We start from the raw sequence: 57,671 nt of genomic DNA on the forward strand, positions 1-57,671 counted from the left end.
GAAAATTCATGAGTGGAAATTCAGGTGCAAGTGAAGGGATTGGTGGAATGTTAGGAGGACTGTTCGGAGGAAAATAATTCCATAAGATTTTGTATCTTTCGAGGTAAGCTTTTGGCTTACCTTTTTTTGTTATGAAATATCCAATTTACTTAGATTATAACGCTACTAGCCCAGTTGATCCACGGGTTTTAGAAGCTATGCTTCCATATTTTACTGAACATTTTGGGAATGCGGCTTCTCGTTCGCATTTATTGGGTTGGACTGCCAAAGATGCTGTTGAAACTGCTCGTGAACAAATTGCTGAATTACTTCAAGCCAATGCTAAAGAAATCGTTTTTACAAGTGGAGCTACCGAAGCCAACAATTTGGCTTTGAAAGGAGTATTTGAAAGTACTTTCCCCCAAAAAAATCACATCATCACAGTATTAACTGAGCATAAAGCAGTATTGGATGTTTGTTTACATCTTGAAAAACTCGGTGCTGAAATTACTTATTTACAACCTGATGAATTTGGTAGTGTAACGATTGAACAAATAGAAAATGCGATTCGTCCTGAAACTTTTTTGATTTCAATCATGTATGCCAATAATGAAATTGGTACGATTCAAGAGATTGAGGCAATTGGTACTTTAGCCCAAAAACACAAAATACTTTTCCATTCAGATGCCACTCAGGCAGTTGGAAAAGTACAGATTAATGTAAAATCTGCTAAGATTGATTTATTGAGTATGTCAGGACATAAACTTTATGGTCCAAAAGGCATTGGTGCTTTGTACATCAATCGAAACTTAAAGAATCAAGATTTGGTTGCTCAAATGGATGGCGGAAAACATGAAAGAGGTTTCCGTTCGGGTACTTTAAATGTGCCTGCCATCGTTGGTTTGGGCAAAGCTTGTGAAATTGCCGATGCTGAATTGTTTACCGAAAAAACTGCTTTATCGAAACTAAGAGATTGTTTAGAACAAGGAATTTTATCGCAGATTAAAGGAACAAAAGTAAATGGCAATACGAGTAATCGTTTGCCAAACGTTACAAATATTTCTTTTGAAGGCGTTGATGGCGAATTATTACTTTCTTCGTTCCGTGATATTGCTGTTTCTAGTGGTTCAGCCTGTACTTCTGCTTCGGTGGAACCTTCTCATGTTTTAAAAGCAATTGGTGTTTCTGATAAATTAGCCTATTCTTCTATTCGTTTTAGTTTGGGAAGATTTACCAATCAGGAAGAAATTGATTTTACGATACAATATGTGAAAGAAGTTGTGGAGACATTGAGGGCTTAAATAGCTCTAGGCGATAGGCTGTATGCTTTAAGCTAAAATAGTTAGATACAAAAATAAATCCGATAGCTGTTGACTGAATGCTAATAGCTATATTCTCAATTAACAATGAAAGAAATAAAAACAATTCTTGAAGCGTATCAACAAATAGATTTTAATACCAATAAGGCTGCTTTAGCTACAGTGGTAAGAGTTGAAGGTTCGTCTTACCGAAGAACAGGAGCAAGGATGTTGGTTGCGGATACTGGTGAATTTGTAGGTGGAATTAGTGGAGGTTGTTTAGAAGGAGATGCCTTGAAGCGTGCAAGATTGGCGATGGCTCAAAACAAAGCGACGATTGTTACTTATGATACTTCAGACGATGACCCCTATCAAATAGGAGTAGGTTTGGGTTGTAATGGCATTATTGATGTTTTATTAAAACCTTTAGACAGCACGAATGCTGTGAATCCAGTTCAAATCCTAACGCAATGTGTAGATGCACGTAAAAAAAATATTTTATTCACCTTTACAAAATTAAAAGGGAATCAGCCTTTGGTTAATTTGGGTGATACTTTCTTGTTTAATTCTCCAGCATATTTTACTGAAAATTTCCCAATTCCAGAGCTTTTAAAATCGCTTAGTGCTGATGCCGAAACTTGTTTAAGCATTGGCAAATCGCAAAGTAATACTTATCAAACTGAAAATGGAGAGGTTCAGGTTTTTTTAGAAGTATTATTGCCAGCTGTTCATCTGATTGTTTACGGAGGAAATTATGATATTTATCCAATGGTGAAATTGGCGAAAGAGATAGGATGGAAGGTAAGTGTAGTTTGTAATCCTTTAAAAGTACAGAAAAAACTTTTTGATTGGGCAGATGCAGTGATTGAAAAAGAAAAAGGAACGGAAGTAAGTATTGATGAATACACCGTTGCCTTATTGATGGCACATGATTATAATACAGACTTTAATAATTTACAACATTTGTTAACAACCGAAATTCCTTATATCGGTTTACTTGGTCCTAAAAAACGGAGTGAAAAGATGTATAAAGCTTTGGCTGAAGAAGGAAAAGCCATCTCAGAAATTGATGCTGCTAGAATTGCTTCGCCAGTAGGTTTAGATATTGGTGCAAGTACTCCTGAGGAAATAGCCATTTCTATCATTGCTGAAATAAAAACAGTATTTTCAAAAAGAAGTGGAGAAAGATTGAAGTTTAGAGATAAACCGATTTATGAGTGAGAAACATGAAGTTCTCAAGAAAATTATTTCTTGAGAACTTTTACAGGTAGTAATTTCTATTGATAAAGTATTACTTACAAACCTTGTAAATACTTCAAAAACTCTTCTTTGGTGGTTTTTTCTAATTGTATTTCAATGGATTGGTCAACTGCTACATTAAAATCTTTAAAGAATGAAAAGAGATTTTCATCTTCACTGACGGCATAACAAACTAATTTAATGTGTTCTCCAACTGGAATTTCTTTTGCAGAACCATTATAAACTTCCATTACAGATTTAATTTTATCAAAATAAAGGAAGATAAATATTGAACCAATCGCTGGTGTTTTAGAAGTAAATTTCAATACGGTTTTCTCTACTGGTGAATTCATGAATTTATCTACATTAATCCAACCAATTTGTGTAGGGAAAATTTTATAATGCCCTTCCTCAAAATACATTTTTGTAACGATAGAATCTTTCTTGGTAGTGTCGGCAGGTTGCTGTTGTTCTTGTTGCATTACTGCTGGTTGCCAATCTACAGTTCCATTACTTTGCTCATTGCCATAAAATACTTTCATGGTAGGGTCAGCATAACCAGGCGTTGGAATATTGATTGAGAATGTGTTATTGTATGGATTTAAAACTAAAGGTTTTCCATCTTTACTTACCGAAATATTTACTTGTCCACCAGTTATGAGCATTTTACCATTTGATACCGTAGAAACCCTGTTTAATATCATATCAGCGGGTGTATATAATTCTTGAATCTCAATATCTACAGGATAGTCAACCCAATCGCCATTGGGAAGCATAAAATCATATTTATTCGCTTTAATCGTAGTTCCTTTTTTAGTGGTGAACGAAAAATCACCAGCGCTATTTACTTTCTTTTTTGTAGTTTCTACAGGAACAATAGAAGTCTTTTTTGCTTGTTCATCTACGGCAGGAAAAACTTCTACTTTAACCACAGGCGGAGGAATTACTTCATCTTTCTTGATGGCGTCGAATCTTTCTTTTGAACATCCTGAAAGAATTACCAAGAGGGTAGCAATGATAGTCGATAATTTAAAGGTATGTGTTTTCATTTTAGGTATTGTTTTAGAATAATCGTTTGTGTAAAAAATATTTGATGTTTATACGGATTAATAAATGGGGCAGCTTGCTTTTCTTTTACTCTTGATATAGGCAGGGCAAATAAGTAAACCTATTTCTCCATAACTTTCTTGCCAACGAATATTATATTTTATTTCTCCGAAAAGTCTAACACTATAATTTCCAACCGAAGTACCAATACCAACTTCTGGAAGAAAATTATTTTGTTTTGAGTTTTGTTGCTGGGTTTCTATATAGTTTATCCAACGGTTATATTCTACGCCACCTGTTAAATAAATAGTTGGCTTTTCTACTTCCATTCCCTTCTTAAAACCATTGCGTCTGACATTCCCTTTGAAGACAATGTAATTGATATTTAGACCTGCAAATAATTCATGAATTGTATTGAAAGGAGGAGCGTATTTAAACTGTGGCACTAACTGAACTCTTGGAATAACAGGAATCTGAGCCCTTAAACCAACACCTACGCTATTAAGTGGAAAATTATACATGCCAGAAACTCCAAGTGCAATTTTATCTTGAGAAAATGAGGTTGTCCTAAAGCAAAGCAGAAAGCATGTTAATACTGATAATTTGTAGTAAAACTTTGACGAAGCAATCATTATAGTGTATTTATGTTGTGTAAAGCCAAATCATTAGAAAATAAGGCGGTTATATGTTACAAAAATAAAGGTTTTTAGAGGAAATAAATATACGTTCACTTACAATTACATAAGTGCTTGAATCTTTAATATGAAAGAGCTAAAAGCCAAGTAAGCTATCCACCAATTATCCTCTTACGATGTTCAATACCCCAATCGGCAATTACATCTGTCACTTGTCTTAATGTTGCACCGTATTCTGTAATTTCATATTCAACAGTAATTGGTTGAGTATTTTGTACTGTCCTTGTAATCAGTTGATTCATCTCCAAATCTTTCAATTCTCTACTTAGTACTTTCCCCGAAATTCCATTGATTTCTTTTAATAAATCAGTATATCTTCTTTTCTGATAACACAAACAAGCGATAATAGATACCTTCCATTTTCCGCTTAATATATCCATCACATCGTGTATTGCCATAATAGTTTTGGCACATTCTTTCTTGGTGGTTTTTCCTGTAATTTCCATCATTTGTCATTTAGTTACTTTTTTGTCACGTTACTTTTGGTAACAAAGTTACAAATGTTCATGTTGTAGATTAAGTAATACAACATAAATTTTAAGGAAAAACCAAAATGGAATTATTAAAAGCTTTAGAGTGGCGTTATGCAACGAAGAAAATGAACGGGAATGTTGTTCCTCAAGAAAAAGTAGATTATATCATTGAAGCTGCAAGGTTAGCGCCATCTTCATCTGGATTACAACCTTACGAAATCTTTGTGATTAGTGATAAAGCACTGTTAGAAAAAATACAAGCAATTGCTTGGAATCAAAGTCAAGTTACTGATGCTTCACATCTATTGGTTTTTGCTGCTTGGGATGGTTACTCATTAGAGAAAATCGAAAAAGTATTTGCCAAAACTTTAGCAGAAAGAGGATTACCTGCTGATAGAATGGATGAGTATAAGCAAAGACTTTGGGGTATGTATGAGCCACTTGGTAAAGAATGGCACGCTACTCATGCAGCAAAACAAGCTTATATTGCATTTGGTTTGGCAATTGCAGCAGCGGCAGAGCAGAAAGTAGATACTACGCCAATGGAAGGATTTGTTCCTGCGGAATTAGATAAATTATTGGGTTTAGAAGCATTAGGGTTGAAAAGTGTAGTGATTTTACCATTAGGCTATCGTGACGAAGCTCAAGACTGGTTAGTAAATCTTAAAAAAGTAAGAACACCGAAAGAAGCTTTTGTGACTGAGATTAAATAAGTGATGGATTGATATTTAGCTTTGTCAACTTTCAAAAGTTGACAAAGCTTTTTTTTGCAATTTTTTAATCCCGAAGGGATGTCAGAATTATAGCGAAGAGCATAATATTATTCCCAAAACCCTGAAAGGGTGATACAGGGCTAACCCATTGTATCACCCTTTCAGGGTTTTTGTTTTTGCATTTTCCTATTCTATAATCCTTTCATCCCTTCGGGATTTTGATTTTACTTTTAGGATTGTTTCAATCAATAAAACATTTACACTTCAGAGTCTTTTCGTTTATTCTGGGAAATAGATTCATTTCCAATAGGATATTAAAGAAAGTATATAATCCCGAAGGGATGTAAGGATTATAGCCAAGAGAGTGATATTATTCCCAAAACCCTGAAAGGGTGATACAAGGCTAACCCATTGTATCACCCTTTCAGGGTTTTTGTTTTTACATTTTCCTATTCTATAATCCTTTCATCCCTTCGGGATTTTGATATTACTTTTAGGATTGTTTCAATTGATAAAACATTAACTCTTTAGAGTCTTTTCGTTTGGTTTGGAAATAGATTCATTTTCAATAGGTGGGTTTTAACCCAATCTTAATTAAAGAAAGAATCCAATCCCGAAGGGATGAAATATTTATAGCCATAAAAAAACACAAGAACTATTCGACCCTGTAGGGGTCATATAAATTGATGGTTTATTTGTTGAAAGTGTTTTATTTCTTCTCTGCTTTTTCCTTTAAAAACAATAACTACCCTCTGACAGACCTTACTTTTCTTGTCTTGATACAAGAAAAGTAACAAAAGAAAATCAAGAAATTCTAAACTCGCTTCGCTCAAACAGTAGAATTTCGTAAGATTGCTTTCGCATAATGGAATGAGTCATTTTTGAGAAATCTATTAATCCCGAAGGGATGTAAGGATTATAGCAAAGAGAGTGATATTATTATACCCAAAACCCTGAAAGGGTGATACAAGGCTAACCCATTGTATCACCCTTTCAGGGTTTTTGTTTTTGCATTTTTCCTATTCTATAATCCTTTCATCCCTTCGGGATTGTTGATTTTACTTTTAGGATTGTTTCAATCAATAAAACATTAACTCTTTAGAGTCTTTTCGTTTGGTTTGGGCAATAGATTCATTTTCAATTAAGGTATATAGTAGAATGACTTTACCCAATCTCTTTTTAAAAGCTTTATTTATTTAACACACTTAAACTTAAACCAATGGTTATAAAGAGTGATATAAGTACCCAAAACACCCCATCAAAATTATCTATTAGATATTTTTTAAAACTTTTCTTTGGGGCATCAATTGTTATTTCCCCTCTTTTTAATTGTTTGAAGATTCTGTAGAATACTTTAAAATCTAACGCCCCAACACTATTCAATTTAATTGTTTTACCTCCAGAAAGCTTTATTGTAGTGATAATATCGGTGTAAATATAGGTCTCTTTTAATGAGGAGCTTAAAGCATTTGAAGAAAACCTTTTACTTTCTTGACTGATACTTATAATATCTTTAAAATCATATTGTTGAGAAATTGGCAAGAATAAATAGTTGATTTCAAGATTATTAGCTGTTAATTTTAAGATTTTTATATTTAGAAAATAATATAGTGAACCTAAAGAAAAACCTAAGAAGATGAGAGGAAAAACGATAAATCCAATATTAATAGTATCGTTAAAAGCCGAAATTGTTAATATAAAGAGCATCGTAAAAAATATGAATCCCAATAAAGAGAGCGATATAATAAAAAGTTTAGGTTGAGTTTTAAAGATAGTTGTTGTCATTCCTGCGATTAAGATAAGGTAATAATATTAAGCAAAATTTGACTAAAAATTGAAAAAAGAATAGCGAATACCAAATCAAGGTGTCTTAAAATAGATTTACTAAATCCTGATTTTGCAAAGTCAGCCTACCATATACCCAATAAAATTTTCCTGAGCAAAGTTGTATTTTTTTAAAATTTCTTTATTAATTTTAATTACCTAACATTTAAAATCAACAGTCTGTTGTTCAGGCTGATACACCACTGATATAAGTTCAACAACTTATTAATTGCTTGTGCTAATGGGCAATTATAAGATATTTACTCAATAGTTTTTTCAAACCTAAACAATATAATCATGTCAACACTACAAGACACAGGCAATGCTGTTAACATTGCAAATTTCCAAAACCTTATTTCTTATTGTTCTAATTTTGGGGAGGCGTATAATCCTTCCAGAGATGCTTTGAAGCTTGGTCAATTGCAAGCTTTATTGGCGGAGGCTAAAAGTATCATGCTTGTTATTCATGATTTAACTACCGAACATGATGATGCGGTGAATCACCGAAAGAAATTGTTTGCTGATTTACGTCCTTTAAGTACCAAAGTTTGTGGGGCTTTTTCGATTTGTGGTGTGGAGGATGCCGTTGTTGAAGATGCAAAGGGGATTAATCGTAAAATTCAAGGTCAAAGAGCTTCGGCAAAGCCTGAGCCTGTTATGGTAGATGGTGTATTAACTACGCCCAAAACGAATTCTTCTTCGCAACAGAGTTTTGATTATATGATAGAGCATTTGAACGCATTAATTTCTTTGGTGTCTTTTCATTCAGCGTATAATCCTAACGAAACTGATTTAAAAGTGACTACATTAAAAGCTTTGGCGACTGATTTGAACAATGCCAACAATGCAGTGATTAATAGTCATACGCCTTTAGACATTGCACGTGGTAATAGAAATACTTTGTTGTATGCCCCTAAGACTGGTTTAGTGGATATTGCTTTGGATGTTAAGACTTATATCAAAGTGACTTTTGGAACAGGAAGTATGGAGTATGGAAAGGTTAAAGGGATTCTTTTTAAACGAATTGTATAACATACTATTAGCTTTATAAAAATAGCCAATGCCATGATACTTGTTACATGACATTGGCTATTTATATATATACCGTTTTGCATTTATACTATTTGCTCCTGCATTGACGGAATAAGCGACTGCTTTGATACTATTAGCTCCTGCATTGACGGGATGAGCGACTGCATTTATACTATTAGCTCCTGCACTGACGGGATAAGCGACTGCATTTATACTATTAGCTCCTGCACTGACGGGATAAGCGACTGCATTTATACTATTAACTCCTGCACTGACGGGATAAGCGACTGCATTTATAGTATTAGCTCCTGCATTGACGGGATGAGCGACTGCATTAATACTATTAGCTCCTGCACTGACGGGATAGACAACTGCATTGATGTTATCAGCCGTATAACCTCATCCCCCAGCCCCTTCTCCTGTAGAGAAGGGGAGCTGTTTGTTGGGTTTAGTAATTGATTGTCAAATACTTAATTTATTGTTTGTGAAACTATATCTTTTTAGAAAAAGATTAGATGCTAACGGATAAATATTAGACAAAAAAAGCCCCCTCTCGACAGGAGAGGGGGTTGGGGGTGAGGTTTTTAGCCTATTATATGAGCCATTACTCAAAATAATAATTACATATAATTTAAAACAAATAAAAAAAATCTATTCAACACGCTTCGTAACCACTGTAATCTTCGCATCAACAGGAATATTCTTAATCGTTTTTACAATTGGGATAATCTGTTTTTCTAGTTTTGCCCCAACATCGGTTGTATGAACCGCAATGTATGGTGCAATTACTAATGAAACGATAGACATTAGCTTTATCAAGATATTCATTGATGGTCCAGAAGTATCTTTGAATGGGTCGCCAACAGTATCACCCGTTACAGAAGCTTTATGTGGTTCTGATTTTTTGTAATACATTTCACCACCAATTAAAACACCTTTCTCGAATGACTTTTTAGCGTTATCCCAAGCACCACCAGCGTTCGACTGGAAAATACCCATCAAAACACCCGAAACAGTAACACCTGCTAATAAACCACCCAGTACTTCTGGTCCCATTGTGAAGCCAACGATAACTGGAGTGATTAATGCAATAGCACCCGGTAAAATCATTTGTCTGATAGATGCTTCGGTAGAAATAGCAACGCATTTTTCATATTCTGGTTCAGCCTTGTACTCCATAATACCCGGAATTTCACGGAACTGACGACGAACTTCATTCACCATTTCCATCGCTGCTTTTCCAACAGCCGAAATACATAAGGCACTAAAGATAAATGGAATCATACCACCGACAAACAAACCTGCTAATACATCTGCTTTATAAATATCAATGGCTTTAATGCCTGCAATACCCACAAAAGCGGCAAACAATGCCAATGAAGTAAGAGCCGCAGAGGCAATTGCAAAACCTTTACCCGTTGCCGCAGTAGTATTACCCACAGCATCTAAATTATCAGTACGTTCACGCACTTCTGGAGGCAATTGCGACATTTCGGCAATACCTCCCGCATTATCAGCAATAGGTCCAAAAGCATCAATAGCCAATTGCATAGCCGTTGTAGCCATCATCCCAGCGGCAGCAATTGATACTCCGTAAAGTCCTGCGAATTTATAAGAAAGAATAATCCCTGCTGCTAAGACTAAAATTGGCAATACTGTTGATTCCATCCCAACTGCTAAACCACCAATGATGTTGGTAGCGTGTCCAGTTCCAGATTTTTCGATGATAGACAAAACAGGACGTTTGCCCATAGCAGTATAATATTCAGTAATCATCGACATCAATGCACCAACTACTAAGCCAACCACAATAGCTAAGAATACACCATTAGCAGTAAATTCAAAGCCACGAAGATTTAAGTTTTCAGGTAAGATATTTTTTACCAAGAAATAGGAAGTAATAAACGTAATGATAATAGAAACCCAGTTACCCAAGTTTAAAGCATTTTGAACAGAAGAAGTTTCACTTTTAATCTTCACAAAGAAAGTAGAAACCAAAGAAGCCAGTAAACCAACGCCCGCAATAAGCATCGGTAATAAAACAGGAGAGAAGCCTCCGTAATTATCACTTACTTCAATTTCTTGTCCGAGTACCATTGTTGCTAAAATCGTTGCCACATACGAACCAAATAAATCGGCACCCATACCAGCCACGTCACCTACGTTATCACCCACGTTGTCGGCGATAGTAGCAGGGTTACGCACATCATCTTCTGGAATTCCAGCTTCTACTTTACCTACTAAATCTGCACCAACATCGGCTGCTTTGGTATAAATACCGCCACCTACTCTTGCAAAAAGTGCAATAGATTCAGCACCCAAAGAGAAACCTGCAAGAACTTCGATTGCAGTTTTCATTTCATCAGAAGTAAGTGCTTGACCCTGTGCGAAGATATTATAAAAGGCAATAAATAAACCTCCAAGCCCTAAAATAGCTAAACCAGCCACGCCCATACCCATAACAGAACCACCAGTAAAGGAAACATCAAGTGCTTTAGAAAGCGAAGTACGAGCTGCTTCAGCAGTACGAACGTTTGCTTTGGTAGCAATTTTCATTCCTATGTAACCAGCCGTTGCCGATAATAATGCACCAATTAAAAATGATACTGCAATTAATGGAGAAGAATGAATAGGGTGTTCTGGTGTGCCTGTATCTGAGCCCAACCAGAATAATAATAAGGCAGTTGGGATGGCAAAGTATGCTAATACTTTCCATTCAGCTTTTAGGAATGCAATGGCACCATCTGCTATGTATCCAGAGAGCTTTTGCATTTCGGCATTTCCTGCAGGTTGTTTAGAAACCCAACTAAAACGCCATGCAGTGTAGAGTAATCCTACTATTCCGAAGGCAGGTACTAAGTAAATAATGTCATTCATAATGGTAATTGAAGGGTTTTAGATTAAAATTAATGATTAAAATTCATAGCTACTGTTACAAATATACATTTTTAAGTTTCTTATAAAAAAACTATTTCAAGAAAAAATTGGACTATAAATATCAATGTAACAATTAAATAATGCTTAATTCTAATTAATTTCGGTCTTTGAAAGAATCTAAGATGCTTTTTTACGACCAATAATTAACATTGAACTAAAAACGGCATTTTTTGAACTTAATTCGTTAATACTTTATCTTCAATTCTTCTCAAATTTGTATCATAGAAATTTAATTATTAAAAACAATATGCAACCAACAACATTATTCGACAAAGTATGGGATGCCCACGTTGTTCGTAAAATCGAAGACGGCCCAGATGTATTCTTCATTGATCGTCATTTTATTCATGAAGTTACTAGTCCTGTTGCTTTCTTAGGCCTTGAAACAAGAGGTATCGGTGTTATGTATTCAAACCGTACTTTCGCTACTGCTGACCACAATACGCCAACGATTAACCAACATCTTCCAGTGGCGGATCCACTTTCGGCAAATCAGTTGAAAGCTTTGGAAACTAACTCTGCGAAATATGGTATTTCTCACTGGGGTTTGAATAATCCTAAAAATGGTATTGTACACGTAGTTGGTCCAGAAAATGGTATCACACTTCCGGGTATGACAATCGTTTGTGGTGACTCACATACTTCTACGCATGGTGCTTTTGGTGCAATTGCTTTCGGTATTGGTACTTCTGAAGTTGAAATGGTACTTTCTTCTCAGTGTATTATGCAACCTAAGCCAAAGAAAATGCGTGTAAACGTAAATGGTCCATTGGGCAAAGGTGTTACTCCGAAAGACGTTACTTTATATATAATTGCGAAATTAACTACAGCAGGTGCTACTGGTTATTTTGTAGAATATGCAGGTGATGTATTTGAAAATATGTCAATGGAAGGTCGTATGACGGTTTGTAACATGAGTATCGAAATGGGTGCTCGTGGTGGTATGATTGCTCCAGACCAAACTACTTTCAATTATCTTGAAGGTCGTGAACAAACACCAAAAGGCGAAGCTTGGGATAAAGCATTAGCTTATTGGAAAACATTGAAAACAGATGCAGATGCAGTATTCGATAAAGAATATACTTTTGATGCAGCTGATATTGAACCAATGATTACTTATGGTACAAATCCGGGTATGGGTATTGGTATCTCTAAAAATATTCCAACGGCTGAATCTGTAGAAGGCGGAAAAGCTACTTACGATAAATCATTAAACTACATGGGTTTTGGCGAGCAAGAAAGTATGCTTGGCAAGAAAGTAGATTATGTTTTCATCGGAAGTTGTACAAACGGACGTATCGAAGATTTCCGTGCTTTTGCTTCTATCGTAAAAGGACGCAAGAAAGCTGATAATGTTACTGCTTGGATTGTTCCAGGTTCGCACATTGTGGAGGCACAAATCCGTGAAGAAGGTATTTATGATATTCTTACGGAAGCAGGTTTCTTATTACGTCAGCCTGGTTGTTCAGCTTGTTTAGCGATGAATGATGATAAAATTCCTGCTGGTAAATATGCAGTAAGTACTTCAAACAGAAACTTTGAAGGACGTCAAGGACCGGGTTCTCGTACATTATTGGCAAGTCCATTAGTTGCTGCTGCTGCTGCGGTTACTGGGGTTGTTACAGATCCGAGAGAGTTGTTGTAGGATTTCGGTCGTCGGCTATCGGATTTCGGTTTTAATTTAAGTGTAAGTAACATAATAATAGATTTAAAATCAATTATTTTAGTATTACAAAAATTACTATCGAAACCTTCAATAAAAGCCAACGATTTATATCCTATGAGAGATTTTCGAAAATTGAGAGTTTGGGAACAAAGTCACCAATTGACCTTATTACTTTATTCCCAAACAAAAACATTTCCTAATGAAGAGAAATATGGACTTATTTCTCAAATCAGAAGAGCCGTCGCATCTATCCCAACTAATATTGCAGAGGGATGTGGTAAGATAGGAGATAAAGATTTTGCAAGGTATTTGAATATTTCATTTGGTTCTGCTTCAGAACTTGAATATTTAATGATTTTGTCAAAAGACTTAGATTATCTTTCAAGCGATATGTTTTTAACAATCTCAACAGAAATTATTGCTATCAAAAAACAATTATATCATTTGATTATAAAATTAAACGCTGGAAGCTAAAGCCATTTCGTATTAAGGTAAAATATTTTAAAAAGCCGAAGTCCGAAATCCGAAAGCTGAAAGCTCTAACACAATGGCATACGATAAATTCACGATATTACAATCAACGGCTGTACCAATGCCAATTGAGAACGTTGATACAGACCAAATTATCCCTGCACGTTTCTTAAAAGCTACTAAACGTGAAGGCTTTGGTGATAACTTATTCCGTGACTGGCGTTATAATACTGACGGTTCACCAAAACAAGATTTCGTATTAAACAACCCAACTTATACAGGAAAAATCCTTGTAGGTGGACATAATTTCGGAAGTGGTTCAAGCCGTGAACACGCTGCTTGGGCGATTTACGATTATGGTTTCCGCTGTGTAGTATCTAGCTTCTTTGCTGATATTTTCAAAGGAAATGCTATTAATGTGGGTATTCTTCCAGTACAAGTAAGCCCTGCATTTTTGGATAAAATCTTCTTGGCAATCGAAGCAAATCCTGCAGCTGAAGTAGAAGTAGATTTACCAGCACAAACAATTACTATTGTTGCAACTGGAGAACAAGAAAGCTTTGCAATCAATGGTTATAAGAAAAACAACCTATTAAATGGCTTTGATGATATTGATTATCTTCAAGCGATGAAAGAAGAAATAGGAGGTTTTGCTAGTAAAAGTATTTATTAAGAGCTTTAAGCTGTAAGCTATAAGCATTGAGCTATGAGCTATGAGCTTTGAGTTCTGAGTTATATGCGTTGAGTATAAACTTCAAGTGAAAATCTTGTAGTTTAAAACTCAAAGCTCGTAGCTCAAGGCTCATAACTCAAGGCTCAAGGCTCAAAGCTTATAGCTCATAGCTTGCCGCTTACAGCAAAGATATGCGACATATAGAAATAATGGATACGACACTCCGTGATGGTGAACAAACCAGTGGAGTGTCTTTTTCGGCTACTGAGAAATTAGCAATCGCTCAATTATTATTAAAAGAAGTAAAAGTTGATCGTTTGGAAGTAGCTTCTGCAAGAGTATCCGACGGTGAATTTCAGGCAGTTAAAAAAATTACTGCTTGGGCAAGCGAAAACGGATTGATTGATAAAATCGAAGTATTAACATTTGTTGATGGAGAAACTTCGGTGAATTGGATGATTGAAGCGGGTGCAAAAGTGATGAATCTCCTTACAAAAGGGTCAATGAATCATTTAACGCATCAACTTAAGAAAACGGCTGAACAACATTTTTCAGAAATCGCTGAAGTAATTGCGCTGGCTCGTTCTAAAGATATTCAATGTAATGTTTATTTAGAAGACTGGAGTAATGGTATGCGTAATTCGCCAGATTATGTATTTCAGTTTTTGGATTTCTTGAGTACGCAACCTATTAAGCGAGTATTGTTGCCTGATACTTTGGGCGTGTTAACTCCTCGTGAATGTTACGACTTTTTGTCTCAAATCGTGCAACGTTATCCAAATCAACATTTTGATTTTCATGCGCATAACGATTATGATTTAAGTATTGCTAACGTGATGGAAGGTGTACGTGCTGGCGTTCATGGTCTTCATTTAACAGTAAATGGTATGGGCGAAAGAGCAGGAAATGCACCTTTGGCAAGTACGATTGCTGTCTTGAAAGACTTTATGCCAGAAGTAGAAACCTCTGTTGTTGAAGCTTCGCTTTACTCTGTAAGTAAACTGGTTGAAACATTTTCTGGTTTTAGAATTCCAGCGAATAAACCTGTAGTTGGTGAAAACGTATTTACGCAAACCGCAGGAATCCATGCTGATGGAGATAATAAAAACAATTTATATTTTAACGATTTGATGCCAGAACGTTTTGGCAGAGAACGTAAATATGCTTTGGGTAAAACTTCGGGCAAAGCTAATATTGAGAAGAATCTTCAAAAATTAGGGATTAAATTATCGCAAGCGGATTTGAAGCGAGTAACCCAAAGAATTATTGAATTGGGCGACCGTAAAGAAGTCGTTACTCAGGAAGATTTACCATATATTATCTCTGATGTAATTGATACCAATATCGTTGAAGAGAAAGTAGAAGTAATCAATTATGTGTTGACGCATTCTAAAAATCTTCGTCCTTCGGCTACCATCAGGGTGAAAATTGAAGGACATATTTTTGAAGAAAATGCTCAAGGCGACGGTCAGTACGATGCTTTTATGAATGCTTTGAAAAAAGTATATCTTAAAAAAGAAGTATTGCTTCCGATGTTGACTGATTATGCTGTAAGGATTCCACCAGGAGGAAATACTGATGCCCTTTGTGAAACCATCATTACTTGGGAACACAAAGGAAATGAGTTTAAAACCAGAGGACTAGATTCAGATCAAACGGTTTCAGCAATTAAAGCAACACAAAAAATGCTAAACCTGATTTAGTGAGTTGTGAATTAGTGAATTAGTGAGTTTTTAAAATTAGTGATTTAGTGAATTGTGATTTAGTGATTACTCACTGAGTTATCTGATTTACAAAAAAACTAAAGTCTTAAAAGTCAAAAAAAATCAAGTCTTGATTCTTTTATTTTGAGTCTTAAAGTCCAGAATCCTCAAGTCTTGAATCTTGCTTCTTGTATCTTGAATCTATCTTAAAATCTAATAACAAAAAATCCTTGAGTCATAAAGTCCAGAATCCTAAAGTCTTGAATCTTGTGTCTTCTGTCTCAAAGTCTAAATAAAAAAAATAAATGAAATTAAATATTGCAGTTTTATCTGGTGACGGAATTGGACCAGAAGTAATTGAACAAGCATTAAAAGTTATTAATGCAATTGGTAAAAAATATAACCACGAAATCAACCTTACACACGCTTTAACAGGTGCTGTAGCAATTGATGCTACTGGAAATCCATATCCAGACGAAACACATGAAGTTTGTATGCAAGCTGATGCAGTATTGTTCGGCGCAATTGGTCACCCACGTTTTGATAATGACCCTTCAGCAAAAGTTCGTCCAGAACAAGGTTTATTAGCAATGCGTAAGAAATTGGGATTGTATGCCAATATTCGTCCTACTTTAGTATTCCCTTCATTATTACACAAATCTCCATTAAGAAGAGAATTAATCGAAAATGCAGACTTCGTTTGTATTCGTGAATTAACTGGCGGTATTTACTTCGGTGATAAAGGAAGAAACGAAACTCGTGACAAAGCTTGGGACGTATGCGAATATACAAAACCAGAAGTTGATAGAATCGTTCGTTTGGCTTATGAATATGCAATGAAGCGTCGTAAAAAAGTATGTATCGTTGACAAAGCGAACGTATTAGAAACTTCAAGACTTTGGAGAGAAGTAGCGCAAGGAATTGAAAAAGAATATCCAGAAGTAGAAACTGAATACTTATTCGTAGATGCAGCTGCCATGCGTATTATCCAATGGCCAGAAGGTTTTGATGTAATGGTTACTGAAAATATGTTCGGTGATATTTTAACAGACGAAGCTTCAGTAATTTCTGGTTCTATGGGCTTAATGCCTTCAGCTTCTATTGGTTTACATACTTCAGTATTTGAACCAATCCACGGAAGTTACCCACAAGCGGCTGGTAAAAACATTGCTAACCCACTTGGAACAGTACTTTCAGCAGCCATGATGTTTGAATATGCTTTCAAATTGATGGACGAAGCTAACGAAATTAAAGACATCGTTAATAAATCTTTAGCAGAAGGCGTTGTTACAGTTGATATTGCTGATGGCGGAAAAGCATTCTCTACTTCAGAAGTAGGTGACTGGTTGGCTGCACAGATTGCATAAAAATATTTTGCATAATTTATTGAAACAGAATCCGCTTTGAAAGAGCGGATTTTTGTTTTTAGAGGTTTTCTTACAAGAATATAAATTAAATAATATTGATTGTAATTTTAATAATTAAACCTTTTCGCACGTTCTATACTCTAAGAGTCATTAAATTTTAAACTCGACAAAATTATGGCTAAGGAAAAACTCATCCAACATCTTCTATGGCGAGCGGGCTTTAGCGAAAAGCCTGAAATCATTAACCAGTATAGCCGACAGTCAATCAAGAAAAATGTTAAGCAATTATTAAAAGACTCAGAGAAGTTTGAGCCGATTGATATTGTCGATAAAACGGATATTTATTCGGAGCTACAAGCGATGAGAAAAGATACTCTTCTGACGACAGAAGAGCGTAGAAAGCAATTGAATAAAATGATTAAAGAGGAGGAAGGTGCACTCAATATTGCTTGGATTGATAAAATGGTTCAGTCGAAAGCTGTTTTGCGTGAAAAAATGGCCCTTTTCTGGCATGGACATTTTGCTTGTAGAACTCGCAATCCTCTTTTTGCACAACATTACTTAAATACCATTCGTCAATACTCTTTGGGGAAATTTGGGGATTTATTGATGGCAGTTTCTAAAGAACCAGCCATGTTACAGTTCTTGAATAATCAGCAAAATAAAAAACGCAGTCCAAACGAAAACTTTGCTCGTGAAGTAATGGAATTATTTACGTTAGGACGTGGGAATTATACTGAACATGATGTAAAAGAAGCCGCAAGAGCTTTTACAGGTTGGGAATTTGATAGACGAGAAAATGGCTTCTTTTTTAATACTCGTCAACATGATTTTGAAACAAAGGAATTTCTTGGAAAAACGGGAAAATTTGATGGCGAAGACATCATTAAAATGATTTTAGCCCAAAAGGAAACCGCCAATTTTGTCGTTACTAAAATCTATAAAAACTTCGTCAACGAACAAATCGACGTTAAAATTATTCAGGAATTATCTGAGCATTTCTACAAAAGCAATTATGATATTGCTGATTTGATGGAGACAATTTTTACGAGTTCTTGGTTTTATGATACCAAAAATATTGGTTCACATATTAAATCTCCTGTTGAATTATTGGTCAGTTTACAAAGAAGTACTGGCTCTTATTTTGTGGAAAAACAATCTTTGTTATTTATTCAAAGAGTATTAGGGCAAGTAATTCTTTATCCGCCAAATGTGGCAGGTTGGGCTGGCGGAAAAAATTGGATTGATAGTTCAAGTTTACTTTTTAGGATGCAATTGCCTTATTTAGCTTTTAATAATACAATTGTTAGAACGGTAGCCAAATCCGATGGCGATGTCAATACGGATTTTCAAACCAAAAAAGGAAAGAAAAATACGCTTGAAACAAGCATGAATTGGGAAGTATTTTCAAAACAATTTACCCAAGAAAATCGTCAAGAATTGCTTGATGAATTAGAAGCATGTTTTCTGCAAGTATCTATTAGCCAAGATTTAAAGAAAGGATTTATTACCAAAACGGAAAAGGAAAGTCAGCCAGAAGCTATCAAAAAAATGGTTTTAGCTTTAATGACGCTCCCTGAATATCAATTGTGTTAAATATTTATCCAATTAACTCAAAATATGATGGTTAATCGTAGAGAATTTATCAAACGTTCGGCATTGGCAACCGCTGATGGCTTAATGATTCCGAATTTCTTAAAAGCCTTTGAACAGCAACATTTAGACATAAATAGTGTTTCTGATAAAATATTAGTCATTATTCAATTATCTGGTGGAAATGACGGACTCAATACTGTAATTCCTTTTAGAAATGATATTTATTATCGTGAACGTCCGACAATTGCTATCAACAGAGATAAAGTACTGAATTTGAATGATGAAATTGGCTTGAATCCAGCATTAGAAAAATTACGTTCTTGGTATGATAATGGCTTTATGCGTATCATCAATAACGTTGGTTATCCTAATCCAGATCGTTCTCATTTTCGTTCAATGGATATTTGGCAGACGGCTTCCAATGCCGACCAATATTTACAAACAGGTTGGTTAGGGCGATATTTGGATGCTAATTGTTCTGGAAATTGCGCTTCTTACAAAGCTTTAGAAATTGACGATACTTTGAGTTTAGCCATGAAAGGAGAGAAGCTAAAAGCACTTTCGGTATTAGAACCCGAAAAATTATATCGACAAGTTCATGGAGATTTTATTGCTAAAATAGCGAAATCTCAGCCAGCAGAGCATTCTGATAATGTTAGTTATCTCTATAAAACCTTGGCGGAAACAGCTTCTTCGGCAGAATATTTACATACAAAATCAAAGGTTTATCAATCAAAAGCGAGTTTTCCAAATGGTGAATTAGGACAAAGACTAAAAACCATTTCAGAATTAATACTTTCGGGAATGCCTACCAATGTGTATTATGTGAGTATTTCTGGTTTTGATACGCATGTAAATCAAGTTGGTCAGCAGGAACGTCTGTTACGTAATTATGCTGAAACAATGGATGTGTTTTTGAATGAACTGAAACAAAACAATAAGCTGGATGATGTTTTGCTGATGACTTTCTCTGAATTTGGAAGAAGAGTAAAACAAAATGCTAGCGGAGGAACTGATCACGGAACAGCCAATAATGTGTTCTTGATGGGAGGAAAATTAAAAACAGATAAAGTACTGAATGAAGCCCCTAATTTGACGGATTTGGATGAAGGAGATTTAAAATACTCTGTAGATTTCCGTAAAATTTACGCTACACTCTTGCGAAATTGGTTAGGAGTAAATGACGAACTAGTACTTGGTAAGCGTTTTGATAGCTTAAATTTTGTCTGAAAATATTATTTGGGGAGTTTTAAACTCCCCAAATAAATTATTTACTTACATTTCTATACGTAAACGAATGATAAATATGTCTTTTTGCAAATCTTGGTAATGAAGGAGCATTTACCAATTTTACATAAGTATTTTTAGGCACACCAAAGTACTCATACACCACATTGTCTTGAAAAATGATTTTCAACGTTTCATCTTTGTAATCAAAATCTTCGATGATAGACGTTGAAGTAATACGAGTATATTCCTCCAAATTAGCCGCTTGCGTTTCTGGAGCAATCGCCACCAAAAGATTATAAGCTTCGATGATTACTTTACTTTTAATAGCCGCCTGAGCTTGTAGCTCTTCATTGTCTTGAATTTTATCAGGATGCCATTCTTTGATTAAATTTCTATATGTTTTTTTTAATTCGGAAAGCTCAGTTGTTTTTGTTGCACCAAATAATGTTCTATAAGAATTGATTTTTTTCATGAATTTGTCAAAATGTGAATAACCGCATTAAACACCTGTTAATACTTTGCAAAATATTATTCTGTTACAAAATTAAGGATTAATATTCAATCTGTTGCTTTACTTGCCTATCAATCTGCGAGATAATCGAAAAATGAACTAGTCGTAACAGATAAAATGAACATACACTTTGGGGAATTTTGAGGAAAAAGTTCGAAATTCTATGTCTTTTACTCAACAAAAAACAAGTTTTAAAGAATGGAATGATATTTTGAGATTACTTATCGTAATCAATTATCATAAAATTATTCTTTAAAATTATGAACAAGAAATCAGGTTTATTCATCGTAGCTATTTTATTAGTTGCTAGCTTATCAAAAGCTCAAAATTTATCTTTCGGTCCTTCGGCTGGTGTAAATTTCTCTAATTTATCTTCCAACTCAAATACTTCTACTAAAACGGGTTTAGCCACAGGAGTATTTTTTAATTACAGTAGCAAGAATTGGTTTGGTGTAGGCGTACAAGTACTGTACAGCGAATTAGGAGCAAAGGTGAAAAGTACTTCAAACTCCATTAATCTAAACTATGTACAAGTACCTGTTTTGTTTACTTATTATTTCAATGGAAACAATGAAGTAGGCTCTTTCCGTCCAAAATTATTTGTAGGTCCTCATGTTGACTTTTTGTTGAATGCGAAAGACAAAGATGGTAATGATTTGAATCCTAACGGACAGTTTTATTCAAGTACTGATTTGGGCGTAACCGTAGGAGGTGGCTTTAATTATGCTTTAGCTGATAAAATTTGGTTGAACGTAGATGCTCGTTATGGCTTAGGTTTAACAGACGCTACTAAATCAACGACTAGTAATAGTATGAACAGAAATATTGGAATCAATGTAGGAGTAAGCTTCCCGATTGGAAGTATTTAATTTATAGTGATATAATACAAAATCCCATTTTACTTTTGATTGAGTAAAATGGGATTTTTTGTTTTCTGTAATTATGATTTTTTAGCCATTAAATCCATAGCCACGCCTATTATTATGGCTATGATTTCGAATGTACCAAAGCCTAATAAATAGGCAAAAAGTGCTTTGAAGTAATTTTTAAAGCCTCCACCAAAAAACTGTCCAATAGCCCAAGCAGCATATAATAAAATAGCTGTGTAAAAGACTGTATCAAAAATAGTATTACTTATAAATTTGGCAATAATAGGATGCAACGAAAACCATAACATACCTTCGCCCATGATAAAACATAGCAATACGCCAATTTCATAAATATTATAAGAATACTTTTTGAAAAAAATCTTTGTCCAGAGGGCTATAAAAATTAACATCAAAATATTGGCATATCCGTAATTGTTCTGTACCCAAAGCATTATATTATTTACTCCAGAAGCACCATACTGTTTTTTCAGTTGTTCTTCACTGAGTACATCAACTTCTAAATAGCTCGTAATCAAACTATAAACTACCGAGCAAAGAATCAAAAAAGTGACAGGCTTGGTACAAGCATTTCTATCAGTATTCAAAAAATGGTGAATCATTTTACCGGGACGAAGGAACAATTCACGAACAGTAAACAACAAACCTCGTTCATAGCCAATCAGGTTTAGAAACTCCTCTACAGCATATTTTTTATCGACTCTTTCTAATAAAATTTCTTGTTCATTGTTGGTATTATTAGCTTGATTAGCATGGTGTAAATGTTCATTCTTCATATTAACCTAGTGTTTTTTAGTTTGTGCGATTTACTTATCTATTTGATTTACTCAAAAATAGAGAAAAATAGGCAATAAAAAATCTCCCATCTTGCCATATTGGTTTGGTAAAATGGGAGATTGTATTTTATTTGTAAAAATTACTTTTCAGAATTGAGTTTTTGTTGAATGTTCTTTACAAAGTCTAAAGTGACTTTTGCCATTTTTGCAATTTTGTCTACTGATAGACCACTTTCTCGTAAAAGATTCTCAACTATTTCCTTTTTGGTATTGATGACAAGATAATCGTTTTCTGCATCAATATATTTGGCTATGTTCTGTATCATGTCGTCAAATTTTAGGTCTAATTTACGAAGTTTAGATAACACTCGCAATTGTCGTAAATACTTTTGAAAAGTTCTTTGTTCTGAAGTGGTTTCTTCAAGTCTATGAATTATTTCGTTTAAAGCATTTTCAGGTTTTTCTTCACCAAAATTACTTAAAACAGCTAAAATTATTTCTTCTGGATTATTTGAAACTAAAAAGCGTTTATAGTCAAATTCAGTAATATTAATCATTTTAAATTCAAAATAATTCCCATCTTCTGACAAAATAGATTGCATTTTAGGTTTGCCACTTCCAATAAAAATCACATATTGTCTTACAGGTAAATGATATTTATATTTGAGCAAACCCCAATAATCAATCATTCTATAAATCATTTTTGCATAATCATCTACTTGAAATTCAAGATGTAATATAAACCTCTGACCATTAGGGTCAGTTACAATCCTTAACGCATCTGCTTCTTTTTCTTTTGTTTGTTGAAGCTTTTCTTTTATCACTTCTGCTTTACTAACCTTAAAACCCAAAACACTATTCATCAAAGCAGGTATGATGCTCTCAATATTCTCCTTTACGATTTTATCGTACTGATTACCTTCTTGTTTTGTAGAATTCTTTTCCATATTCAAAACTAACAATATTTCAATAAATCGCAATAAAAATTTCCCATTCTACCTTATGGAAAAGGTAAAATGGGAGATTGGTGATTTTTAATAAATTAGCCGTTTACCAAATGCTGTTTTAGGCTAATTAATCTTCAAAACCATTTACATTTTCCTCAGAAGGCTTTATATTTTACACAATCAAAAAATATTTTTCCGCAGCGCTATTTTACTTTTCCGCAATTCAAAAATAATCTTCCGCAAAGCCATTTAAATTTTCCTCAGAAGGCTTTGCATTTTACACAATCCAAAAATATTTTTCCGCAGAGCTATTTTACTTTTCCTCAGAAGCTCGTTCAAGACTGTGTCTTGGACGTTTGTTTAGTTCAGTTTCAAACTGATGAATTAAAGTTTAGCAGGAGTGATGCTTTACTTGACTCTTGAGCTAGTTGGGGATTCTTTCTTTAATTAAGGTTAAAACCCTCCTAAAAGTAAAATCAAAATCCTGAAGGGATGTCAGGATTATAGAATAAGAAAAATGCAAAAACAAAAACCCTGAAAGGGTGATACAAGGCTAACCCATTATATCACCCTTTCAGGGTTTTTGGAATAATATTATGCTCTGAGCTATAATTCTGTCATCCCTTTGGGATTGGATTCTTTCTTTAATTAAGATTGGGTTAAAACCCAATCCTATTTCCCAGAACAAGCAAAAAGACTCCAAAGGATTAATGTTTTATCAATTGAAACCCTCCTAAAAGTAAAATCAAAATCCCGAAGGGATGTCAGGATTATAGATAAGGAAAATACAAAAGCAAAAAACATGAAGAGGTGATACAATATAGTTCGTATCAAACTGAATTAAAGTTTAGCATAAGTGACACTTTGCTTTATACTTACAATAGATAGAGATTAACTATAATCCTACAAGATTTTTAGTTTTTTCAATTATCTTTTCTATCCATGTTTTTTGGTGCTTATTCAACATTGCTTTAAATAGCTTTACATCATATTCGGAAATTCTATTTTGAATCCTATATAAATCTATTTGTTCATTTGTTAAATTATCATCCGTTAGTATGATTTGTAAAATTATGTCCTCAAAAATGTTTTGGTCGAAAGTTTCAGCTCGTGAAATAGTCCAAAGTAAATCGATATTGGGATTATCCTTATATAAATGTTTATATTGCTCCAATGCACTTTGAGTTACCTTGTATCCATTCTGTTGTTTTTGAAATAAACTCCAAAGTTGAGCAATTGCTTGCTTTTTGAATTTTTCATTTCTAAAATATGATAATACAGAAAAGATTCCAGTAATAAGTGCAATTATTAGTCTTAAGTCGAATGTTCCAGTTTTTGCATAGTTTTTTATTGTCTTCTTTAATATTCATGAAAGTGAATATTTATAGATAATTCCACGTTTAGTTTAAAATCTATTTAGCTACCTTTTTATATAACTGAAATAATAAAGACTATTTCTTAGATAGATTTCCGAAAAAAAAAGTGCTACAAAATCTCCTTCCAAAAAATTGAAAGAATTCCTAAAAGGAGATTTTATAACACTTTATATCTAAAAATCAGTCGGTGACTGATGGCTCATCGCTCAAGGCTCAAAGCTATTTCTTATTTCACTTCCTCAAAAGGAACATCTTCTGCTTGTGAAGAAGAACCTGAATCAGCAGTTTGTTGTCCTGCATCTCCAGTTGGTTGAGCGCCTTCTGGGCTACCTTGTGCATACATTTCTTGCGAAGCTGCTGCCCAAGCGTTGTTCAATTTTTCAAGTGCTGAGTCAATTGAAGCTGCATCACGAGAAGCGTGTGCTGTTCTTAATTCTTCTAAAGCACCTTCAATCGCTGATTTGTTACCTGCTGATAATTTCTCACCGTACTCTTTCAATTGTTTTTCTGTTTGGAAAATCAATGAATCAGCTTGGTTAATCTTTTCGATTTTTTCACGTTCAGCTTTATCTTCTGCTTCGTTAGCTTTCGCTTCTTGACGCATTTTTTCGATTTCAGCATCTGTCAAACCGCTTGAAGCTTCGATACGGATATTGCTTTCTTTTCCTGTTCCTTTATCTTTTGCAGATACGTGAAGGATACCGTTAGCATCAATATCAAAAGTAACTTCTACTTGAGGAACGCCACGTGGTGCTGGTGGAATACCGTCTAAGTGGAAACGTCCTAATGAACGGTTTTGAGTTGCTAATGGACGCTCACCTTGCAATACGTTCAATTCTACCGAAGGTTGGTTGTCTGAAGCAGTCGAGAATGTTTCAGATTTCTTCGTAGGAATTGTAGTGTTAGCTTCGATTAATTTAGTGAAAACGCCACCCATTGTTTCGATACCTAACGATAAAGGAATAACGTCTAATAATAATACGTCTTTCACTTCACCAGTTAAAACACCACCTTGAACAGCCGCACCAATTGCTACTGCTTCGTCAGGGTTAACACCTTTTGAAGGTTTTCTTCCGAAGAATTTCTCTACTTCTTCTACTACTCTTGGAATACGAGTTGAACCACCTACCAAGATTACTTCGTCAATATCTGAATTTGTAAAGCCCGAATTTTTCATCGCACGTTTACAAGGCTCAAGCATTCTTTGAATCAATGAATCTGCCAATTGCTCAAATTTAGCACGAGATAAAGTACGTACTAAGTGTTTAGGCATACCGTCCACAGGGAAGATATATGGCAAGTTGATTTCTGTAGAAGCACTTGACGATAATTCTACTTTTGCTTTTTCAGCAGCTTCTTTCAAACGTTGAAGAGCCATTGCATCTTTACGCAAATCAACACCTTCGTCGTTTTTAAATTCGTTTGCTAACCATTCGATGATTACTTGGTCGAAGTCGTCACCACCTAAGTGAGTATCACCGTCAGTAGATTTTACTTCAAATACGCCATCACCCAATTCTAACACTGAAATATCGAAAGTACCACCACCTAAGTCGAATACAGCGATTTTCATATCTTTACCGCCTTTGTCAAGACCGTAAGCTAAAGCTGCCGCAGTAGGTTCGTTGATGATACGTTTTACTTCTAAACCTGCAATTTGTCCAGCTTCTTTCGTAGCCTGACGTTCTGCATCATTAAAATATGCTGGAACAGTAATAACGGCTTCAGTAACAGTCTGTCCAAGATAATCTTCGGCAGTTTGTTTCATTTTCGTTAAAATCTGAGCCGAAATTTCTTGAGGCGTATAAAGACGGTCGCCGATGCGAACACGTGGAGTATCGTTTGAACCTTGCTCAACAGTATAAGCAATTGTTTTTAGTTCGCTTCCTACTTCTGTATAACGTTTACCCATGAAACGTTTGATAGAAGAAACTGTGTTTTTAGGATTAGTGATAGCCTGGCGTTTGGCAGCGTCACCTACTTTACGTTCACCGTTACCATTATCTAAGAATGCAACGATTGAAGGTGTAGTACGACGACCTTCTGAGTTAGCGATTACGACTGGCTCGTTACCTTCCATTACAGCTACGCAAGAGTTGGTTGTTCCTAAGTCAATACCGATAATTTTTCCCATTTTTAATTTTAATTAAGTATATGAATAAGATTTTTAATTTTACAATAAAGAGGCTTACAAGAATGTTTACCTATTTTTGTTCTTCTGTTTAAGCATTGATTCTTTAAAATCATTGCATCAACAGATAGAGATTTCCTTACTTTCAACAATCTTAATGCCAGTAGTTTTTTTAGCGATTTTTTGTGCCATAATGGCAGAGCTGCTTTTTTTATTGTCATACTAGCAGATAATATTTTTTAAAACTGACAAAATACCATTTAAAACAGCAATAATATTTAAGAGATTAAGCATGAAAATATACATCCATACCAAATTTGAAGCTAGCGAAGTTTTGGTCATTAAAGAACAATTAGCTTGGAAATACGAATTACTAATCGGAGAAGAAATTTTGCCAGAAAATAGAGAAGAACAATTTCTAAGTGCAGACATTTGTTTGGGAAATGTGCCTTTGGCTTGGGCTCAAAAAACTAGTAAATTACAATGGCTTCAATTGCATTCTGCTGGACTTGACCCTTACCAACAATTAGAAAATTATACTTTTAAAATCACGAATTTGAAAGGATTTTTCGGACAATCTGTAGCAGAAACAGCTGTGGCTGGGATTTTAGCAATGTATCGTGGTGTAGCATATTTATCCAAGCTTCAAACTGAAGCTAAATGGATTGGTACTCCTTTGCGCTCAAGTTTACATTTATTGAATAATGCCAAAGTACTGGTTTTGGGTGCTGGGGCTATCGGACAAAAAGTAAAGGATTTATTAGTCGGTTTTAATTGCGAAACCACCGTGTTGGATTCTAAAACAGTGGTGAATTTGGATGAGTACTTACCTACAACCGATATTTTGGTTGCTACTTTGCCAGAAACGCCAGAAACAATTGGTTTGCTGAACAAAACCAGATTACAAATGTTAAAACCGTCTGCCCTTTTTGTGAATGTTGGAAGAGGTTCGGCAGTGGATGAAGAAGCTTTGATTGAAATACTGAAAAATAACCAAATTTACGGAGCAGTTTTAGATGTAACAGCAAAAGAACCGATTCCAGTTGAACATCCACTTTGGCAAATGCCTAATGTTTTGCTAACACAACATACTTCTGGAGGCTGGGCTGAGGAAAATTTGGATAAGATTAAGTTTTTTACAGAAAACCTTGAAAGATTTGAGAAAGAAGAAGCTTTGATAAATATTGCAAATTTAGCACGTGGGTATTAATGAGAAATTAACAAGAGTCATCCCGAATTTAAAATCACAAAATTCGGGATGACTCTTGTTTTTATTTACTGTTTATCATGATTCTCATTGACCAATACTTTCTCTGTTACTAAAGTACTTTCTTGTGGTCTTATCGACAAAATAGGAATTTTAGCATGATTTAGTACTTGTTGAGCGAAAGGGCCAACAAAATAATCTTCGATGGAGTAATTGAAATCTGCTGTAATAATCATTAAATCGACTTCTAATTCATCCGATTTCTTCAGTGCCGTGTAAGCAAGTGAATCCGTATAAGAAAAAATAGAATAACCTTTGATGTTGTCTTCTATCAATTTTTCATTCAAAGTCTTCAATTCTTGGTCTAAATAATTTGTTTTTTTCGCACTGTCGTTATCCAATAAAGCCAGAATGACGAGTTCGGATTGATGTTTCGCAATAATTTTTTTAGCGAATTCATACTTGTGTAAAGCATTCGGAATTGTACGCACTGGGAAAAGTACTTTTTCAAAATTTCTCCATTTTTTACCAGTCGGAATTGTGAGTACTGGGCAAGATGATTTTTTACTTACCTCAAAGGCATTCGTTCCCATAAAAAATGATTTGAAACCAGAAATGCCATGCGTGCCCATCACTATCATATCAGCCGAAATTTGTTCAGCGATGTGGATGATTTCTCTGACTACTTCTCCAACAACACAATGGAAATAAACAGTTAATTGCTCTTTTTCTGCAATTGAGTCAGCCAATTTTGCCAATTTCCTTTTTTCTCGTTGAATAATACTTTCTCGACTTAAATCCAGCTCTAATCCATTTTCACTGATACTCAAATAAGTATCAGGGTCGATGATATGCAATAAATGAAGTGTTGATTGATAATTGTGACTCAAATTGACAACATAATCCAGCGCATTTAATGATGTTTTACTGTAGTCAATAGGAACTAAAATGTTGTTGATACTAAGATTTTCCATGACTTTAGAAATTTAAGGTGGTATTAATCACTCTGAGGATAATTTGATAATTAAATTATAACTAATTAATGGTTCTTGTGCATATTTTATTATATAATTCCAAGCATTGATGCAGGATAATGATTATCATGACTATCAACTGAACTAATATCGGTATTTTTTGAAGATTTCGAACGAATTGACAAAACGGGTACTCTTGCATAATGTAGGATTTGCTTTGCAAATGGTCCTATTACATAATCTTGAATCTGACGGTCGATTGTGGCAGTGATAATCAGTAAATCAGCCATGAAATCACTTGTTTTTTCAAGTACTTTTTCTGCTACAGAATTACAGTAATAATAGTAGGTCTGTGCTTCCATTTTATCTTCTTTGAGTTTTTTATTAAGTTGTGCCGTTTCTGAATTGAGCATTTCAAAGCTTTTTTTATCGGCATTATCTAATAAACCTATCACCACTAATTCGGCATTGTTTTCACGAACAATATTTCTGGCTAAATCATATTTTTCTAAAGCGCCTTCTACAGGACGAATTGGGTAAACCACTGTTTTGAAAGCTTCAAATTTTTGATGAGACGGGATGGTAAGTACTGGACAAAAAGCATTTTTCAGTACATTAAATGTATTTGAGCCAATCAAAAATTCACTAATACCTGATAAACCATGTTTTCCCATAATGATTAAATCTGCATAAAAATCAACAGCTGCTCTTACTATTTCTGAATGCACCAAGCCAGTTCTGATAAATGCTCTGCAATCAATAAATTCTTCGTGGGTTATTTTATCCGCTAATTTTCTAAGATTGGTATGATGAGTATCGAGGTGATCTTGCAAATTAGCATCATTAATCATCTTACCATCATCAATATCTAACAATGGATTAATATTGACAATGTGCAACAAAATTAATTGTGCTTGCTGACCTTTAGCTACTTCAATAGCGGTGTGAAGAGCATTCATAGAAGAATCGCTAAAGTCAATCGGAACAAGTATTTTCTGAACTGCTAATGTATCCATAATTGTATGAGTTTTAGGTTGGAAAATAATTAAACGATGAGGTAAAAACCGTTTTGACAATGCAAATTTGAAACTCGCAACTTAATGACAGCTTAATCTAAGATTAGAATTTGCTTAGAAAATAATTTTATTACAATTTCAAAATAAAGCAGATAGAATGTCCGTTTTTTATTTGATTAACCACTTAATAAGCATTAATTCATACTCTTTCATCTTTGAAAAAACGTTTCCTTTTAACATCAAAATTTTTCTAAAATCCTTCTGAATACATAGCATTATATGCAAAAGTATTATTTACAAGATGGTAGGATTGAAGAAAATAGCATTGCAGTATTCGATTTAAAACAACGTTTAATAAAGAAAGAGTATGAAAACTAACATGATTTTTGGTGGCATAGCCACTAGAAGAATCGCACAATTGCGTTGGATTCTTCCTACTTCATTATTAATGGCAATTATATTATCCATTAATATCAATGCTTTTAGCCAGACCAATCAACTTGAAACTGATAAAGGAATGCAAAATTCTGTAGCATCCTATGATTCAGATGTGCGTCAGGCAATTTTATTGGCTAGTCAGTACCCTCAAACGCTTTCTCAATTACAGCAAGAGAAAAATCAAACACAAGCTTCTTTTCAAGGACTCATCAGTGATTTCAGTCAGAAAAAGCAAGGCTGGTTTTATGAGCTTACTCGTTTTCCTGAATTAGCGCATACTTTAGCTACTTTGCCTTCTGGACAAAGCAGAGATGACATCAAAAAACTATTACCTAATAATGACGAAAACCTAGAAACTGCCGCTTGGCGTTTGTATCGTCATCATAAAGAGGATTTAATTGAAGCTGATAAATTAAATCTTCAAGCCCAAGAAAGTTTCAATAAAGCGATTCAAAATTTGGATAATCCAACCCAAGATGCTTTCAAAAAACTGTCTCAATATCCAGATGTATTGGCTTTATTGACAGATAATCTTGATTTGACGACTAAATTAGGGCAACAATATCTAGCTGACAAAGAAGGTTTGACAAGCCAATTGGCAAGTTTGCACGATAGTTTGATGATACAAAATCAAGCGCAAATGGCAGCTTATAAAAAAGAATTGGAAAACAATCCTCAAGCAAAGCAAGAGTTGAATCAAGCTGCGAAAGATTTTGCAAGAAGTAACGGCTATATTTTACCAAACGGACAAGTAGTTTATAATGGTAATTATGGCTATGCTAATCCATATTCTTATTGGTTTGGTTATCCATATTGGTATGGTTCAGCACTTTGGTATCCGGGTGCTTATTGGGGAAGTTTCGGTTTGTCTTATGGTTTTGGCGGGTTTGGGTTTAGTGCTTTTCCTGCCTATGGTTTTTCTAATTGGTTTTATAATGGAGGATATTACATGAACTATCCATATTTATATAACCATTTTGGAAATTATTATCGTAACGTAATCGTTCGCCAGCCACGATATGTGAATAATGGGATGGTTGCTGGCTCACGTAATTATTATGATGCTTATAGAAGCAATGGGAATTATAACCGTGGTAATCAAAACTACCGACAAAGTAATAATTCTTACAATAGTTTTCAGAACAGAAGCTATAGCGGAGGAAATAGAAGTAGTTTTGGAGGTGGTGGTGGAAGAAGTTTTAGTGGCGGTGGACGTCGTCGCTAAAAACAAAAAAGGTGTTGCTGAATTCGGCAACACCTTTTTTGTTGAAACACTATTGATTGATTTTTAAAACGATATGTTTAATGTTTTTTCGATTAGCCGTATAAGTAATATGTACCAATCCGTCTGTACTTTGAATAATGGCTGGATAACTAAACTCGCCTTCTTTTTCATCTTCTAAAGTATAAACATCTTGCCAATCTGTACCATTTTTTGAAATAGCTACATTTAATTTATAGCGACCATTAAACCAATCTGCTCCTTTTTTGAGTGGATTATACACTAATACTTGTAAACCATTTTTAAGAGTAGTCGCATCTGTTCCAGAATTGGGATTGGGCAAATTTGTAAGCGTTAATGGAGACCAAGTATTTCCATTGTCGCTCGACCAAGTTTGTACAATTGCATTTTGTCTTGAACGACAAAGTAACTGTAATTTATTACCTGAATACTGTAAAATACTGGGCTGAATTACACCAAAAGTATCGCAAGCAATGTTGATTTTTTGGAAGGTCTTAGCATTTTTATCTGATTTCTCAAGATGAATATTCCATAGTTTTTCGTCCAAACTTTCAGTACTCGAAGGATATAAAATTTCTCCGTTGGCTAACTGAAAAGGTTTGTTTTTGATAGGGCCCAATATTCCGTCAGGTAATTTTTCTGCTTTAGTCCAATGTTTGCCATTGTCGTCAGAAGTCATTTTCATTCCCCACCATTCTCTTGGATTTTTGCCTACTTTATAAAAAAGTAAAAGTTTACCTGCTTTGGTTTTGAACAAAACTGGATTCCAACAAGGATATCTCAGCGTATCGTTGATTACTCCGTCGGCTATTTGTTTGGCTTCGCTCCATTTGCCTTTTTCGTTGGTAGCAATCCAAATTCCAACATCTGGGCTACTTTCATACTTACCGCCAAACCATGAAGCCATGAATGTATTTTTAGATAATTCAACAATCGTGGAAGCATGGCAAGCAGGAGTAGGAGGAACAGCAAAGATATATTCAGCCTTCACCAATGTAGCTTTCGGTTGCGAAAACACACTGAACGAAAAACACAGGAAAAGTAATGTGATTGATTTCATTTAATTGTGAGTGAGTGAATGAGTAATTTTTTATCTGACTCCTGGACAATTTTATAAAAGACACAGAGGAACACTGAGAATACACAGAGTTTCACGGAGAAACATTGTAACAAAATCCTCTGTGAAACTCACTAAAAGCTCTGCTAAACTCTGTGTAATAAACTTATACACGAAACATTATTTTTAAAACCTAAAATCAATCGTAAAAAAACGACTGATTGTTTAAAAACCAGTCGTTTGCTATTTTTCAGGAAGCTAAAAGCTTTGAGCAATGAGTCGTGAGCAATTCTTATTGACAATTAAAAAGCTCAAGGCTCATTGCTGATAGCTCACAGCTTAATAAACCGCCACATTAGAAATCACAGGACAAGCCTTTGCATCTTTGATGTTGATTCTTACTTTGCTGGTTTCAACGCCATCTAATTTCAAGATTCTCTTATAGCCAATCGTTGTCGCAGAGGCAACTTCTTGCCAAGCGTTATTTTTCCAAACTTCTACGTTAAAGCTTTTTACTCTTTGTCCGAGTTTGATGTATTCTTGCAAGAGTACATATTTTACAGCTTTATTTCCTCCTAAATTAATTTCTAAACTACCAGATTTATGTTCGTCGTCGGTTGTCCAGTAGGTTTCTTTATTGCCATCAACCACGTTTTTTGCTGAAAACAGAGGAGCATTTCCACGTACTGCACTTGCTTTTACAGAAGCTTTCAAGGCTAAATTAGTTTGAAATTCTTTGTCTAATAAAGCTTTAAAACCTTTCAAGGCTTTTACATCATTTTCATGGAAAAGTCCACGGCGGTCTGGTGGAATGTTCAACAATAAATTTGAACCTCTACCCACTGAAGAAAGATAAATTTCAAATAATCTTTCAGCAGATTTTACTTTGTCGTCTTCTTTAGCATGATAAAACCAACCCGGACGAATAGAAACATCAATTTCACTCGGAATCCAAGTTGTACCGTTTTCTGAACCTGTGTTCAACAATTGTTCAATGCCAGCTTTTCCTGCGTACAAAGTATCAGGCGTAATATTATTCCAATTGGTTTCGCCTGCAATACCTTTCTCGTTGCCGCACCAACGTATTTCTGGTCCAGCATCGCTAAAAAAGATAACATCAGGCTGCATTTTTCTAACCATCGGAATGGTATTTTGCCAATCGTAATAGGTTTTTCCGTCGATTTTGCGTGCTTCTCTTGCTCCGCCATAATAGCCAGTTCCACCGTTTGCACCATCAAACCATAATTCAAAAACAGGTTTGTAAGTACTGAATAATTCCTGCAATTGATTTCTATAATAAGTAATGTATTCTGGTTTACCATAATCAGCATGGTTTCTATCCCACGGAGATAAGTAAACGCCAAATTTTACGCCGAATTTCTTACAAGCCTCTGCCGTTTCTTTTACTACATCGCCTTTTCCACCTTTGTAAGGACTGTTTTTGATAGAATGCTCTGTGAATTTACTTGGCCAAAGCGTAAAACCATCGTGGTGTTTACAAGTAAGAATCGCTCCTTTAAAGCCTGTTTCTTTCAAAGTACTTATCCATTGGTTTGCATCCAAAGCCGTTGGATTAAATATCGCTGGACTTTCGTCTCCATTTCCCCATTCCAAATCTGTAAAAGTGTTGGTTGTAAAATGGATAAAGGCATTGGTTTCCATTTCCTGATAGGCCAATTGGTCTTTTGTAGGAATTGGATACACTGGTTTTGGAGCTGAAACCGTTTTTTTACTTGTTTTCTTTACGATTGGCTCTCTTAACTTTGGAAAAGTGGAAGCGTGGTTTTGCTGAGAAAATAGTAAAAAAGGAATTGATAAAATCAGAGCATTTTTCATGATATAATTAGTATTTAAAAGCCAAACTTGGATAATTTTTATACTTTTTCAAGAAAGAAACGGGTAAAGTAACAGTTACTTTATCGCCTTCGGCTTTCCATTTTACGGCTACTTTTTCGCTTAATAAAATTACTTTTGCTCCTTTAGCAGGCACATTGCCTGTCCAAGTAATGGTTGAACCAATAACTTGGTCTTCTGACAATCTTACTAAAGCATAGATTGAATTATCTTTTCCTTTGGTGAAAAATGTTTCACCATCTCTGTAAATATCTGTAGTTCTGGTATTGTAAATGGCTTCCCCGTTGGCATTCAACCAAGTACCAATTTCTTTCAAACGAGCAACTTGGATGTCGTTCAAAGTACCGTCTGCTCCTGGGCCAACACCCAATAATAAGCTTCCGCCTTTGGCAACTACTTCAATCAAAGAGTGAATTACTTTAGTTGCTGATTTAAAATTATCATTCGGTACATAACCCCAAGCACCGCCTAAAGTAATACAACTTTCCCAAGGAGTGTCTGATTTGGTTGCAGGAATACTTTGTTCTGGTGTTCTATAATTTTCAAATTCTCCATGAACAGTTCTATCAACCACTAATAAACCGGGCTGATTTTTACGAGCCATTGAAGCAATTTTTGGCATATCAATTTCTTGACTGAAAGCTGGAATAGCCGCTCCCCAAGCTCTTACTTCATCCGTTACAGTTTCTAAAGGACGTACCCAACCGCCATCAAGCCAAAGAATATCCATTTTTCCGTAACCAGTCATCAATTCTTGAATTTGGTTGTAAGAAAACTCTTTGAATTTGTTCCAACGCCAAGGATTTTTACGAATATCATAATTGGCATTGCGGTCTGGCGTTGCATAACGATTCCACCAGAAGTATTCTGAATGCCAATCTGGTTTCGAGAAGTACGCACCAATCATAAAATTCTGTTTTCTGAAAGCTTCAAAAACATATTTGGCTACGTCTGCTTTTGGATTTTGTGCAAAAGGCCCGTTTGAAATCTTAAAGTCAGAGTATTTTGTATCAAACATTGAAAAACCATCGTGGTGTTTTGTCGTAAAAACCACATATTTCATACCTGCATCTTTGGCAGCACCTGCCCATTGGTCAGGGTTGAAATTGGTTGGATTAAACTTCTTGTTCAAACCCCAATACCATTTTTTATAGTCATCATACGTTTGAGTACTGTCACGACTAATCCAGTCTTCAGAACATAATTCCCAAGATTCAATAATGCCCGGTACGGCATACAAACCCCAGTGAATAATCATTCCGAATTTTTGGTCACGCCAAGTTTCTAATTTTTCTCTCACCAATGGGTCTGTTGGATATTGGTACTCAGTGGAGGCTTGATGAATATTTCCTTGCGCTGATGTTTGGAAATGAATGGAAAAAGAAAGACTAAGTAAAATACTTATTTTTTTTAACATAACGATAGATTTTATAAAGGATAATAAGACAAAAGTTGTACTCGTATTTTGTCGTTAATCAATATACTATTTAACTAAAGAGTATTTGCTAATATTATACCTGTTTTGATTTACTAAATTACGAAAATATTTGATTTATTTTTAAAATCGGAAATATATTGCATTTTAAGTAAAAATAAATAAAGGTTTTGTCGTCTTGTTACCGCTTAATAATTATTTTGAACTTAGAACCATTGAAAATTTTATTTTAGTTAATTTTAGATACAATCTTAAAACTAACTATGACAAAATGACACACACAGTCCAGCCCAAGGAAACACTTTACAGTATCTCAAAAAAATACGGAATTTCTGTAGATCAACTTACAGCATTGAATGGTTTAGTTTCAACTAATTTGTCTATCGGACAGGTTTTAGTGGTTGATTCATCTGATTCTTTTTCAGAGAACAATTCCTCAAATGATGAACCTTTTAATGCTGTCGCAGATTATGGAAACTCAGTTTTTCAACGCCGACAAGTATTTCAAGTACAGCAAGAAAACAAAGGTTCTTACAATACTTATGTAATCAGTTTTCCTAGCCCAGATGGATTTATGCACACTGGAACCATGCGTGATGTATATCCTTCGCCCAATCAAGTAAATCCGAGAGGAGTAAGTTATGCAGGAAAATCTAGCTTTGATGAAAATAAAAACATGTTTCTGGATATTTGTCAAGAACCTTTTTATGCAGATATTCTGAAATATATTTCTAAAAATGAAGGCTGTTTTGATGCCGTCAATAGTTATGACAAAGCCATTTTTTCATTTGGTTTTATTCAGTTTACAGGTGCAGTGGCTAGTGGTTCGATGCTTACCAGAGTATTAGCACGATTGAAAGAAAGAGACGAAGACGTTTTTAATGAATGTTTCTCGCAATATGGAATGGACATTCAAAGTTTCGGAACGCCAATTTTTCAAGTAGAAACCAATGGCGGTACGAAAGAAGGCGATGCAGCATATTTAGAAGTAGCCAACGATTTAAGATTGACAGGCGCATTTATTGCCAGTGCTTTCAGACCAACGATGATTTGCGTACAAGTAGAAATTGCTTTAGAAGAATATGTTTTCAAAGCAGTTTCATCTTCGGTAATGATTTCAATTTTTGGGAATGCTTATTCTTTAAATCAAATTATGAGTACTGAAGGCGGAATTGCTTTCAGAGTAGATTTAGCTGTAAATCGTGGTCTGAGCGGTTCTTTAGCAGTATTAAAAAAGGCGATTGAACAAGTTTTATCGGAATCTGGAAGTTCAGATATTTCAAATTTAGACGAAAGAAATATCGTTGAAAAAGTAGCAATGAACGACGTAGAAGCATGGAAAAAGCAAAGAGTATTGAAAATTTTGGATAGTGGATTTAGTTTTGAGAAGTAGATGACTGCTAAAGAAAAATGATTTATGCAAAGCAAGAGAAATTAAAAATCTAAAGCCTTTACTTTAATTGCATCGGTAATTTTGGTGGTGTACTTGGGTGATAATTTCTCTTGTTTCATTTTCCAAGTACGTTTTAAATCTTGTGTAGCTAATTTTACTTTAATTGCGCCCATTTTTCTGTTAATGTTATCAACAGTTTCCATTAGCTTTTTGTGTTTTGGATTGCTGTTTTCAAAGAGATTCATTTGTTGAGAGCCTTCCGGGCTAAAATCTGTTAGAATTACTCCAGCTTTTTTATATTCAAAACCTTTTTTGAAAATCTTATCTAAGGCTTCTGTCGCAAATTTAGCTAATTCAATGTTGGAATTCGTTGGAAACGGTAGTGCAAGAAAATGACTTCTGTTGTATTGTGCTAATTCTTTTCTATGGCTGTTGGTACGAAGAAAAACTACAATCGCATTGCAACAAGCTTTTTGTTTTCTTAATTTCTCCGCACAGCTTACTGTAAAAGTGACTATTCTTTCTTTGATAAGTTCGTAGTCTTTATAATTGGTTTCAAAACTTCTGGTGGTTGCGATGTTCCTTTTGTCAGCTACTTCGTCGAGGTCTAAACAATTTATTCCTTGTAATTCTTTGTATAAACGAAGTCCAACAACTCCCATTTCTTTTTTTACCCATTCTTCTTTACAATTTACAAAATCAAAAGCAGTTTGTATTTCTACAGCTTTCAAACGTTTTGCAAGTTTGTAACCAATTCCCCAAACAGCTTCTATCGCCAACCATTTTAAGGCTTTAATACGTTTTTCATCTGTATCAATTACATAAACGTTGCCTGTTTTTTCAGAGAATTTTTTAGCAATATTATTCGCTACTTTTGAAAGGGCTTTGGTAGGAGCAATGCCAACACTGATAGGAATTCCTGTACCTTTGGTTACTCTGTAACGAATCTGTTTGCCATATTCCTGTAAATCGAAATATTTTTCAAAGCCTTCAAATTTTAGAAAAGCTTCGTCGATACTGTAAATCTCGATGTCAGGTGTAAACTCTGCAAGTAGATTCATTACACGGTTACTCATATCTCCATAAAGTGCATAATTGGAAGAAAGGACATGAATCTTCTTTTTCTCGAAAAAATCTTGGAATTTATAAGCTGGTGCACCCATTGGCACTCCTGCATTTTTGGCTTCGTTACTTCTGGAAATCACACAACCATCATTGTTCGAAAGTATAGCAATAGGCTGGTTTCTCAGTTTAGGCTGAAAAACTCTTTCGCAGGATGCGTAAAAATTATTGCAATCAACTAAAGCAAACATATTTTAATGCTTTTGAATGGAAAAAGTAACAATTCCCCAAATTTCAAAATCGTGATATTCTGTAATTTTTGTAGGCTTATAATTTTCGTTGGCAGGCATCAGCCAAATGCCGTCTTTGTCAACTTTCAAGCGTTTCAAAACAAATTCACCATTCAAAATGCAAACCGCAATTTTACCGTCTGATGGTTCAAGTGATTTATCTACAATTAGCAAATCTTTATCAGCAATGCCAGCGTCTGTCATAGAAACGCCATCTGTAATAGCGATAAAAGTAGTAGAAGGATGTTTGATTAAATACTTATTGAGGTCGATAGTGGAATCTAAAAAATCTGCTGCAGGCGAAGGGAAACCAGCACTGATGCCTCCTTCGATGAGCGGTAAAGCTAAAGAAGTTTCATTCGAAAGGGCATAAATTCTTAATTTACCTTTAGTATTAATGGCTTTTAGATTCATTGACTTGGCTTATTAAACGGGTTTACGCATTACATAATCGTTCATCCAGAAATCATTTCCAATATTAACATCTACTTCTTTAAATACTTCAAAACCCAATTTTTCATAGAAATTTCTTGCTTTGTTGTTTCTGTTAACGTTCAATTCGATGAATTCACAATTTTCGTTTTGCGCTATTTTTACAATTTCTGCAATCATGATTTTTCCAAAGCCTTTTCCTTGTGTTTCTGGCAAGAAGTAAATCTTGTGTAATTTTATCATTTGCCCAATTTTCTCAATGCCTGAAAATCCTACAGGTTTTTCGTTATCAGTGAAAATATAAAAATGATTAGTCTCGAATTGTTTGGTTAATGATGCAGTACTGTACATCATTTCTAGCATAAATAAAGTTTGTTCTTCCGTTAAAATACTTCCGTAAGTGGGTCTCCAAGTTTCATTCGCAATTTGCTGAATGATGGACAAATCTTGTAATTGAGCTTTTTCAATGTTATAATTACTCATTTTAATCAAATTTTTGGTCTTTTAATGAAAATAGCGCAGGATATTTTGGCGTAATATTCAAGTAATATTTTTGAATTGCAACCAAATCTGTTGCATAATTTCCTGTTGGATAAAATACATCTAAAAAGCCAGCTTCTTTTTTCTTGAAATCTAAAAAACCTAATACAATGGGTACTTGTGCTTTTACTGCAATATGGTAAAATCCTGATTTCCATTCGCTTGTGTATGAGCGTGTTCCTTCCGCAGGAACAATCAAATGTACGTTTTTGTTTGAATTGCTCAATAGCTTAGCCATTTCGTCCACCAAATTATTTTTTTGCTTTCTATTGACAGGAATACCGCCTAAAGCACGCATAAGTATTCCTAATGGAAATTTAAAGAGCGAATCTTTTGCTAAATACCGAATGGGAAGTTCTACAGAATAGATAGCTGCCATGCAGTAGAGATAGTCCCAATTGGAAGTATGAGGCGCTGCGATGATGACCGCACGTGGGTAAGATTTTACGCCATTAGGTGTATTATCAATAGCTTTCCAGCCTGAAAATTGTAGAATGAGTTGACCTATGAATTTTAACATGAATGATTATTGTAATTTCGTCACCACAACAAAACTACCTATATTTGATTTGAGATTCAAAAGTAAAGATATTTTAGTATTATTATTGGATATTTAATGATAATAATTAGAATGTTAGAATGTCAAAATTTAAATTTGATTCAGCAAGTATAGAAATTAAAAATACTGTTTATAAACAATGCAAAAACCACTCATATTGATTGCTAATGATGATTCAATAGCGGCGAAAGGGATAAAAACATTAGCAGAAATTATGTCGAAAATCGGGGAGGTAGTCGTAGTAGCACCCGATAGCCACCAATCTGGCATGGGGCACGCCATTACGTTAGACAGACCGCTCAGAGTGAATCCAGTAAAAGATTTTTTACCAAACGTAGAAGCTTATCAATGCAGTGGTACTCCTGCTGATTGTATCAAATTTGGGAAACACTTTTTGTTGAAAGGTAGAAAGATAGATTTAGTTGTTTCTGGCATTAATCATGGTTCAAATTCTTCAATTTCAGTAATTTATAGTGGAACAATGTCGGCGGCGATTGAAGCGGCAATTGAAGGAATTCCAGCCATTGGTTTTTCATTATGTGATTTTGGGGCTGATGCAGATTTCTCTCATACAGAAGAATACATCGTTCAGATTGCCAAGAAAGTACTTCAAAATGGTTTACCGAAAGGCATTGCTTTGAATGTGAATTTCCCGAAAAAATCAGAAGAAGCCATCAAAGGAATTAAAATTTGTCGCCAAACGGATGCTTTGTATCGTGAGACTTTCCAAGAAAGACAAGACCCTTATGGCAAAAAATATTATTGGATGGACGGATTCCTTCAAAATGATGATACCGCTGGCGGAAATGACGAAGATGCTTTGGCTGAAAACTATGTGTCGATTGTTCCCGCAAAATTTGATTTGACAGATTATCAAGCACTTGACACCATTAAAGAATGGTTTTAACAACAATTTTAAATTTGTAGCAATTAATTCCTGAACAATGGCAATAGTCGGAAATATTTTAAAAAGAGGTATTGGGTTAACGAGTTTGATGAAACGCCCAAAATCTAATTTAGCGAAACTTCAGCGTAAAACACTTGTGAAATTATTGAACAAAGGACGTTTTACTCAGTTCGGAGAAAAGTATCATTTTGAGGAAATCATGAATGCTGCTTTGTTTTCAGACGATAAAGAATTCTATACAAAATATAAAAAACTTGTCCCTGTTTACGATTACAATAAAATGTTTGCGGAATGGTGGCATAAAACTTTAGCAGGAGAAAAGAACGTTTCTTGGGTGGGAAACGTAAAGTATTTTGCCTTAAGTTCTGGTACTTCCGAAGCTTCCTCAAAACATATTCCTGTAACGAAGGATATGGTAAAAGCCATTCATAGAACTTCTATTCGTCAGATTTTAGCATTGGCAGCTTATAAAAATTTACCTTCTCAATTGTACGAAAAAGGCTATTTGATGTTAGGAGGAAGTACAAAACTGCAAGACAAAGGCGATTATTTTGAAGGAGATTTAAGCGGTATAACCGCAGGGAAAATCCCTTTTTGGTTTGAACGTTTCTATAAACCGGGTAAAACCATTGCAGAAACGGCTGATTGGAGTGAAAAGCTAGATAAAATTACGAAGAAAGCTAAAGATTGGGATATTGGTTTTATTGTAGGAGTACCTGCATGGATTCAGATTTTGATGGAGAAAATCATCAAAGAGTATAATTTGAAAAATATCCATGAAATCTGGCCGAATTTAGAAATTTACTGTCACGGTGGCGTAAGTTTTGAACCTTATAAAAAAGGATTTGAAAAATTATTAGGCCGCCCGATTACTTATATCGAAACTTATTTGGCTTCCGAAGGTTTCTTGGCATATCAAACGCATCCCAATAGCGATATGCAATTGGTGTTAAACAATGGAATTTTCTTTGAATTTATTCCATTTAATGACCGCAATTTTGATGAAGACGGAAGTATGGTTCAATATCCAGAAACATTGATGATTGATGAAGTAGAAGAAGGCAAAGAATATGCTTTGTTGATTTCTACAGTTTCGGGTGCTTGGCGTTATTTGATTGGTGATACCATTAAATTTACCAATAAGAAAAATGCAGAAATTATCATTACTGGAAGAACAAAGCACTTTTTAAGTCTTTGTGGAGAACACCTTTCGGTAGATAATATGAATAAAGCCATTGAATTGGCTTGTAAAAATTTCAATATTGACGTCAGAGAATTTACCGTTGTTGGTAAAAGATTAGAAGAAACTTTCGGTCATCATTGGTATGTTGGTACAGACGATAAAGTTGATGCTCAGGACTTACTAAAATTCATTGATGAAACACTTTGTAAAATCAATGATGATTATCCTGTAGAAAGAAAACATGCCTTAAAAGGATTAGAAATTACGGTTTTACCAGTAAAAACATTTTATGATTTTATGGAATCAAAAGGTAAAACTGGTGGGCAACATAAATTCCCAAGAGTATTGAAAAAGAAAGAATTAATCGCTGAATGGGAAGCGTATATTAAGTAATAGTTTGAAGGTTTTACTTGCTAATTTTCGCAGACAATTATATCTGCGAAAATCAGTAAGTAAAAAATATCATTAACCAATTTTTCTGCTGAATTCCTACCAAAACTGTTTCCAAAGTATTAGAATTCCAGAAATAATAAAGATAATGCCTGCAACTTGATTGATTCTTTTTAAGATGTTGGCAGTTAAAACTCTCTTCATTTTTTGTGCATAGAATGCAATAAGCGATTCCGCTAACATCGTGGCAAATAAACTTGCTACAAAAAAAACGATGGTTTCATTGATTGAAAAGCCTTCTACGTTACTGAGATAGGTAGAAGTGGCAAAAACAGCAATATAATTGGAAGGATTTAGTAAATTTAAAAGGATACCAGAAGTAAAATAATATAGAAACGAACCCAATTTTGATTTAGGATATACCAATTGCGTTTGCTGTTTGAATAAGCTATTGAAACCTAAAATAAACAAAATAGATGCACCAACTAAGGCAATACCGAGATTAAAATATTGAAGTTTTGGTAAGAAACTCGTCCCAAATACTGCACAAAACATCAAAATGGCATCGGCTACTGTTACTCCTCCAGCAATCAAAACACCTCTTTTAAAACCATTGTCAATACTTGTCTGTATTAACCTGAAAAAAGCCGGACCAAAAGTAAAGCATAACAAGAATCCATAAAGGAAACCAAAAACAATTGCATTCATCATAAAATTAGACTCCTTTCAAACGTGCCACTTTCAGAATTGTTGCAATACTTAATGAGTCTGTGATTTCAGAATCCATTACCATTCTAACTGCTTCTTCCAAGCTTACTTTTTTTAACACTAAAATTTCGGTGTCGTCTGGTTCAGATTCTCCAAAAGTTAAATCTTCTGCCAAAAACATAAAGCCAACTTCGTCTGTTACAGAATTTGAAGTATGAAGTCTTCCTAAATCAGTCCATTTTTTAGCTTCTATTCCTGTTTCTTCTTTCAATTCACGGCGAGCCGATTCTTGAATATCTTCCTCAAAAGAACCTCCACCCATAGGAATTTCCCAAGAGTATTCGTCCAATGTGTATCTGTATTGACCAACTAGCCAAGTGTTATTGTTTTCGTCGAGCGGTAAAATTGCAGCAGCTCTTGTTTTAAAATGAGCTACACCGTAAATACCTGCTTCGCCGTTAGGTTTTATTACCTCTTCGTGGCGAATATTTACCCACGGATTATCATATACTTCACGAGACGAAACCGTCTTCCAAGGATTTTCAAAATTTGTCATTTTGCAAAGGTATAATAGTAAGTTCTAAAATTAAAATTTGAATTTCGTACCTTTGTGCTTAAATATTTGAATAATGTCCACTAAATATAGATTAATCCTTACATCATTTGTAGTTAGTACAATATTGATGATTGTAAAATTTATTGCTTATTACTTAACATATTCTAGTGCTATTTTAACGGATGCCCTAGAATCAATTATTAATGTAGTAGCCAGCGGTTTTGCTTTTTATGCTGTTTTTTTAGCATCGTTACCGAAAGACTTGAATCATCCTTATGGTCATGGGAAAATTGAGTTTTTTTCAGCGGGATTAGAAGGCGTGCTGATTACTTTGGCAAGTATTTTTATCATTTTTCACTCGGTACAAGGTTTTGTCAATCCTTTGCCTTTGAACGACCTTAATATAGGCATTGTCATCATTTCAGCTGGGGCAATTATCAACTTTTATTTAGGATATGTGATAGAAAAAGAAGGAGAAAAACAAAATTCTCCGACATTGATTGCCGATGGAAAACACTTGAAATTAGATGCTTTGAGTGGAATTATTTTAATTGTTGCCATTGGCTTAATTATTCTGACGGGTGCTTTATGGATTGATGGTGTTGCTTCGATTATTTTTGCCATTTTTATGGGAATCAGTGGCATTAAAATCATGAGGAAATCTATCGGTGGTTTAATGGACGAAACGAATGATAGTACACTTCACAGCATGGTTGAAATCTTAAAAAATAATCAAAAAGCTGAATGGATTGATGTTCACAACCTTAGAATACAACAATATGGGGCTGATTTGCATATTGATTGCCATCTTACGCTTCCTAATTATTGGGTTTTAGATAGAGTACATGATACTGTGCATGAATTTGAAGAGATTTTAGGAAAAGAATTTGATTCAAACGTTGAGTTTTTCATTCATGCAGACCCTTGTTTGCCAGAATGTTGCCATCATTGTAAAATTCAAGATTGTGCCATCAGGCAGTTTCCACAAACCAAAACAATAGAGTGGAACAAAATAAATTTATCATTAAATCAGAAACATTTTCTTGAAGACATTTCATAAATTCTGTATATCTATCTTATTGTTAAGTTGTTTTTCATGTTTGAAAGGTTTCAAAATGAATGATAAGGCAGTCGATAAGTATTATATTGAACATCCGCCCAAACCTCAATTTTCATACTTAAATTTTGCAGGAAAAAAGTATTTTTACGCTTCTGCTGGTGATAGCACTCAACCAATGCTTTTTTTGATTCATGGTGCACCCGGTGCTTGGTTTGGTTATAAAGAATTTTTATCGGATAGTTTGTTGTTAAAAAAATATCAAATTGTTGTCCCCGACCGTGCTGGTTATAACAAATCTGGCAAAACGGTTACTTCTATTGAAGAGCAAGCCAAAATATTGTATGAAATCATCAAACATAAAAATCCAACGAAAGTAGTATTGTTTGGGCGTTCGTATGGCGCAGGAATTGCGGCAAGAATGGCAGCCGATTACCCTAAACTAATAAAAGAATTAATCGTAGTTTCTCCCGCTTGTGACCCATCCACTGAAAAGTTTTGGTGGTTTTCTAAGCCTGTTAATACCAAGTTTTCAAGGCTATTTTTACCACAATATATTAATACTGCTAGTAGCGAAAAATTTAGCCATGTAGCTGAATTAAAGAAATTACTACCGTCTTGGGAGAAAATTACTTGCCCTGTGACTATTTTACAAGGTGGAAAAGATTGGGTTATAGAAACAACCAATGGACAATTTGTATCTGATGCTTTAAAAAATGCTCCGAGGCGGTTAATTTATTTGCCAGAAAATGGACATTTATTAACGATAGAAAGGTTTGATATTGTAAAATCTATTTTGCTGGAAATTAAATAAATGGCGAATTCTTCTATTTGATAAATCTTCATTAAACATTAAAATTCCCTTAAAATCCACTCTTTACCATTTTTAGAGTAGTTCTTTCTGCTTAATATTCCTTAATTTTGATTAAAGCAAAATAACATCGTATGAGAATATTAGTAATAGAGGACGAAATAAAGACGGTGCAGCTCATCAAACAAGGGCTTGAAGAACAGCAATGTGAAGTAGATGTTGCTTATGATGGATTGATGGGTTTTCAATTGGCTTCACGCAATCATTATAATTTAATCATTTCTGATATAATCTTGCCGGGTATCAATGGCTTGGAGCTTTGTAAAAAGCTACGAGCAAACGGCATTTCTTTCCCAATTCTTCTGCTGACAGCACTTGGCACAACCGACGATAAAATTATTGGATTAGACAGCGGAGCGGATGACTATCTCGTAAAACCTTTTGAATTTAAAGAGTTAATGGCAAGAATTCGTGCCCTTACTCGTAGAAGTATTGGGGCAATTCAAACAGCAAATGTGTTGAAAATTGCGGATTTAGAAATGGATTTAGACACCAAAAGTGTTTCGAGAGCGGGCAAAGAAATCATATTAACTGCCAAAGAGTTTTCATTATTAGAGTACTTTATCAGACATCAGGGAAGAGTAATTTCTAAAGCCGAATTAGCTGAAAAAATCTGGGACGTAACTTTTGATACAGGAACGAATGTCATAGAAGTATATGTGAATTTTGTCCGTAAAAAAATTGATAAAGATTTCGATACCAAACTATTACATACGCAAATTGGAATGGGTTACGTACTGAAAATGCCAAATTGATGATCAATATTCGCTCAAGACTTACTTACCAATTCATGGCATTGGTAACTGCTATTTTGCTACTTTTTTCGATAGGGGTTTATTTTTTTAGTAAACTTTATCTTGAAAAACGTTTCTTCAAACGTCTTCAAGACCGTGCCATTACTACCACTACTTTACTTTTTGATTTACAAGCAACTGACTCTACGGTATTAAAATTGGTCAATATTTCAGATAAAGAATTATTGATTGATGAAAGTATTTCTGTGTATGATGAAAATGCTAAAACTATTATTTTTTCGTCCAATAATGGTAAAATGTTCTCACATCAACAGCTTTTGCCCTTGATGAAATCTGACCAAATAACTACTTTCACTGAAATTGGCGATTATAAAGTATTAGGAATTCATCTTAAAAAAGGAAGTGCTGATAATTGGGTAATCGTCAGTGCGATTGATAAAAATGGCACTGAAGCACTTGATGATTTAAGGAGAATACTCTTAATCATGATTTTGGCGGGTATTTTATTGTTAGGTTTATCGGGTTGGTTTTTTGCAGGAAGGGCACTCGCTCCGATGTCTGGCATTATTAAACAAGTAAATGGAATTTTTCCAGAATATGTTGCCAAAAGAGTAGAACATCCAAACCGTTCAGACGAAATCGGTTTATTGGTCGCTACTTTTAATCAATTATTGGATAGAATTGAAGATGCTTTGGTGATGCAAAAAATGTTTATTGCCAATGTTTCACATGAATTGAAGAATCCGCTTACAAAAATCTATTCGCAAATTGATATTGCTTTGATGCAAAAGCGTAGTCCAGAAGTATATGAACAAAGTTTAAATTCTTTAAAAGAAGATACGACAACTTTGATTCAACTGACGAACACATTACTGAATTTAGCCAATACAATTGTCAGTTCTGAAAGTGTTCAAAAAACACCTATCAGAATTGATGAATTACTTTGGGAAACCAAAGGACAGCTTCAAAAATGGCATGAAGATTACAACGTTCAGATTAATTTCTTAGATTTTCCAGATGATGAAGAAGCTTTAATACTTCAAGGAAATGAAGCTTCATTAAAGGTTGTTCTAATAAATTTAATGGATAATGCTTGTAAATTTTCTGACGATAATACTGTAGTCGTTAATTTTTTGGCAAATGAGAGCGGCATTAAAATCTCTTTCATGAACAAAGGTCCTATCATTCCTGCGGCAGATTTACCTTTTATTTTCCATCCATTCTATCGAAGTAATGCTACAGCGCAAGCTACTAAAGGTCACGGCGTTGGTTTGGCAATCGTTTCACAGGTTACTCGTCTCCACAAAGGAGAAGTAGAAGTAATTTCTGATGAAAACGGAACAGTCTTCACTTTATGGTTCCCAAAAGTCACTGAGTAATTTTAAGGTAAATTTAAGGTGAGTTTAATTCTTGTTTAAGTTAAGGGTAGTTAGTTTGTATCATCAAAACAACAACAATTACTTAAATCAGAAACAATCATGGAATCAAACAACAATCAAGGTGTATTTAAAATTGCCATCGGTGTTTTAATCGGAGTTGTAGCTTTATTGAGTTACTTATTTATGGGAGCAAGAAATGAAACTTTTGAGCTTCAACAATCAATTACTTCAAAAGTTGAACAGTTATCAAGTACTCAAATTAAGCTAGATTCTATTTCTATCGTTTTGAATGAAAAGATTGCTGAAATTCAAAAACTAGGTGGAAATGTTACAGAATTAGAAAACGTAAAAGCTCAATTAGAAAGCGATAAAAAGAAATTAAAATCTGATTTTAACTTTTCTGTTCAGAAATATGACGCTAAAATTAAAGAGTACGAAAACTTCTTAGTTGTAAAAGACGAAGACATTCGCAAATTACAAGAAGAGAATGGCACTTTGTTAGCTCGCACAAAAACTCTTGAAGAAGAAAAACAACAAGTATTGACTGAAAATACTGGTTTAAAAACTGAAAAAGCTAATTTGGTTCAAACAGTTTCTGAATATACTTCACAAAATGATGATTTGAAACGTAAAGTAACTTTAGCAAGTGCTATGAAAGCAATCAACGTTCAAGTTGCAGCTTTAGCATCAAATGGTAAAGTTCGTGAGGGTGGTTTATACAAAGCATCGAAAATCAATAAATTAAAGATTTCATTTATCATGCCTTCAAATCCTGTGGCTGAGAAAAATAACAAAGAGATTTTTGTTAGAATTCTTGACCAAAACGGAGCTGTTGTTAGTGAAGACGGCTCAGCAGGAACAGTTAGTAATGATGGAAAAGAGATAGGGTACAGCTTCAAACAAAGTGTTCCATTTGAAAACAATGACCAAAAAGTGGACATCATTTACGGAAAAAGCGCTCCTTATCAATCAGGTAAATATAGCATTGAGCTATATTCTGAAGGGTTCAAAATCGGAAATGGTTCATTTCAAGTAAAGTAATCAATGGAATGAGTAAAACTGAAAGACGATGTTGAACAAACATCGTCTTTGTTTTTAATAAGAGTACAGTTATTCGTTGTTCGACACATTTTTCCAGAACACACCCAAAACCCACTAATACCATGATATTATACATCAGATTCTTCCAAATATTTTTCGTGTTGCCAAGTTTAATATTTTCAATAATTATTGATTGGTTACGAATTGCTTATAAGAAATTCAGCGAATTTCCAATTGCTTACACATCATTACTGTATTTGTTCACTACAATGGCATTTTGTCATTATCCAATTTTCGACCATTGGGCAACTGGCTTTATCATGATGAGTTTACCCTTGGCTATTGTTTTTGGTTTAGGCGGAAGTAGCTATTTGTTGTATAAAAATCAGAAAGTAGTGGCAACAATTGGTTTTATTTGGGTGCTAATGGCTTTTCCAATTATTAAACGTTTTGTTGGGATTAATCAAAACGCCGAACAAATTACTTCTTTAAATACGCTAAAAGTATTGAGTTTTAATGGAGAATGTTTTGCCGAGAATGATGAAAGCAATGATAAATGGGCAGTTTTAAAATCTGATATTGCTTGTTTTCAAGAGTATTCTCCTAATCAGAATGTTGAGATTCAATTCAAAAATAAAATTGAAAAATTGACTGAATTTGAAGAATGTCGTTCTGTAGGTTTGGCTTTGTTTTCACAATATCCAATTGTTAATCAGTACAGCAAAATTTGGGATAAAGCTTATGGCCCTAAAATCAATGGATTTATTTGTGCAGACATAGCTTATGGAAATGATACCGTAAGAGTCGTAAACGCCCATTTATGGTCGATGGGAGTGAGGATTAACCAAAGTATCGATGCTTTGAAAAATGGAGAATTCAAACAATTTGCTTTTGAAATTGTGGACACTTTCCAGAAAATGAAAGAAGGTTTTGAATATCGCAATGAACAATTGAAAGAAATAGAATCGTATGTTTCGGGAAGTAAATATCCAGTAATTATTTGTGGAGATTTCAATGAAACACCTTTTGGATATGCTTATGGAAAATTAAGTTTAAGTTTTAAAAATGCCTTTGAAGAAGTAGGAAAAGGTCTGGGCTTTACACTTAACAGACAACCATATTGTGTAAGAATAGACCAACAATTCTTTAGTTCAGAATGGCAAGTAAAATCTTGTTATACGATGTCGGATATTAATATGTCAGACCATTTCCCTGTGATGGCAGAATACGTATTAAAGAAACCGAATAAAGTTTCAAATAATGTGTTAGCCACAATTCTATAGACTATAACTTTATTTCAGGTTCTTGGTCATCAAAGAAAACATAGTTCAAAAAGTCTAAGTAAGGTTTTAAGGTAAAACACGCTTCAGTGACTTTTTGAACAAAGTTATCAGCACTTACTTCTTTATTTGAAAACTGATGCCAAAAGAATAATTGCTTTTTTCGAAGTAATTCAATTTCTGGATGCTCTTTTGAATAACCTTTTGGCGCAGATTTTACAGATTCTCCTTCTGCTTCTCCAAACATTTTTACAAATTCAGGATTATAAATAATTGACTTCAATTCCTGCGCATTATAATCAATTTCTTGTCGGAGTTTTGCTAATTGTTCTGGAGTAGGCGAGTACATTCCGCCGCCAAGAAAAGATTTATTGTCTTCAATGTGAAGATAATAATCCATTCTGCCAGATTTTCTTCCACCTGCCGAAAAACTAGCAGACAACCACGTTTTATAAGGCGCTTTATCTTTCGTAAAACGAACGTCTCTCGCTATTCTGTAATTGCAGTCTTTTACTTCAACGCCAGTCATGTCTTCAAAAGCGGCAATTGAGCCAATCAATTCTTTAATAGTAACTTCAAAATTAGCTTTTACGCCATCGTAAGTTTTTTTGTTGGCATGAAACCATTCACGAGTATTATTTTCTTTAAGTTGATTCAGGTAATTGAAAGTGGAAGAAGGAACAGACATTGTTTAGAATTTTAAAACGTTGAAATGATAATTTGTACAAATAAAAATACTTAATTCATGATTTCCGTTAAATCGAGTAAGCTTGATTTGATGGATTCATGGATTTTAATCAATTTTGTAGAATAATAACAATAATTACACAAAACAGTTTACGATTATACTCTTTTTAAAATGCGAATTCTAACAGGCATACAAGCATCAGGCAGACCACATTTAGGGAATGTTCTGGGTGCCATTCGTCCAGCCATCGAATTATCAAAAAATCCAGCCAATGAATCTTTTTTATTCATTGCTGATTTGCATACGCTTACTTCATTAAAAGATGGCAAGCAACTTCGTGAAAATACTTATGCTATTGCTGCAGCTTGGTTAGCTTGCGGTTTTGATGCCGATAAGAATTTTTTCTATCGTCAATCAAAATTAGCAGGTTATCACACAGAGTTAATGTGGTATTTAAGCTGTTTTACGCCATTTCCGATGTTGGCAAATGGACATAGTTTCAAAGAAAAATCTGAAAAATTAGCCAATGTAAACGCTGGTTTATTTACTTATCCAGTTTTACAAGCTGCAGATATAATGCTTTATGATGCTCATTTGGTTCCAGTGGGTCGTGACCAACGTCAACATCTTGAAATGACAAGAGATTTAGGCGGGGCTTTCAATAACCAATACGGCGAAAATACACTGGTAATTCCTGAAGCGAAAATTGACGAAACAGTGATGGTGATTCCCGGAACTGATGGACAAAAAATGTCAAAATCTTATGGAAATTACATTGATATTTTCTTAGATGAAAAAGAATTGTTGAAATCTGTGAAGAAGATTGTTACTGATGCTACTCCGTTGGAAGAACCTAAAAATCCCGAAACAGATAATGTTTTCAAACTTTATTCTTTAGTAGCAACTAACGATGAAATTGAAGAAATGAAAGCAAATTACTTAGCAGGAGGTTACGGTTATGGACATGCAAAACAAGCTTTGCATCAAGTATTAGTACGTGAATTTGCCAAGGAAAGAGAATTGTTTAATTATTATATGAACAATACGAATGAGCTAGAACAAAAATTGCAAGAAGGAGAAGCCAAAGCAGCAATAATTGCTAAAGCAACAATGGAAAGAGTTCGTGAAAAAATGAATTTTTAAGGGCATAAAATAATTCTGATGAATCAACTTGACACAGAAGTATTTTTATGGCTTAATTCTTTGCATAACAATACCTTCGACCCAATAATGGCTTGGATTTCAGGACGAAATTCTTGGATTCCGCTTTATATAGCCATTATTGGTTTAATTATTTGGCGATATAAAAAGCAATCTTTGCCCATGTTACTTACTATAATTGTAAGCGTAGCGTTGGCAGATCAGATTTGTTCATCGTTTTTTAAGCCACTTGTTGAAAGACTTCGTCCTTGTCATGAACCAACCATTCAACATTTAGTACATGTTGTTGGCAATTGTGGCGGACAATTTGGCTTTTGTTCATCACACGCTGCCAATTCTTTTACTTTGGCAATGAGCCTTTTATTATTAGTTGGCAAAGAATATACTTGGGTTAAATATCTTTTTGTATGGGCAATAATTGTTTCGTATAGTCGTATTTATGTTGGTGTTCATTATCCGCTTGATGTATTAGCCGGTGCTGGAGTAGGCGTTTTGTCGGCATTTATTTCTTTTAAAATTTACCAATTCTATTTATCTAAAAATGTTCATGAAGTTTCATAAATTATTGCCTTTACTTTTTTTGTTGTGTTCCTTTAAAAGTAATGACGGTTCAGAAGAAATAGTAGGAATGTGGTTTACGCAGGATAAAGCATCTAAAATTCAAATTTTCAAACACGATAATCAGTATTTTGGAAAAATTGTATGGCTGAAATCTCCTCTTATCAATGGGAAAGCTATTGTAGATGAAAAAAATCCAGAAGAAAAACTTCGTTCAAGAGCGGTTTTAGGCTTGTCAATTTTTAACAGATTTGTTTTTGAAGGAAATAACAGCTGGACGAAGGGAGAAATTTACGATGTGAGAACGGGAAGAACTGTTTCTGGAAAACTATCACTGAAAAATAAAAATACTTTAGATGTTAGAGGGTTTCTAGGGAATCCAATTTTTGGAAAAACTGTAACACTAATAAGAGCAGAGTAAAAATAAAAAGAGTACTCATTGATTTAGAAATGAGTACTCTTTTTGTTTAATCATTCAACGATAATAAGAACAACATCGTATCTACACCATCTGCATAATCCCAAAGTTTGGGTTTTTGCGTTTCTCCGAAAGGAATACTTCCTTCAAACCAAGCTTCTTTTGAAACAATACATTGAATTTTATCTGTATTTGCGCTGATTTTTTGTGATAAATCTTCCTTGTTTTGATACACTTCATAAAAAATAACAGAAATAGGAGAGACCAAAGAATCATTTTCTGTTAAAATCAAAAAGCCATTATCGTAATGATGTACTTGATTGACCAAATAAATAGATTTATTATAGTCGTAATTATTTTTGTACTTATTATGATAGAAAATATCACCAAGCGATTCAATACTATCATAGAAATTTACGAAATCGTAATCTTGCGGTACGTAAAATTTAGAAATGTTTCTACAACCTAAACCATAATAGTCAGTAATGTCTTTACCAAGATTTAAAAAATCATCTTCCGTTTCATTACTATTTAATATGGCTACAGAACTTCTATTTTGTCTGATGATATGTGGCTTATTCCTGAAGTAATATTCAAAATAACGAGCTGAATTATCAGAACCTGTAGCAATTAAAGCATCGACTTCGTTCATTTTCTCGCTAATTCTAATTCCTAAAGCTGGATTAATTTCCAATAATTTTTCAATTAAAGCCAACATTAAAACAGAATCCTGGGAACTTACTTTAGCCACACATTCATGTCCTGAAATAACCACGGTCAACAAATCATGAAACCCGACTGCTGGAATGTTTCCAGCCATTATTACTCCAATACTTTTAATAATTTGTGGTCTGTCTGGGATTTCGTATAAACCTGCCCAACTTTCCAACAAATTCCTATCCAAATAAAAATCAGCAATTGATTGAATAGATTTTCTGGTATTTTCTAGTGTAAACCAATTGTTTTGATGTGAAGCCCTATCTGCCCATTCCTCAATTACTGATTGATTGTCTTCGTTTTTTAGAAAATCTCCTAAGTTTACGAATGCGTCAATTCTTGCTTGTAAATCCATTTTTTGTAATTTTTTACAAATTTACAGAAATCCTTTGAAATATTTTTTTTCAATAGTCTTTAAACTTTATAGGCTATTCAAGGTTTAACTGTTAATTTTGTGAATGATTTAAGGAAATTCAATGTTTTGGATTCTGACAGAGGTATTAAATCAATTTTAAGAAAGCATATACAATTAAAAAGAAGTTTTTATGGCAATTATCATAACCGAAGAATGCATCAATTGCGGTGCTTGCGAGCCAGAATGCCCTAATACAGCAATTTATGAAGGTGGTGTTGAATGGACTTGGGCTGGAGGAACCAAATTAGTGGACGTTGAGTTAGAAGACGGTTCTGTTATTGGAGGGAAAGACCCAATGACACCCATTTCAGATGAATTTTATTACATCGTTTCAGATAAATGTACTGAATGTATGGGCTTCCATGAAGAGCCTCAATGTGCTGCTGTTTGTCCAGTAGATTGTTGCGTTCCTGATCCAGACCATGAAGAAGACGAAGAAACACTTTATGCGAAAAAGGCATGGTTACACGCTGAGTAGTTAATTTTTCAATCATTTCAAAGCCCTGATTTAGTAATAAGTCAGGGTTTTTTTATTGGAAAAATTATATTTTTTCTGGATATTTTACTTTAAGAATATTTGGTTTTTGGTCGATATTTCAGAATATGTTAAAAATGAACTTGTTGATTAAAAATATTGACTTTATTTTGAGATATATGGTTTAAATTATGCCTGTTTTGTACTATTTTTTGAAAAAAAGCCCAAAATAGGTTAAAAATTTGCACATAAAATTTGGAATAGTAAATATTACCTATAATATTTGCAATGTAATCAAGCATTAATATTTAAACATTCAACCAAAGATTATTATGAAAAAAACCTTAATCACGTTATTTTCTTTGTTTTTAGCAGTTCCTGCATTTTCTCAAGATAAGGAGGAAGACAAAGGTAAGTTTACTTTCTCTGGGTACATTGATTCTTACTACTTAGCAAACTTCAATAACCCTAGAGATATGAAAAACACAGGTGCATCTGGAACAGCTAGAGCATTTGATCAAAAAACTGGATTTTCATTGGGTCTTGTTCAAACTAAAATTGGATATGCAACAGCTAAGTCTGATGTAGTTGTTGACTTGGCATTCGGTCCAAACGCTGACTTAGGTAACTACGGTAACGCATTGGGTCCATTAGGAAATGGTTCTTCTTTAGTTATCAAACAAGCTTATTTCAACTGGAAGGCTACAGATAAATTAACATTGACTGCTGGTCAGTTTGGTACACACATCGGTTATGAAGTAATTGATGCTCCAGTAAACTATCACTACTCACTTTCAAACTTATTCAACAATGGTCCATTCTACCATGTTGGTGTTAAGGCAGCTTACGCAGTATCTGATAAATTTGCTTTAATGGGCGGTATTGTAAATGGTGTTGACCAACTTTACAGCAACAACGAGAAACCAGGTTTAATTGCTCAAGTATTTGTTCAACCAGTTAGCGGATGGAACGTATATGTAAACGGAATCACTGCAAACCGTAATACTAAAGATGCAACTACTGGTACTACAGATGCTGGAACATACAATTTGTTAGATTTGTCAACTACTTATCAAGTAACTGAGAAATTCTTATTAGGTTTAAATGCAGCAACTGGTAAGCAAAACTACGCTGCTGGTGATGGCAAAACTTGGGGAGGATTTGCAGTATATCCAAAATATGATTTTACAAGTACATTCAGCTTAGGCGCTAGATATGAATCTTTCTCTAACACAAATGCTGTTACTGGTCTTGTAATAACAAATACAGATGGTTCTAAAACAGGTGTAACAGTAAATTCATTCACTATCACTCCATCTTTCACTGTAGCTGACGGACATTTGTTATTGAAACCAGAATTCAGAGTTGATTCTTTCGACAAAAACTTCTTCGTAGATGGTGATGGTAAAGATACTAAATCTCAATCTACCTTTACTTGGGCAATGATTTATAAGTTTTAATGATAATTTTACTCATAGTCAGCTATATCGTAGCTGATTATGAGTAGTTTAGTTTCTGTAAACAATTCCATAATAAACCCCTAAAACACTAATCACAATGACACAAAAACCAACATTTATTCCAATTCTTATTTTGCTTATTATCGCTATTGCAGCGGCTTTTGTTCCTGCGCCGGGTGCTGCAGTAACAGAAGGCATTGATACAGGTGATACTGCTTGGATGCTAGTATCTTCTGGTTTAGTATTATTAATGACACCAGGTTTGGCTTACTTCTACGGAGGTATGGTTAACCACAAAAACGTAATTTCAACGATGTTGCAATCTTTCATTGCAATGGGTGTTATTACTGTAATCTGGGTAGTATTTGGTTTCAGTTTAGCTTTCGGTGATACTATCGGTGGTTTTGTTGGTAACCCAACTACTTTCTTCATGTTCCAAGGAGTATTTGATGGTAAGCCTTGGCCATTAGCAGCTACAATTCCATTTGCATTGTTTGCATTTTTCCAAATGAAATTCGCTGTAATTACACCAGCGCTTATTTCTGGTGCTTTAGCAGAACGTATTAACTTCCGTGCATTTGTATTGTTTATGGTGCTTTTCTGTGTAGTAGTTTATGCTCCATTAGCACACTGGACTTGGCATCCAGAAGGTTGGTTGTTCAAATATGGTGTTCTTGACTTCGCTGGTGGTACTGTTGTACACATGAGTGCTGGTTGGGCTGCTTTAGCTGGTGCATTATACTTGAAACGTCGTAAATCACACGTTGAAGCGAACATTCTTCCTCCAGCAAATATTCCTTACGTATTATTAGGTACTGGTTTACTTTGGTTCGGTTGGTTTGGTTTCAATGCTGGTTCAGCAGTAGGTGCTAGTCCATTAGCAGTATCAGCTTTCGCAACTACTCACGTAGCGGCAGCTTCTGCAGGTCTTTCTTGGATTTTATTTGATGTAACTCGTGGTCGTAAAGTATCTGCTTTAGGTTTCAGTATTGGTGCGGTTGTAGGTTTAGTAGCTATTACTCCTGCTTCTGGTTTTGTTTCTGTAACAGCAGCTATTACTATCGGTACTATTGCAGCGATTATTTCAAACATTGCAGCACACTGGAGAGCAAATTCTAAATTAGATGATACTTTAGATGTATTCCCTTGCCATGGTGTAGGTGGTATGGTAGGTATGGTAATGACAGGTTTGTTTGCTTCTAAAGCTGTTAACGGAGCTGTAGTTGATACTGAACAAGGTTTGTTTATTACTGGAGACCCTGCTTTATTTATTAAGCACTTGGTAGCTCTTGTAGTTGTTTCAGCTTTCGCATTTGGTCTTTCATATTTCTTATTATTCATTACAGATAAAATTATTCCATTACGTGTAACTGAAGAAGAAGAAAGAGTTGGTTTAGATATTTCTCAACACGATGAATTCATTGCTGAAGCATAAAATATTAAAACTTTACCACAAGTAATGGTTCTTGTGGTTTTGTTTCAGAAGGAAAGTTGTCTGCTTATGGCGGGCAACTTTTTATATTTTACAGGGAACTATATTGTTTCTTATCCCAATTTTTTATTAGCAACAATTCGCTAACG

At 34.5% G+C, this 57,671-nt stretch carries 52 protein-coding genes (1 of these 52 only partly in view); 30 read left to right on the top strand and 22 right to left on the bottom strand.

The window, feature by feature from the left end:
- From ABID42_RS10585 to ABID42_RS10595, 3 genes are all read left to right on the top strand, one after another.
- Positions 1 to 77: the final stretch of a DUF937 domain-containing protein gene (locus tag ABID42_RS10585; protein ID WP_367283641.1), read on the top strand. 451 nt of this gene lie to the left of the window's left edge; the window shows 77 of its 528 coding nt (coding positions 452-528); the start codon falls outside the window, past its left edge; it ends in the stop codon at positions 75 to 77.
- Positions 78 to 131: 54 nt separating this feature from the next.
- Positions 132 to 1,280, top strand: a complete 1,149-nt coding sequence (locus ABID42_RS10590; protein WP_367283642.1) for a cysteine desulfurase family protein — start codon at positions 132 to 134, stop codon at positions 1,278 to 1,280.
- A 105-nt stretch (positions 1,281 to 1,385) separates the two neighbouring features.
- Positions 1,386 to 2,498, top strand: a complete 1,113-nt coding sequence (locus ABID42_RS10595) for an XdhC family protein (protein ID WP_367283643.1) — start codon at positions 1,386 to 1,388, stop codon at positions 2,496 to 2,498.
- A 74-nt stretch (positions 2,499 to 2,572) separates the two neighbouring features.
- Here the strand turns inward: ABID42_RS10595 and ABID42_RS10600 are convergent, their stop codons facing one another.
- The 3 genes from ABID42_RS10600 to ABID42_RS10610 all read right to left on the bottom strand — a co-directional run bounded on the left by ABID42_RS10600 (position 2,573) and on the right by ABID42_RS10610 (position 4,707).
- Complete coding sequence (locus ABID42_RS10600) at positions 2,573 to 3,565, bottom strand: hypothetical protein (protein ID WP_367283644.1); 993 nt, start codon at positions 3,563 to 3,565, stop codon at positions 2,573 to 2,575.
- Between the two features lie 57 nt (positions 3,566 to 3,622).
- The gene (locus ABID42_RS10605; RefSeq protein ID WP_367283645.1) at positions 3,623 to 4,084 is read right to left on the bottom strand and encodes a hypothetical protein; all 462 of its coding nucleotides are present in this window, start codon (positions 4,082 to 4,084) and stop codon (positions 3,623 to 3,625) included.
- A gap of 266 nt (positions 4,085 to 4,350) precedes the next feature.
- Positions 4,351 to 4,707 (bottom strand): winged helix-turn-helix transcriptional regulator, encoded by a 357-nt coding sequence (locus tag ABID42_RS10610; RefSeq protein ID WP_367283646.1) that lies wholly within the window; start codon positions 4,705 to 4,707, stop codon positions 4,351 to 4,353.
- A gap of 104 nt (positions 4,708 to 4,811) precedes the next feature.
- Here ABID42_RS10610 and ABID42_RS10615 point away from each other — a divergent pair, with 104 nt between their 5' ends.
- Positions 4,812 to 5,444, top strand: coding sequence for a nitroreductase family protein (locus ABID42_RS10615; RefSeq protein ID WP_367283647.1), 633 nt, complete (start codon positions 4,812 to 4,814; stop codon positions 5,442 to 5,444).
- Between the two features lie 1,188 nt (positions 5,445 to 6,632).
- Here ABID42_RS10615 and ABID42_RS10620 read toward each other — a convergent pair.
- On the bottom strand, positions 6,633 to 7,229 hold the full coding sequence (locus tag ABID42_RS10620; RefSeq protein WP_367283648.1) for a hypothetical protein: 597 nt from the start codon (positions 7,227 to 7,229) through the stop codon (positions 6,633 to 6,635).
- Positions 7,230 to 7,565: 336 nt separating this feature from the next.
- Here ABID42_RS10620 and ABID42_RS10625 point away from each other — a divergent pair, with 336 nt between their 5' ends.
- Positions 7,566 to 8,300: a hypothetical protein gene (locus tag ABID42_RS10625; RefSeq protein WP_367283649.1), complete on the top strand. Its 735-nt coding sequence runs from the start codon at positions 7,566 to 7,568 to the stop codon at positions 8,298 to 8,300.
- 651 nt (positions 8,301 to 8,951) lie between these two features.
- Here ABID42_RS10625 and ABID42_RS10630 read toward each other — a convergent pair.
- Positions 8,952 to 11,177, bottom strand: a complete 2,226-nt coding sequence (locus tag ABID42_RS10630) for a sodium-translocating pyrophosphatase (RefSeq protein WP_367283650.1) — start codon at positions 11,175 to 11,177, stop codon at positions 8,952 to 8,954.
- 307 nt (positions 11,178 to 11,484) lie between these two features.
- On the opposite strand from ABID42_RS10630, the gene leuC reads away from it, so the two are divergent.
- The 7 genes from leuC to ABID42_RS10665 all read left to right on the top strand — a co-directional run bounded on the left by leuC (position 11,485) and on the right by ABID42_RS10665 (position 19,943).
- Positions 11,485 to 12,882, top strand: a complete 1,398-nt coding sequence (leuC, locus tag ABID42_RS10635) for a 3-isopropylmalate dehydratase large subunit (RefSeq protein WP_367283651.1) — start codon at positions 11,485 to 11,487, stop codon at positions 12,880 to 12,882.
- Positions 12,883 to 13,035: 153 nt separating this feature from the next.
- On the top strand, positions 13,036 to 13,377 hold the full coding sequence (locus tag ABID42_RS10640) for a four helix bundle protein (RefSeq protein WP_367283652.1): 342 nt from the start codon (positions 13,036 to 13,038) through the stop codon (positions 13,375 to 13,377).
- 73 nt (positions 13,378 to 13,450) lie between these two features.
- Positions 13,451 to 14,047 carry a 3-isopropylmalate dehydratase small subunit gene (gene leuD, locus ABID42_RS10645; RefSeq protein ID WP_367283653.1) on the top strand — a complete coding sequence of 199 codons (597 nt, stop codon included), beginning with the start codon at positions 13,451 to 13,453 and terminating at the stop codon, positions 14,045 to 14,047.
- Positions 14,048 to 14,256: 209 nt separating this feature from the next.
- The gene (locus ABID42_RS10650) at positions 14,257 to 15,750 is read left to right on the top strand and encodes a hydroxymethylglutaryl-CoA lyase-like TIM-barrel protein (RefSeq protein ID WP_367283654.1); all 1,494 of its coding nucleotides are present in this window, start codon (positions 14,257 to 14,259) and stop codon (positions 15,748 to 15,750) included.
- A gap of 305 nt (positions 15,751 to 16,055) precedes the next feature.
- Positions 16,056 to 17,117: a 3-isopropylmalate dehydrogenase gene (leuB, locus tag ABID42_RS10655; RefSeq protein ID WP_367283655.1), complete on the top strand. Its 1,062-nt coding sequence runs from the start codon at positions 16,056 to 16,058 to the stop codon at positions 17,115 to 17,117.
- A 174-nt stretch (positions 17,118 to 17,291) separates the two neighbouring features.
- Positions 17,292 to 18,713: a DUF1800 domain-containing protein gene (locus ABID42_RS10660; RefSeq protein WP_367283656.1), complete on the top strand. Its 1,422-nt coding sequence runs from the start codon at positions 17,292 to 17,294 to the stop codon at positions 18,711 to 18,713.
- Positions 18,714 to 18,740: 27 nt separating this feature from the next.
- Positions 18,741 to 19,943: a DUF1501 domain-containing protein gene (locus ABID42_RS10665; protein ID WP_367283824.1), complete on the top strand. Its 1,203-nt coding sequence runs from the start codon at positions 18,741 to 18,743 to the stop codon at positions 19,941 to 19,943.
- A 37-nt stretch (positions 19,944 to 19,980) separates the two neighbouring features.
- Here the strand turns inward: ABID42_RS10665 and ABID42_RS10670 are convergent, their stop codons facing one another.
- On the bottom strand, positions 19,981 to 20,415 hold the full coding sequence (locus ABID42_RS10670; RefSeq protein WP_184137374.1) for a KTSC domain-containing protein: 435 nt from the start codon (positions 20,413 to 20,415) through the stop codon (positions 19,981 to 19,983).
- 299 nt (positions 20,416 to 20,714) lie between these two features.
- Between ABID42_RS10670 and ABID42_RS10675 the strand changes: the two genes are divergently transcribed.
- Entirely contained in the window at positions 20,715 to 21,323 is a 609-nt protein-coding gene (locus tag ABID42_RS10675) for a porin family protein (RefSeq protein WP_367283657.1), read from the top strand.
- 71 nt (positions 21,324 to 21,394) lie between these two features.
- Here the strand turns inward: ABID42_RS10675 and ABID42_RS10680 are convergent, their stop codons facing one another.
- The 3 genes from ABID42_RS10680 to dnaK form a co-directional block, all read right to left on the bottom strand.
- On the bottom strand, positions 21,395 to 22,117 hold the full coding sequence (locus tag ABID42_RS10680) for a DUF3667 domain-containing protein (RefSeq protein WP_367283658.1): 723 nt from the start codon (positions 22,115 to 22,117) through the stop codon (positions 21,395 to 21,397).
- 140 nt (positions 22,118 to 22,257) lie between these two features.
- The gene (locus tag ABID42_RS10685) at positions 22,258 to 23,064 is read right to left on the bottom strand and encodes an RpnC/YadD family protein (RefSeq protein ID WP_367283659.1); all 807 of its coding nucleotides are present in this window, start codon (positions 23,062 to 23,064) and stop codon (positions 22,258 to 22,260) included.
- Positions 23,065 to 24,666: 1,602 nt separating this feature from the next.
- Positions 24,667 to 26,574, bottom strand: a complete 1,908-nt coding sequence (dnaK, locus tag ABID42_RS10690) for a molecular chaperone DnaK (RefSeq protein WP_367283660.1) — start codon at positions 26,572 to 26,574, stop codon at positions 24,667 to 24,669.
- A 289-nt stretch (positions 26,575 to 26,863) separates the two neighbouring features.
- Between dnaK and ABID42_RS10695 the strand changes: the two genes are divergently transcribed.
- Positions 26,864 to 27,781, top strand: a complete 918-nt coding sequence (locus tag ABID42_RS10695) for a D-2-hydroxyacid dehydrogenase (RefSeq protein ID WP_367283661.1) — start codon at positions 26,864 to 26,866, stop codon at positions 27,779 to 27,781.
- Positions 27,782 to 27,846: 65 nt separating this feature from the next.
- Here ABID42_RS10695 and ABID42_RS10700 read toward each other — a convergent pair whose 3' ends face one another.
- Together ABID42_RS10700 and ABID42_RS10705 are read right to left on the bottom strand one after the other, a co-directional pair.
- Complete coding sequence (locus ABID42_RS10700) at positions 27,847 to 28,752, bottom strand: universal stress protein (RefSeq protein WP_367283662.1); 906 nt, start codon at positions 28,750 to 28,752, stop codon at positions 27,847 to 27,849.
- An 89-nt stretch (positions 28,753 to 28,841) separates the two neighbouring features.
- Entirely contained in the window at positions 28,842 to 29,768 is a 927-nt protein-coding gene (locus tag ABID42_RS10705; protein ID WP_323258887.1) for a universal stress protein, read from the bottom strand.
- A gap of 367 nt (positions 29,769 to 30,135) precedes the next feature.
- Here ABID42_RS10705 and ABID42_RS10710 point away from each other — a divergent pair, with 367 nt between their 5' ends.
- Entirely contained in the window at positions 30,136 to 31,431 is a 1,296-nt protein-coding gene (locus ABID42_RS10710; protein ID WP_367283663.1) for a DUF3300 domain-containing protein, read from the top strand.
- 49 nt (positions 31,432 to 31,480) lie between these two features.
- Here ABID42_RS10710 and ABID42_RS10715 read toward each other — a convergent pair whose 3' ends face one another.
- The 3 genes from ABID42_RS10715 to ABID42_RS10725 form a co-directional block, all read right to left on the bottom strand.
- The gene (locus ABID42_RS10715; protein ID WP_367283664.1) at positions 31,481 to 32,509 is read right to left on the bottom strand and encodes a sialidase family protein; all 1,029 of its coding nucleotides are present in this window, start codon (positions 32,507 to 32,509) and stop codon (positions 31,481 to 31,483) included.
- Positions 32,510 to 32,845: 336 nt separating this feature from the next.
- Complete coding sequence (locus ABID42_RS10720) at positions 32,846 to 34,342, bottom strand: alpha-L-fucosidase (RefSeq protein ID WP_367283665.1); 1,497 nt, start codon at positions 34,340 to 34,342, stop codon at positions 32,846 to 32,848.
- 7 nt (positions 34,343 to 34,349) lie between these two features.
- Positions 34,350 to 35,777: an alpha-L-fucosidase gene (locus ABID42_RS10725; protein WP_367283666.1), complete on the bottom strand. Its 1,428-nt coding sequence runs from the start codon at positions 35,775 to 35,777 to the stop codon at positions 34,350 to 34,352.
- 289 nt (positions 35,778 to 36,066) lie between these two features.
- Between ABID42_RS10725 and ABID42_RS10730 the strand changes: the two genes are divergently transcribed.
- Positions 36,067 to 37,188, top strand: a complete 1,122-nt coding sequence (locus ABID42_RS10730; protein WP_367283667.1) for a LysM peptidoglycan-binding domain-containing protein — start codon at positions 36,067 to 36,069, stop codon at positions 37,186 to 37,188.
- 41 nt (positions 37,189 to 37,229) lie between these two features.
- Here the strand turns inward: ABID42_RS10730 and ABID42_RS10735 are convergent, their stop codons facing one another.
- Genes ABID42_RS10735 through ABID42_RS10750 form a run of 4 tightly spaced genes read right to left on the bottom strand, consistent with a single transcriptional unit; the run spans position 37,230 to position 40,032 of the window.
- Entirely contained in the window at positions 37,230 to 38,501 is a 1,272-nt protein-coding gene (locus ABID42_RS10735) for a Y-family DNA polymerase (RefSeq protein WP_367283668.1), read from the bottom strand.
- A gap of 3 nt (positions 38,502 to 38,504) precedes the next feature.
- Positions 38,505 to 38,954, bottom strand: coding sequence for a LexA family protein (locus tag ABID42_RS10740; RefSeq protein ID WP_323258902.1), 450 nt, complete (start codon positions 38,952 to 38,954; stop codon positions 38,505 to 38,507).
- Between the two features lie 12 nt (positions 38,955 to 38,966).
- Positions 38,967 to 39,455: a GNAT family N-acetyltransferase gene (locus ABID42_RS10745; RefSeq protein ID WP_323258904.1), complete on the bottom strand. Its 489-nt coding sequence runs from the start codon at positions 39,453 to 39,455 to the stop codon at positions 38,967 to 38,969.
- Position 39,456: 1 nt separating this feature from the next.
- The gene (locus ABID42_RS10750; protein WP_367283669.1) at positions 39,457 to 40,032 is read right to left on the bottom strand and encodes a 1-acyl-sn-glycerol-3-phosphate acyltransferase; all 576 of its coding nucleotides are present in this window, start codon (positions 40,030 to 40,032) and stop codon (positions 39,457 to 39,459) included.
- A 178-nt stretch (positions 40,033 to 40,210) separates the two neighbouring features.
- Here ABID42_RS10750 and surE point away from each other — a divergent pair, with 178 nt between their 5' ends.
- A complete protein-coding gene (surE, locus tag ABID42_RS10755; protein WP_323258908.1) occupies positions 40,211 to 40,978 on the top strand; it encodes a 5'/3'-nucleotidase SurE in 768 nt (255 codons plus the stop codon).
- 37 nt (positions 40,979 to 41,015) lie between these two features.
- The gene (locus ABID42_RS10760; protein WP_367283670.1) at positions 41,016 to 42,554 is read left to right on the top strand and encodes a GH3 family acyl-acid amido synthetase; all 1,539 of its coding nucleotides are present in this window, start codon (positions 41,016 to 41,018) and stop codon (positions 42,552 to 42,554) included.
- Positions 42,555 to 42,650: 96 nt separating this feature from the next.
- On the opposite strand, the gene ABID42_RS10765 is transcribed toward ABID42_RS10760, so the two are convergent.
- Complete coding sequence (locus ABID42_RS10765; RefSeq protein WP_367283671.1) at positions 42,651 to 43,262, bottom strand: LysE family translocator; 612 nt, start codon at positions 43,260 to 43,262, stop codon at positions 42,651 to 42,653.
- A 4-nt stretch (positions 43,263 to 43,266) separates the two neighbouring features.
- Complete coding sequence (locus tag ABID42_RS10770; RefSeq protein WP_367283672.1) at positions 43,267 to 43,815, bottom strand: NUDIX domain-containing protein; 549 nt, start codon at positions 43,813 to 43,815, stop codon at positions 43,267 to 43,269.
- Between the two features lie 73 nt (positions 43,816 to 43,888).
- Between ABID42_RS10770 and ABID42_RS10775 the strand changes: the two genes are divergently transcribed.
- The 6 genes from ABID42_RS10775 (at position 43,889) to ABID42_RS10800 (ending at position 50,201) form a co-directional block, all read left to right on the top strand.
- A complete protein-coding gene (locus ABID42_RS10775) occupies positions 43,889 to 44,875 on the top strand; it encodes a cation diffusion facilitator family transporter (RefSeq protein ID WP_323258916.1) in 987 nt (328 codons plus the stop codon).
- A gap of 55 nt (positions 44,876 to 44,930) precedes the next feature.
- Positions 44,931 to 45,686: an alpha/beta fold hydrolase gene (locus ABID42_RS10780; RefSeq protein WP_367283673.1), complete on the top strand. Its 756-nt coding sequence runs from the start codon at positions 44,931 to 44,933 to the stop codon at positions 45,684 to 45,686.
- A 131-nt stretch (positions 45,687 to 45,817) separates the two neighbouring features.
- Positions 45,818 to 46,498, top strand: coding sequence for a response regulator (locus ABID42_RS10785; RefSeq protein WP_323258920.1), 681 nt, complete (start codon positions 45,818 to 45,820; stop codon positions 46,496 to 46,498).
- Positions 46,498 to 47,877, top strand: coding sequence for a sensor histidine kinase (locus ABID42_RS10790; protein ID WP_323258922.1), 1,380 nt, complete (start codon positions 46,498 to 46,500; stop codon positions 47,875 to 47,877). Before ABID42_RS10785 ends, ABID42_RS10790 begins: the two co-directional genes overlap by 1 nt.
- A gap of 99 nt (positions 47,878 to 47,976) precedes the next feature.
- Positions 47,977 to 48,918 carry a DUF8428 domain-containing protein gene (locus ABID42_RS10795; protein WP_367283674.1) on the top strand — a complete coding sequence of 314 codons (942 nt, stop codon included), beginning with the start codon at positions 47,977 to 47,979 and terminating at the stop codon, positions 48,916 to 48,918.
- A 122-nt stretch (positions 48,919 to 49,040) separates the two neighbouring features.
- Complete coding sequence (locus tag ABID42_RS10800; protein WP_367283675.1) at positions 49,041 to 50,201, top strand: endonuclease/exonuclease/phosphatase family protein; 1,161 nt, start codon at positions 49,041 to 49,043, stop codon at positions 50,199 to 50,201.
- 1 nt (position 50,202) lies between these two features.
- Here the strand turns inward: ABID42_RS10800 and ABID42_RS10805 are convergent, their stop codons facing one another.
- Positions 50,203 to 50,886, bottom strand: a complete 684-nt coding sequence (locus ABID42_RS10805; protein ID WP_367283676.1) for a DUF2461 domain-containing protein — start codon at positions 50,884 to 50,886, stop codon at positions 50,203 to 50,205.
- Between the two features lie 171 nt (positions 50,887 to 51,057).
- Between ABID42_RS10805 and trpS the strand changes: the two genes are divergently transcribed.
- From trpS to ABID42_RS10820, 3 genes are read left to right on the top strand one after another with little or no spacing between them, the layout of a single operon-like run.
- Positions 51,058 to 52,029, top strand: coding sequence for a tryptophan--tRNA ligase (gene trpS / locus ABID42_RS10810; protein WP_367283677.1), 972 nt, complete (start codon positions 51,058 to 51,060; stop codon positions 52,027 to 52,029).
- Positions 52,030 to 52,047: 18 nt separating this feature from the next.
- A complete protein-coding gene (locus ABID42_RS10815) occupies positions 52,048 to 52,608 on the top strand; it encodes a phosphatase PAP2 family protein (protein WP_367283678.1) in 561 nt (186 codons plus the stop codon).
- A complete protein-coding gene (locus tag ABID42_RS10820; RefSeq protein ID WP_367283679.1) occupies positions 52,595 to 53,026 on the top strand; it encodes a DUF2147 domain-containing protein in 432 nt (143 codons plus the stop codon). Before ABID42_RS10815 ends, ABID42_RS10820 begins: the two co-directional genes overlap by 14 nt.
- Positions 53,027 to 53,072: 46 nt before the next feature.
- Here the strand turns inward: ABID42_RS10820 and ABID42_RS10825 are convergent, their stop codons facing one another.
- Positions 53,073 to 54,095 (bottom strand): aldehyde dehydrogenase family protein, encoded by a 1,023-nt coding sequence (locus ABID42_RS10825; RefSeq protein WP_367283680.1) that lies wholly within the window; start codon positions 54,093 to 54,095, stop codon positions 53,073 to 53,075.
- A gap of 190 nt (positions 54,096 to 54,285) precedes the next feature.
- On the opposite strand from ABID42_RS10825, the gene ABID42_RS10830 reads away from it, so the two are divergent.
- The 3 genes from ABID42_RS10830 (at position 54,286) to ABID42_RS10840 (ending at position 57,525) form a co-directional block, all read left to right on the top strand.
- Entirely contained in the window at positions 54,286 to 54,633 is a 348-nt protein-coding gene (locus ABID42_RS10830; RefSeq protein WP_184137806.1) for a 4Fe-4S dicluster domain-containing protein, read from the top strand.
- A gap of 329 nt (positions 54,634 to 54,962) precedes the next feature.
- A complete protein-coding gene (locus tag ABID42_RS10835; RefSeq protein ID WP_323258937.1) occupies positions 54,963 to 56,090 on the top strand; it encodes a porin in 1,128 nt (375 codons plus the stop codon).
- 97 nt (positions 56,091 to 56,187) lie between these two features.
- The gene (locus ABID42_RS10840) at positions 56,188 to 57,525 is read left to right on the top strand and encodes an ammonium transporter (protein WP_323258939.1); all 1,338 of its coding nucleotides are present in this window, start codon (positions 56,188 to 56,190) and stop codon (positions 57,523 to 57,525) included.
- Positions 57,526 to 57,671: the final 146 nt, after the last annotated feature.

Origin of the sequence: Arcicella rosea (genome assembly GCF_040543805.1) — a bacterium.
GTDB lineage: Bacteria > Bacteroidota > Bacteroidia > Cytophagales > Spirosomataceae > Arcicella > Arcicella rosea.

Excerpts from the sequence above, each read along its gene's own strand:
- ABID42_RS10660 (WP_367283656.1), top strand. The coding sequence starts at position 17,292 with ATGGCTAAGGAAAAACTCATCCAACATCTTCTATGGCGAGCGGGCTTT.
- ABID42_RS10790 (WP_323258922.1), top strand. The coding sequence starts at position 46,498 with ATGATCAATATTCGCTCAAGACTTACTTACCAATTCATGGCATTGGTA.
- ABID42_RS10780 (WP_367283673.1), top strand. The coding sequence starts at position 44,931 with ATGAATGATAAGGCAGTCGATAAGTATTATATTGAACATCCGCCCAAA.
- ABID42_RS10650 (WP_367283654.1), top strand. The coding sequence starts at position 14,257 with ATGGATACGACACTCCGTGATGGTGAACAAACCAGTGGAGTGTCTTTT.
- ABID42_RS10840 (WP_323258939.1), top strand. The coding sequence starts at position 56,188 with ATGACACAAAAACCAACATTTATTCCAATTCTTATTTTGCTTATTATC.
- ABID42_RS10740 (WP_323258902.1), bottom strand. The coding sequence starts at position 38,954 with ATGAATCTAAAAGCCATTAATACTAAAGGTAAATTAAGAATTTATGCC.
- ABID42_RS10625 (WP_367283649.1), top strand. The coding sequence starts at position 7,566 with ATGTCAACACTACAAGACACAGGCAATGCTGTTAACATTGCAAATTTC.
- ABID42_RS10760 (WP_367283670.1), top strand. The coding sequence starts at position 41,016 with ATGGCAATAGTCGGAAATATTTTAAAAAGAGGTATTGGGTTAACGAGT.
- ABID42_RS10745 (WP_323258904.1), bottom strand. The coding sequence starts at position 39,455 with ATGAGTAATTATAACATTGAAAAAGCTCAATTACAAGATTTGTCCATC.
- ABID42_RS10665 (WP_367283824.1), top strand. The coding sequence starts at position 18,741 with ATGGTTAATCGTAGAGAATTTATCAAACGTTCGGCATTGGCAACCGCT.
- ABID42_RS10805 (WP_367283676.1), bottom strand. The coding sequence starts at position 50,886 with ATGTCTGTTCCTTCTTCCACTTTCAATTACCTGAATCAACTTAAAGAA.
- ABID42_RS10800 (WP_367283675.1), top strand. The coding sequence starts at position 49,041 with ATGATATTATACATCAGATTCTTCCAAATATTTTTCGTGTTGCCAAGT.
- ABID42_RS10695 (WP_367283661.1), top strand. The coding sequence starts at position 26,864 with ATGAAAATATACATCCATACCAAATTTGAAGCTAGCGAAGTTTTGGTC.
- ABID42_RS10715 (WP_367283664.1), bottom strand. The coding sequence starts at position 32,509 with ATGAAATCAATCACATTACTTTTCCTGTGTTTTTCGTTCAGTGTGTTT.
- leuC (WP_367283651.1), top strand. The coding sequence starts at position 11,485 with ATGCAACCAACAACATTATTCGACAAAGTATGGGATGCCCACGTTGTT.
- ABID42_RS10720 (WP_367283665.1), bottom strand. The coding sequence starts at position 34,342 with ATGAAAAATGCTCTGATTTTATCAATTCCTTTTTTACTATTTTCTCAG.
- ABID42_RS10750 (WP_367283669.1), bottom strand. The coding sequence starts at position 40,032 with ATGTTAAAATTCATAGGTCAACTCATTCTACAATTTTCAGGCTGGAAA.
- ABID42_RS10685 (WP_367283659.1), bottom strand. The coding sequence starts at position 23,064 with ATGGAAAAGAATTCTACAAAACAAGAAGGTAATCAGTACGATAAAATC.
- ABID42_RS10700 (WP_367283662.1), bottom strand. The coding sequence starts at position 28,752 with ATGGAAAATCTTAGTATCAACAACATTTTAGTTCCTATTGACTACAGT.
- ABID42_RS10595 (WP_367283643.1), top strand. The coding sequence starts at position 1,386 with ATGAAAGAAATAAAAACAATTCTTGAAGCGTATCAACAAATAGATTTT.
- ABID42_RS10615 (WP_367283647.1), top strand. The coding sequence starts at position 4,812 with ATGGAATTATTAAAAGCTTTAGAGTGGCGTTATGCAACGAAGAAAATG.
- ABID42_RS10735 (WP_367283668.1), bottom strand. The coding sequence starts at position 38,501 with ATGTTTGCTTTAGTTGATTGCAATAATTTTTACGCATCCTGCGAAAGA.
- ABID42_RS10710 (WP_367283663.1), top strand. The coding sequence starts at position 30,136 with ATGAAAACTAACATGATTTTTGGTGGCATAGCCACTAGAAGAATCGCA.
- ABID42_RS10590 (WP_367283642.1), top strand. The coding sequence starts at position 132 with ATGAAATATCCAATTTACTTAGATTATAACGCTACTAGCCCAGTTGAT.
- ABID42_RS10815 (WP_367283678.1), top strand. The coding sequence starts at position 52,048 with ATGAATCAACTTGACACAGAAGTATTTTTATGGCTTAATTCTTTGCAT.
- ABID42_RS10605 (WP_367283645.1), bottom strand. The coding sequence starts at position 4,084 with ATGTATAATTTTCCACTTAATAGCGTAGGTGTTGGTTTAAGGGCTCAG.
- ABID42_RS10785 (WP_323258920.1), top strand. The coding sequence starts at position 45,818 with ATGAGAATATTAGTAATAGAGGACGAAATAAAGACGGTGCAGCTCATC.
- leuB (WP_367283655.1), top strand. The coding sequence starts at position 16,056 with ATGAAATTAAATATTGCAGTTTTATCTGGTGACGGAATTGGACCAGAA.
- ABID42_RS10765 (WP_367283671.1), bottom strand. The coding sequence starts at position 43,262 with ATGATGAATGCAATTGTTTTTGGTTTCCTTTATGGATTCTTGTTATGC.
- ABID42_RS10600 (WP_367283644.1), bottom strand. The coding sequence starts at position 3,565 with ATGAAAACACATACCTTTAAATTATCGACTATCATTGCTACCCTCTTG.
- ABID42_RS10775 (WP_323258916.1), top strand. The coding sequence starts at position 43,889 with ATGTCCACTAAATATAGATTAATCCTTACATCATTTGTAGTTAGTACA.
- ABID42_RS10825 (WP_367283680.1), bottom strand. The coding sequence starts at position 54,095 with ATGGATTTACAAGCAAGAATTGACGCATTCGTAAACTTAGGAGATTTT.
- trpS (WP_367283677.1), top strand. The coding sequence starts at position 51,058 with ATGCGAATTCTAACAGGCATACAAGCATCAGGCAGACCACATTTAGGG.
- ABID42_RS10725 (WP_367283666.1), bottom strand. The coding sequence starts at position 35,777 with ATGTTAAAAAAAATAAGTATTTTACTTAGTCTTTCTTTTTCCATTCAT.
- ABID42_RS10835 (WP_323258937.1), top strand. The coding sequence starts at position 54,963 with ATGAAAAAAACCTTAATCACGTTATTTTCTTTGTTTTTAGCAGTTCCT.
- surE (WP_323258908.1), top strand. The coding sequence starts at position 40,211 with ATGCAAAAACCACTCATATTGATTGCTAATGATGATTCAATAGCGGCG.
- ABID42_RS10630 (WP_367283650.1), bottom strand. The coding sequence starts at position 11,177 with ATGAATGACATTATTTACTTAGTACCTGCCTTCGGAATAGTAGGATTA.
- leuD (WP_367283653.1), top strand. The coding sequence starts at position 13,451 with ATGGCATACGATAAATTCACGATATTACAATCAACGGCTGTACCAATG.
- ABID42_RS10670 (WP_184137374.1), bottom strand. The coding sequence starts at position 20,415 with ATGAAAAAAATCAATTCTTATAGAACATTATTTGGTGCAACAAAAACA.
- ABID42_RS10770 (WP_367283672.1), bottom strand. The coding sequence starts at position 43,815 with ATGACAAATTTTGAAAATCCTTGGAAGACGGTTTCGTCTCGTGAAGTA.
- ABID42_RS10730 (WP_367283667.1), top strand. The coding sequence starts at position 36,067 with ATGACACACACAGTCCAGCCCAAGGAAACACTTTACAGTATCTCAAAA.
- ABID42_RS10830 (WP_184137806.1), top strand. The coding sequence starts at position 54,286 with ATGGCAATTATCATAACCGAAGAATGCATCAATTGCGGTGCTTGCGAG.
- ABID42_RS10675 (WP_367283657.1), top strand. The coding sequence starts at position 20,715 with ATGAACAAGAAATCAGGTTTATTCATCGTAGCTATTTTATTAGTTGCT.
- ABID42_RS10680 (WP_367283658.1), bottom strand. The coding sequence starts at position 22,117 with ATGAAGAATGAACATTTACACCATGCTAATCAAGCTAATAATACCAAC.
- ABID42_RS10820 (WP_367283679.1), top strand. The coding sequence starts at position 52,595 with ATGAAGTTTCATAAATTATTGCCTTTACTTTTTTTGTTGTGTTCCTTT.
- ABID42_RS10795 (WP_367283674.1), top strand. The coding sequence starts at position 47,977 with ATGGAATCAAACAACAATCAAGGTGTATTTAAAATTGCCATCGGTGTT.
- dnaK (WP_367283660.1), bottom strand. The coding sequence starts at position 26,574 with ATGGGAAAAATTATCGGTATTGACTTAGGAACAACCAACTCTTGCGTA.
- ABID42_RS10620 (WP_367283648.1), bottom strand. The coding sequence starts at position 7,229 with ATGACAACAACTATCTTTAAAACTCAACCTAAACTTTTTATTATATCG.
- ABID42_RS10610 (WP_367283646.1), bottom strand. The coding sequence starts at position 4,707 with ATGATGGAAATTACAGGAAAAACCACCAAGAAAGAATGTGCCAAAACT.
- ABID42_RS10705 (WP_323258887.1), bottom strand. The coding sequence starts at position 29,768 with ATGGATACATTAGCAGTTCAGAAAATACTTGTTCCGATTGACTTTAGC.